The 57,671-nt window shown below is 39.6% G+C and carries 53 protein-coding genes and 1 tRNA gene (1 of these 54 running past the window's edge); 21 read left to right on the top strand and 33 right to left on the bottom strand.

The genetic code is table 11. The features are described 5' to 3' along the window. From B5X76_RS14745 to fbaA, 15 genes are all read right to left on the bottom strand, one after another. Positions 1-570 carry the beginning of a RagB/SusD family nutrient uptake outer membrane protein gene (locus tag B5X76_RS14745; protein ID WP_079644178.1) on the bottom strand. It extends 948 nt beyond the left edge of the window, so 570 of the gene's 1,518 nt are visible here — the first part of the coding sequence; its start codon is at positions 568-570; its stop codon lies beyond the left edge, outside the window. A 40-nt stretch (positions 571-610) separates the two neighbouring features. Next, the gene (locus B5X76_RS14740) at positions 611-3,952 is read right to left on the bottom strand and encodes a SusC/RagA family TonB-linked outer membrane protein (protein ID WP_079644176.1); all 3,342 of its coding nucleotides are present in this window, start codon (positions 3,950-3,952) and stop codon (positions 611-613) included. A 48-nt stretch (positions 3,953-4,000) separates the two neighbouring features. Continuing rightward, positions 4,001-5,011 (bottom strand): FecR family protein, encoded by a 1,011-nt coding sequence (locus B5X76_RS14735; RefSeq protein ID WP_079644174.1) that lies wholly within the window; start codon positions 5,009-5,011, stop codon positions 4,001-4,003. 77 nt (positions 5,012-5,088) lie between these two features. After that, positions 5,089-5,679 (bottom strand): sigma-70 family RNA polymerase sigma factor, encoded by a 591-nt coding sequence (locus tag B5X76_RS14730; protein ID WP_079644173.1) that lies wholly within the window; start codon positions 5,677-5,679, stop codon positions 5,089-5,091. A 60-nt stretch (positions 5,680-5,739) separates the two neighbouring features. Then, a complete protein-coding gene (locus tag B5X76_RS14725) occupies positions 5,740-6,099 on the bottom strand; it encodes a response regulator (RefSeq protein WP_079644171.1) in 360 nt (119 codons plus the stop codon). A 23-nt stretch (positions 6,100-6,122) separates the two neighbouring features. Continuing rightward, the gene (locus B5X76_RS14720; RefSeq protein ID WP_079644169.1) at positions 6,123-6,692 is read right to left on the bottom strand and encodes a chemotaxis protein CheB; all 570 of its coding nucleotides are present in this window, start codon (positions 6,690-6,692) and stop codon (positions 6,123-6,125) included. Positions 6,693-6,697: 5 nt separating this feature from the next. Beyond that, complete coding sequence (locus tag B5X76_RS14715) at positions 6,698-7,519, bottom strand: CheR family methyltransferase (RefSeq protein ID WP_079644167.1); 822 nt, start codon at positions 7,517-7,519, stop codon at positions 6,698-6,700. Beyond that, positions 7,519-7,917 carry a response regulator gene (locus B5X76_RS14710; protein ID WP_245801057.1) on the bottom strand — a complete coding sequence of 133 codons (399 nt, stop codon included), beginning with the start codon at positions 7,915-7,917 and terminating at the stop codon, positions 7,519-7,521. Before B5X76_RS14710 ends, B5X76_RS14715 begins: the two co-directional genes overlap by 1 nt. After that, positions 7,901-11,503: a response regulator gene (locus B5X76_RS14705; RefSeq protein ID WP_079644165.1), complete on the bottom strand. Its 3,603-nt coding sequence runs from the start codon at positions 11,501-11,503 to the stop codon at positions 7,901-7,903. The genes B5X76_RS14710 and B5X76_RS14705 overlap by 17 nt, the downstream gene beginning before the upstream one ends. 6 nt (positions 11,504-11,509) lie before the next feature. Continuing rightward, positions 11,510-12,979, bottom strand: a complete 1,470-nt coding sequence (locus tag B5X76_RS14700) for a hybrid sensor histidine kinase/response regulator (RefSeq protein ID WP_079644163.1) — start codon at positions 12,977-12,979, stop codon at positions 11,510-11,512. 107 nt (positions 12,980-13,086) lie between these two features. Further along, positions 13,087-13,536: a hypothetical protein gene (locus B5X76_RS14695; protein WP_079644161.1), complete on the bottom strand. Its 450-nt coding sequence runs from the start codon at positions 13,534-13,536 to the stop codon at positions 13,087-13,089. 188 nt (positions 13,537-13,724) lie between these two features. Continuing rightward, on the bottom strand, positions 13,725-14,243 hold the full coding sequence (locus B5X76_RS14690; protein WP_139375332.1) for a hypothetical protein: 519 nt from the start codon (positions 14,241-14,243) through the stop codon (positions 13,725-13,727). Between the two features lie 209 nt (positions 14,244-14,452). Beyond that, positions 14,453-15,340, bottom strand: coding sequence for a bifunctional 5,10-methylenetetrahydrofolate dehydrogenase/5,10-methenyltetrahydrofolate cyclohydrolase (locus tag B5X76_RS14685; RefSeq protein WP_079644157.1), 888 nt, complete (start codon positions 15,338-15,340; stop codon positions 14,453-14,455). Positions 15,341-15,436: 96 nt separating this feature from the next. Continuing rightward, entirely contained in the window at positions 15,437-17,227 is a 1,791-nt protein-coding gene (gene lepA, locus B5X76_RS14680; protein ID WP_079644155.1) for a translation elongation factor 4, read from the bottom strand. Between the two features lie 209 nt (positions 17,228-17,436). After that, the gene (fbaA, locus tag B5X76_RS14675; protein ID WP_079644153.1) at positions 17,437-18,516 is read right to left on the bottom strand and encodes a class II fructose-bisphosphate aldolase; all 1,080 of its coding nucleotides are present in this window, start codon (positions 18,514-18,516) and stop codon (positions 17,437-17,439) included. A 207-nt stretch (positions 18,517-18,723) separates the two neighbouring features. Here fbaA and B5X76_RS14670 point away from each other — a divergent pair, with 207 nt between their 5' ends. Genes B5X76_RS14670 through B5X76_RS14655 form a run of 4 tightly spaced genes read left to right on the top strand, consistent with a single transcriptional unit; the run spans position 18,724 to position 22,636 of the window. Next, on the top strand, positions 18,724-19,074 hold the full coding sequence (locus tag B5X76_RS14670; RefSeq protein WP_176141096.1) for a Spx/MgsR family RNA polymerase-binding regulatory protein: 351 nt from the start codon (positions 18,724-18,726) through the stop codon (positions 19,072-19,074). Further along, complete coding sequence (locus tag B5X76_RS14665) at positions 19,074-21,029, top strand: M1 family metallopeptidase (RefSeq protein ID WP_079644152.1); 1,956 nt, start codon at positions 19,074-19,076, stop codon at positions 21,027-21,029. Before B5X76_RS14670 ends, B5X76_RS14665 begins: the two co-directional genes overlap by 1 nt. A gap of 2 nt (positions 21,030-21,031) precedes the next feature. Beyond that, a complete protein-coding gene (locus tag B5X76_RS14660) occupies positions 21,032-21,721 on the top strand; it encodes a peptidase associated/transthyretin-like domain-containing protein (RefSeq protein WP_139375331.1) in 690 nt (229 codons plus the stop codon). A 60-nt stretch (positions 21,722-21,781) separates the two neighbouring features. Next, positions 21,782-22,636: a serine hydrolase gene (locus B5X76_RS14655; protein ID WP_245801055.1), complete on the top strand. Its 855-nt coding sequence runs from the start codon at positions 21,782-21,784 to the stop codon at positions 22,634-22,636. Positions 22,637-22,697: 61 nt separating this feature from the next. Here B5X76_RS14655 and B5X76_RS14650 read toward each other — a convergent pair whose 3' ends face one another. Both B5X76_RS14650 and B5X76_RS14645 read right to left on the bottom strand, forming a co-directional pair. After that, complete coding sequence (locus tag B5X76_RS14650) at positions 22,698-23,324, bottom strand: carbohydrate-binding family 9-like protein (RefSeq protein ID WP_176141095.1); 627 nt, start codon at positions 23,322-23,324, stop codon at positions 22,698-22,700. A 196-nt stretch (positions 23,325-23,520) separates the two neighbouring features. Next, positions 23,521-24,630 (bottom strand): phosphotransferase enzyme family protein, encoded by a 1,110-nt coding sequence (locus B5X76_RS14645; RefSeq protein ID WP_079644145.1) that lies wholly within the window; start codon positions 24,628-24,630, stop codon positions 23,521-23,523. A 186-nt stretch (positions 24,631-24,816) separates the two neighbouring features. On the opposite strand from B5X76_RS14645, the gene B5X76_RS14640 reads away from it, so the two are divergent. Further along, positions 24,817-26,139, top strand: coding sequence for a hemolysin family protein (locus tag B5X76_RS14640; RefSeq protein WP_079644143.1), 1,323 nt, complete (start codon positions 24,817-24,819; stop codon positions 26,137-26,139). On the opposite strand, the gene trxA is transcribed toward B5X76_RS14640, so the two are convergent. Together trxA and B5X76_RS14630 are read right to left on the bottom strand one after the other, a co-directional pair. Next, positions 26,136-26,435 (bottom strand): thioredoxin, encoded by a 300-nt coding sequence (gene trxA / locus B5X76_RS14635; RefSeq protein ID WP_079644141.1) that lies wholly within the window; start codon positions 26,433-26,435, stop codon positions 26,136-26,138. The genes B5X76_RS14640 and trxA overlap by 4 nt on opposite strands. 56 nt (positions 26,436-26,491) lie before the next feature. Then, positions 26,492-27,346, bottom strand: a complete 855-nt coding sequence (locus B5X76_RS14630; protein WP_079644139.1) for a glycoside hydrolase family 25 protein — start codon at positions 27,344-27,346, stop codon at positions 26,492-26,494. Positions 27,347-27,485: 139 nt separating this feature from the next. Here B5X76_RS14630 and B5X76_RS14625 point away from each other — a divergent pair, with 139 nt between their 5' ends. Together B5X76_RS14625 and B5X76_RS14620 are read left to right on the top strand one after the other, a co-directional pair. Continuing rightward, the gene (locus B5X76_RS14625; protein ID WP_079644137.1) at positions 27,486-28,370 is read left to right on the top strand and encodes a bestrophin family protein; all 885 of its coding nucleotides are present in this window, start codon (positions 27,486-27,488) and stop codon (positions 28,368-28,370) included. Positions 28,371-28,493: 123 nt separating this feature from the next. Then, positions 28,494-28,581, top strand: a tRNA-Ser gene (locus B5X76_RS14620). A 119-nt stretch (positions 28,582-28,700) separates the two neighbouring features. Here the strand turns inward: B5X76_RS14620 and B5X76_RS22020 are convergent. The 3 genes from B5X76_RS22020 to B5X76_RS14610 form a co-directional block, all read right to left on the bottom strand. Next, positions 28,701-28,850, bottom strand: a complete 150-nt coding sequence (locus B5X76_RS22020) for a hypothetical protein (RefSeq protein ID WP_176141094.1) — start codon at positions 28,848-28,850, stop codon at positions 28,701-28,703. A 351-nt stretch (positions 28,851-29,201) separates the two neighbouring features. Beyond that, positions 29,202-30,770, bottom strand: a complete 1,569-nt coding sequence (locus tag B5X76_RS14615) for a M20/M25/M40 family metallo-hydrolase (protein ID WP_245801054.1) — start codon at positions 30,768-30,770, stop codon at positions 29,202-29,204. 95 nt (positions 30,771-30,865) lie between these two features. Further along, on the bottom strand, positions 30,866-31,948 hold the full coding sequence (locus tag B5X76_RS14610; protein ID WP_079644135.1) for a hypothetical protein: 1,083 nt from the start codon (positions 31,946-31,948) through the stop codon (positions 30,866-30,868). A 326-nt stretch (positions 31,949-32,274) separates the two neighbouring features. Between B5X76_RS14610 and B5X76_RS14605 the strand changes: the two genes are divergently transcribed. Beyond that, complete coding sequence (locus B5X76_RS14605; RefSeq protein WP_079644133.1) at positions 32,275-32,700, top strand: nuclear transport factor 2 family protein; 426 nt, start codon at positions 32,275-32,277, stop codon at positions 32,698-32,700. Positions 32,701-32,914: 214 nt separating this feature from the next. Then, on the top strand, positions 32,915-33,190 hold the full coding sequence (locus B5X76_RS14600; RefSeq protein WP_079644131.1) for a DUF1456 family protein: 276 nt from the start codon (positions 32,915-32,917) through the stop codon (positions 33,188-33,190). Between the two features lie 114 nt (positions 33,191-33,304). Here B5X76_RS14600 and B5X76_RS14595 read toward each other — a convergent pair whose 3' ends face one another. Further along, positions 33,305-33,760, bottom strand: coding sequence for a GNAT family N-acetyltransferase (locus B5X76_RS14595; RefSeq protein ID WP_079644130.1), 456 nt, complete (start codon positions 33,758-33,760; stop codon positions 33,305-33,307). Positions 33,761-34,078: 318 nt separating this feature from the next. Between B5X76_RS14595 and B5X76_RS14590 the strand changes: the two genes are divergently transcribed. Next, positions 34,079-34,753, top strand: a complete 675-nt coding sequence (locus tag B5X76_RS14590) for a class I SAM-dependent methyltransferase (RefSeq protein ID WP_079644128.1) — start codon at positions 34,079-34,081, stop codon at positions 34,751-34,753. A gap of 8 nt (positions 34,754-34,761) precedes the next feature. Here B5X76_RS14590 and B5X76_RS14585 read toward each other — a convergent pair whose 3' ends face one another. Beyond that, positions 34,762-35,142 (bottom strand): hypothetical protein, encoded by a 381-nt coding sequence (locus tag B5X76_RS14585; protein WP_079644126.1) that lies wholly within the window; start codon positions 35,140-35,142, stop codon positions 34,762-34,764. A gap of 269 nt (positions 35,143-35,411) precedes the next feature. Between B5X76_RS14585 and B5X76_RS14580 the strand changes: the two genes are divergently transcribed. The 5 genes from B5X76_RS14580 to B5X76_RS14560 are packed head-to-tail and all read left to right on the top strand — an operon-like array spanning position 35,412 to position 38,627. After that, positions 35,412-36,011, top strand: a complete 600-nt coding sequence (locus B5X76_RS14580) for a GrpB family protein (protein WP_079644124.1) — start codon at positions 35,412-35,414, stop codon at positions 36,009-36,011. Continuing rightward, on the top strand, positions 36,011-36,928 hold the full coding sequence (locus B5X76_RS14575; RefSeq protein WP_079644122.1) for a GNAT family N-acetyltransferase: 918 nt from the start codon (positions 36,011-36,013) through the stop codon (positions 36,926-36,928). The genes B5X76_RS14580 and B5X76_RS14575 overlap by 1 nt, the downstream gene beginning before the upstream one ends. A gap of 16 nt (positions 36,929-36,944) precedes the next feature. After that, on the top strand, positions 36,945-37,781 hold the full coding sequence (locus tag B5X76_RS14570) for a GNAT family N-acetyltransferase (protein WP_176141093.1): 837 nt from the start codon (positions 36,945-36,947) through the stop codon (positions 37,779-37,781). 4 nt (positions 37,782-37,785) lie between these two features. Continuing rightward, positions 37,786-38,223: an N-acetyltransferase gene (locus tag B5X76_RS14565; protein ID WP_079644118.1), complete on the top strand. Its 438-nt coding sequence runs from the start codon at positions 37,786-37,788 to the stop codon at positions 38,221-38,223. Positions 38,224-38,234: 11 nt separating this feature from the next. After that, on the top strand, positions 38,235-38,627 hold the full coding sequence (locus B5X76_RS14560) for a DUF1801 domain-containing protein (protein WP_079644116.1): 393 nt from the start codon (positions 38,235-38,237) through the stop codon (positions 38,625-38,627). Here B5X76_RS14560 and mgtA read toward each other — a convergent pair. The 4 genes from mgtA to B5X76_RS14540 all read right to left on the bottom strand — a co-directional run bounded on the left by mgtA (position 38,616) and on the right by B5X76_RS14540 (position 44,249). Further along, on the bottom strand, positions 38,616-41,312 hold the full coding sequence (gene mgtA, locus B5X76_RS14555) for a magnesium-translocating P-type ATPase (protein ID WP_079644325.1): 2,697 nt from the start codon (positions 41,310-41,312) through the stop codon (positions 38,616-38,618). The genes B5X76_RS14560 and mgtA overlap by 12 nt on opposite strands. An 83-nt stretch (positions 41,313-41,395) precedes the next feature. Further along, positions 41,396-42,100 (bottom strand): MgtC/SapB family protein, encoded by a 705-nt coding sequence (locus tag B5X76_RS14550; protein ID WP_079644114.1) that lies wholly within the window; start codon positions 42,098-42,100, stop codon positions 41,396-41,398. A gap of 101 nt (positions 42,101-42,201) precedes the next feature. Continuing rightward, the gene (locus tag B5X76_RS14545; protein ID WP_079644112.1) at positions 42,202-43,569 is read right to left on the bottom strand and encodes a sensor histidine kinase; all 1,368 of its coding nucleotides are present in this window, start codon (positions 43,567-43,569) and stop codon (positions 42,202-42,204) included. Further along, positions 43,569-44,249: a response regulator transcription factor gene (locus tag B5X76_RS14540; RefSeq protein ID WP_079644110.1), complete on the bottom strand. Its 681-nt coding sequence runs from the start codon at positions 44,247-44,249 to the stop codon at positions 43,569-43,571. Before B5X76_RS14540 ends, B5X76_RS14545 begins: the two co-directional genes overlap by 1 nt. Before the next feature lie 240 nt (positions 44,250-44,489). Here B5X76_RS14540 and B5X76_RS14535 point away from each other — a divergent pair, with 240 nt between their 5' ends. After that, positions 44,490-45,158 (top strand): DNA alkylation repair protein, encoded by a 669-nt coding sequence (locus B5X76_RS14535; protein WP_139375329.1) that lies wholly within the window; start codon positions 44,490-44,492, stop codon positions 45,156-45,158. Then, the gene (locus B5X76_RS14530; protein ID WP_079644107.1) at positions 45,155-46,045 is read left to right on the top strand and encodes an SPL family radical SAM protein; all 891 of its coding nucleotides are present in this window, start codon (positions 45,155-45,157) and stop codon (positions 46,043-46,045) included. Before B5X76_RS14535 ends, B5X76_RS14530 begins: the two co-directional genes overlap by 4 nt. An 84-nt stretch (positions 46,046-46,129) precedes the next feature. On the opposite strand, the gene B5X76_RS14525 is transcribed toward B5X76_RS14530, so the two are convergent. From B5X76_RS14525 to B5X76_RS14505, 5 genes are read right to left on the bottom strand one after another with little or no spacing between them, the layout of a single operon-like run. Continuing rightward, positions 46,130-47,659, bottom strand: coding sequence for a SulP family inorganic anion transporter (locus B5X76_RS14525; RefSeq protein ID WP_079644105.1), 1,530 nt, complete (start codon positions 47,657-47,659; stop codon positions 46,130-46,132). Positions 47,660-47,669: 10 nt separating this feature from the next. Then, positions 47,670-50,273: a BamA/TamA family outer membrane protein gene (locus B5X76_RS14520; protein ID WP_079644103.1), complete on the bottom strand. Its 2,604-nt coding sequence runs from the start codon at positions 50,271-50,273 to the stop codon at positions 47,670-47,672. Positions 50,274-50,304: 31 nt separating this feature from the next. Beyond that, positions 50,305-52,620: a GAF domain-containing protein gene (locus tag B5X76_RS14515; RefSeq protein ID WP_079644101.1), complete on the bottom strand. Its 2,316-nt coding sequence runs from the start codon at positions 52,618-52,620 to the stop codon at positions 50,305-50,307. 2 nt (positions 52,621-52,622) lie between these two features. Beyond that, the gene (locus B5X76_RS14510; RefSeq protein ID WP_079644099.1) at positions 52,623-53,531 is read right to left on the bottom strand and encodes an SdiA-regulated domain-containing protein; all 909 of its coding nucleotides are present in this window, start codon (positions 53,529-53,531) and stop codon (positions 52,623-52,625) included. A 4-nt stretch (positions 53,532-53,535) separates the two neighbouring features. Further along, the gene (locus B5X76_RS14505) at positions 53,536-54,717 is read right to left on the bottom strand and encodes a Pycsar system effector family protein (RefSeq protein WP_079644098.1); all 1,182 of its coding nucleotides are present in this window, start codon (positions 54,715-54,717) and stop codon (positions 53,536-53,538) included. A 339-nt stretch (positions 54,718-55,056) separates the two neighbouring features. On the opposite strand from B5X76_RS14505, the gene B5X76_RS14500 reads away from it, so the two are divergent. From B5X76_RS14500 to B5X76_RS14485, 4 genes are all read left to right on the top strand, one after another. Further along, the gene (locus B5X76_RS14500; protein WP_245801053.1) at positions 55,057-56,178 is read left to right on the top strand and encodes a sensor histidine kinase; all 1,122 of its coding nucleotides are present in this window, start codon (positions 55,057-55,059) and stop codon (positions 56,176-56,178) included. Beyond that, the gene (locus B5X76_RS14495; protein WP_079644096.1) at positions 56,175-56,924 is read left to right on the top strand and encodes a LytR/AlgR family response regulator transcription factor; all 750 of its coding nucleotides are present in this window, start codon (positions 56,175-56,177) and stop codon (positions 56,922-56,924) included. The genes B5X76_RS14500 and B5X76_RS14495 overlap by 4 nt, the downstream gene beginning before the upstream one ends. Before the next feature lie 116 nt (positions 56,925-57,040). Further along, positions 57,041-57,367: a biotin/lipoyl-binding protein gene (locus tag B5X76_RS14490; RefSeq protein WP_245801052.1), complete on the top strand. Its 327-nt coding sequence runs from the start codon at positions 57,041-57,043 to the stop codon at positions 57,365-57,367. A gap of 16 nt (positions 57,368-57,383) precedes the next feature. Beyond that, positions 57,384-57,671 (top strand): transposase (locus B5X76_RS14485; protein ID WP_139375176.1); only part of this gene is annotated, 288 nt, incomplete at its 3' end.

The raw sequence follows: 57,671 nt of genomic DNA, 5'->3' as shown, positions 1-57,671 counted from the left end.
AAAATCCCACACCTCGGTACGTGTTGACAACGCTTTATTTAATTGACTCTCGCTGGTGATATACTCGTCCCGTAAGACAATTTTCTCCCAATTGAGTAGAAGTTTCATGTGATAGTATGCGCGCAGGAATTTAGCTTCTGCTATAATTTGATTTCTATAGGCCACGTCCATATTGATCAACCCGACTTTCTCTATTACCTGATTGGTGAAAGATATCCCCGTATAGTTAATATCCCAATATCTTGAAAACTGACTATTTCCGTTGGTATAGGTAAAATTGTACAATTCGACCCAGGTCTGGTAGTTCATTGCGTCGCTTCCTATAACACAGATATCTTCCCTGTACGCTTCTACGGGAAATTTAATCTCGGAAAATTCCCAGACATCGGTAGAGGACTCTAGTTGCGAATACGCAGAAGCCAATCCGGCTTCTGCATCAGCTGCATTACGCCAAAAATTAGTTGAGGTCAACTGATCAGGAGCTGACAGGTCCAATTTATCACTACAAGACAATGTTGTCGAAGTCAATGCCAGATAGAGAAACATATATTTTAATGTTGTTCTTTTCATCTTTATTATTTCTTTGTTAAGTATGCTTGTATACTACTTTTTAGAATAAAAACTGTAAACCAAACGTGTAGGATTTGGTAAAAGGAAAGATATATCGGTCCACCCCGGTACTCAACACTCCTGGACTTCCGAATTCAGGATCTATACCAGTATACTTGGTCCAGGTAAACAGATTCTGCCCACTTACATAAAACCTTAAATTTTCGGACTTGATGGCTCCCAACACATTTTTTGGCAGCGTATAACCGATTTGAACTTGACGTAAACGAATAAAATCGCCCGATTCTAGGAAACGTGTCGACTCCCTACTGTTACCATTGGGATCTCCTAATACCGCTCTAGGCACATCGGTGTTCCGATTGTTTTCGGTCCATGCATCAAGAGTACTGCTCAGAAAGTTCGATCCCGAACTCATTGCTTCAAAAAAGTAGCGATTACCATTATAAAGCTTATGTCCCCATCCACTACCTAACAAGGCAGACATATCAAATCCTTTATAAGAAGCACCTAGCGTAAGGCCCACCTCCAATTTTGGCAAACCTGTACCGCTATATTGTTTATCATCGTCATTGATGGTACCATTACCATCTGTATCGACAAACCGTATATCGCCTGGTTTGGCATTGGGTTGAAGTAAATCTCCATCAGCATTGACATAGTCATTTACTTCATCCATACTTTGGAAAATACCATTCGCTTGGTATAAATAAAATCCACCTATAGGTGATCCAATCCGTGTTTGATTAGGAAAGTGTTCGGATCCAAACTTCAAACCTTCACCATAGAGCGTCTGATCATTTCCCCCCAGAGAAACGACTTTATTCTTTAAGGTGGCTAGATTAAGACCTAAATTGTAGACAAAAGGATTATTCTGATTCGTATATTTCAATTCCAGTTCAAAACCACTATTACGGATTTTACCCACATTCAAAATGGGATCGACCAAGCCCGACGACGGCGCTATTTTTTTAGTAATCAATAAATCTTCTGTGGTGTTGGAAAAATAGTTGATAGCCCCTTTTATTGTATTGTTAAACAATCCAAAATCTGCACCTATATTTTGAGATACTGTAGTCTCCCAACCTATAACTCTATTCTCCAAGGTTGTAGCAATACTTCCTGGCCAGGGATTTCCACCTCCACGTACATAACCTCTTATCAAACCATTACTGGACGAAATTAACGCCTGATGATCGTAGTATCTCAAGGCAGATTCATTCCCCAGTTTTCCCCAGCTACCGCGCAGCTTCAATTGATTTACCAATCCCCCTTTAGGAAAGAAGTTCTCTTCATCTATTTTCCATCCCAATGCTAAAGAAGGAAAATTACCATACCTATTATCTGGTCCAAACTTAGACGAACCATCTCTCCGCAATGTAAACTGTAACAAGTAACGGTTGGCATAAGCATAATTAACACGACCAAATACAGAGAAACGATTATATTCGAATTTTGATCCAGTCCCTGTATATGTTCCACCTTGTCCCGCATCTATGGTCATAAAATAAGGATCCAAAAATCCCTCAGCAGTCTCTTTGGTGACTAACCCACCATTTTCGACCGAGTACACGATATTCTTGCCCTCTACCCCAATTGCATTCCAGTTGGATTCCTGCAATGTCAATGAAGTACCCAACAAAGCATTGATGCTATGTTTACCAAAATCAGCTTGATAATTCAACAAGTTGTCAATAACCTGCTCTTGCCAATAACTTCTTTCCTCGCTATAGTATGGGTATTCATAAGGATTTTTCTCGTCCGAGGCAAAAGGTGGATTATGATAATAGCTTTGATTATTTATTCCATTGAAAGAATAACTTGTCTTAAACGTAAGCCCTCTCCAGATATCCACATTCACGAAAGCATTTCCTGCAAAGTCTTGCTTCTTGGCCCAACTGGTCTTAAAATGTTCGTCCGCTACCACATTTACGTTATTGGGTATCCCTCCCCAATTGGTTAAGCCAAATCCATCCTTCTCCTTATCGTCATAGATCGATACCAGCGGCGAAATCATATAAGCCTCTTTAAGATTAAAGTTGGGGCCCGCATATTTGGAATTGGTATACGCCATATTACCTTCTATGGTAAATATATTCTTACGCGTACTTAGCTTCATCCGTACATTTTCCTTCTTAAAATTATTGGCAATGACAACACCTTTATCGTTACCAAGATTGGCGGATAAAGAATAGCGGGTATCTTCGAATCCCCCTCGTACTGCCAAACTATGTGCTGTATTCAATCCGGTACGGAACACCGCGTCTTGCCAATCTGTATTTACTGCTCCAGGATTATTGATGTAATCTGGCAAACTCACCGGTGTAGAGGAATATTTATTATTCTCCTCATACATCTGGCGATGTAACTTGACATATCCGTTGGCATCCAGTACCTCCAAACGATTTGCAGTAGAGGTTACATTGGCAAAACTATTAATATCTACCAACACCTTTCCGGACTTACCGGCCTTGGTCGTCACGATAATAACCCCATTGGCCGCCACCGAGCCGTATATAGCTGCTGCCGCTCCATCCTTAAGGATTTCCATACTTTCGATATCGTTGGGATTCACATTGCTGATAGACCCCGGAAAGCCGTCTATAATATACAAAGGCTCATTGCTCCTAAAAGTATTCACCCCTCGAATTTTGACCTGTATACCGGCTCCAGCTATACCACTATTCTTCTGTACATTGACACCTGCAGCCATACCTTGCAATGCCTCAACAGGATTCGAAGTAGCACGTTTTGCCAGATCTTTCGCATCTATTGTAGTGATCGCTCCGGTTACATCCGACTTTTTCAACGTACCATAACCAATAACTACCACCTCTTCCAACTCCTCGTTTGCCGGCACCAGGGTTATGTTCAGATAACCGCCAGGCTGAACCGCTACCTCCTGATCTAAATACCCGATGTAGCTTACCCGTAATCGCTCGTTGGCATGCGCCTCAACAACAAAAGCTCCATTGCGATCGGATACAGTATGCTTTCCACTTTTTAAAGCAGATACCCCTACACCTGATAATGCGTTACCATGTTCATCACGTATCAGACCTTTTGCTTCTCCCTGCTGAAGTTTTACCGCTCTTTTTAATAAGACACGTTTACCTGAAATTTCGTAGGACATGTTGCTACTCCCTAAAGCACTTTTTAAGAGCCCATCTAGGCTATTTGCATTTTCATCGTAGGAAACAAGGGCGTTAACGTCGATATCCGAGTTGCTGAACATAAAAGAATATCCATACTTCTTTTCAACCACTTCAATAAGTGATTTTAGGTTTACAGGCTTTTTGTCTCTACCACTTACTTCTTGAGCGTTAAGGCCAAAAAGTGTCTGGCTGAGGAGCAAAAAGCTCATCAGAATTGGTTTTTTTAGCATAATTTGTTTATTTAAGTGATTACATAATTTGTGTTTTCCTAGTCCCTTTTAACGTTGCCTGATTTTCACCATTTTTCCATCTATACTGTAATCTATCGGCGTAATTACGTTGATTAGCTGTAACATTTCACGTAGACTCTCGGTTTTTACGATGAATGTATATCGTTTGGCCGATTTGCTGACTTCCCAGTCCATCTCTACACCGTACCATCTTTCTAGCTTTTTAACGACAAGATCCAATGATTCGTTTTCAAAAATCAACTCTTCATTTTTCCAGGAACTATATTGTATAGCATTGTTATTCTGGCGGAAAGCATAGGTGCCTTTTTTGTTGTCATACCGGATTAGATCGTTAGGAATTAAATTACGAATCAATCCACCTTTCTTAGTAACGACGTCAACTTTACCCCTCAAAAGCGAAACCTCTGTATGCGGATCCTCGGGATAGGCAGAAACATCAAAAGCTGTGCCTTTGACGACTACATCCAGATTTAAAGTCTGTACCACAAAGGGGATATTTTCATTTTTCTGAACGTCAAAAAAAGCTTCACCTTCCAATGTGATATTTCTTTCGCTCTGATTAAAAGTATTGCTATAAGAAATTTTGGACCCCGCATTAAGCCAAACCGTAGAGCCGTCTGGGAGTAAGACCTCTGACTTCTGTCCAGGATTGGTCTTTACTATTGTTAATTGGCTTTGTAAATGTTGGCGTATGGATGTTCTCTGGAGTAAGGATGTAGATATTCCGCCTATAAGAACAGCAATTACTGCAACGGCCACTGCGCTATACCATAATCGCTTCGGACTAAAGACAAACACTTTGGGTTTAGGCCCTAATCGTTCTAAGATTTGATTCCAGACCTTACTCCTTCTTTCTGTGTTTAATTGAATAGGTCTTTTCTCGAGATATTTCCACTCCGACCTCAGTTGATCCAAATACACAGCATTTTGAGCATCTTCCGACAACCAACTCTCCACACGCTGCATATCCTCTTGGGTACACTTTTTGGACAAGTACTGAGCCAACAGCTCTAAAGATGGTTTGTAATTGCTATTCATCGCATTTGGGTTTACGACTAATAGACACAACCACTAAAGAAAACCCCCAAAAGGATTTTAGTTTTTTTTAAAAAATATTAGATAGCCAATGCTGCGCCCTGTAAAGTCAATAACAATAGTAGAGAACTAGGATCAGAAACCTGGTATTTATGAATGACATGAGAACGGATCTTCTTATACGCTATGGACATTTGATTTTCAATAGTTTTAACGGATAACTGGAGTTCCTCGGCTACTTGCTTATACGATTTTTGAGCATCCTTACAATATTGGTATATTATTCGACACTTCTCAGGCAACGCATCTACAGCTTCATTATAAAAGGCTGTAAATTCCTCCATATTAACGCATTCCTGCGCATAGGCACGATTCATCTCCTCCGTTGCCCATACCTCTTCCCGTATCAGTCTACTATTCTGAGCGCGCAACACATTGAGCATTCGATTTCTCGAAGATTTATAGAGGTAGGTCTTAATATGAAATATGCTGAGCGAAGTACGGTCTTCCCATAATTTGACGAAGATATCTTGAAGGCAATCCTCAATTAGCCCGGTATCTCTTGTATAATATCCCAAAAAACGGCACAAATCATCGAAGTAGAGTTGAAAAACTTCTTCTACCAACTCTTCATTAAGAAAAAATTCCTTCAGAATGGTTTGCTTGTTCATAATTTGGCTTTGAACGAAGCTATAAAAAAATTATGAAATAACAAATTTCTATTCGAGCAACTAACCCACCAATCGCTCAATCGTCTGTTCCAGATCGACTAAGTCAAAGGGCTTAGGTAGGTAGGCTTCAGCTCCCGCTCTATCTGCCAACGATTCTATATCACTATTGGCAGAACAATACACCACAGGAATGTGTTTGAATTTAGCATTCTTTTTCAAGAGTTGAGTTGCTTCAATGCCTCCTATATCCGGAATCCAATTGTCCATAATTATCACATCTGGCATTGCCACCTCTACTCTTTCAATAATATCATGTGATGTCTCGGAAATCTCAACCGTATAGCCAGAGGCTTCTAAGACAATAGAAAAAATACTCAATATCGTCTTATCATCGTCAAAAATCATGATTTTCTTACTCATAAATAGATGAATCTTTTAAAATTTCAATCACTCAAATTATTAATATAAGCAGCCATATCTGCAGGAATCAACACATCATTGACCTGCAACTGCTGCAAAGCCTGTCTAGGCATAAAATCAACCTCTGCAGTACTGGGGTCCTGTACACATATCACACCACCGTATTGCGTAATATAAGACAACCCTTCAACCCCATCACTATTTGCCCCCGACAATAACATAGCTACAGCATCGGCTCCAAATACCTGTGCTGCCGAATAAAAAGAAACATCGATAGATGGTCTAGAGAAATTAACCTTTTCCGAAACATCCAAGGACATCGATCCATCACTTTCAAACAACAAATGGTAATCTGCAGGAGCTAAATATACTTTACCTTTTTCCAGAATCATTTTATCAGTCACTTCTAGCACAGGCAAGGTGCTATAGGCATTCAATAGCATGCTTAAGGTACTTTCTGGATGAGCTTTTCGATGTAACACAATAACAATGCTCAGCAAAGAATGAGGATCAAGACGAGGTAAAATCTCCAGCAGGACGTGTATACTTCCTGCTGATCCTCCAATTAATACTACCTTTGATCTACCTGACATATATTTCAGTGCTTTCTCCAAATTTTCTCTTCACTAACTTGTCTATACCGCCCCTCTATGCTCGAAAAGCGTAATGTTTCTTTCGTACCCAATGCCAGATAACCCAAATTTTGAAGACTTTCGTCAAAAACTCTGAACACACGTTCCTGTAAGTCCTTATCAAAATAAATCAGTACATTACGACATAATATCAATTGAAATTCATTAAAAGAAGTATCTGAGACTAGGTTGTGGGTAGAGAATATCATTCTTTCACTCAATGAAGAATCAAATTTCGCAAAATCATAACCAGCGACATAATACTGGGAAAAATCATTCTTTCCTCCAGAAAGGATATAATTTTCTGAATATAATTTCATCTGATTCAGTGGAAATATTCCTTTAGCAGCCTTTTCTAGTACAGTAGGATTAATATCCGTAGCATACATCAATGATTTATGATACAAATTTGCTTCTTTAAGTAATATTGCAATAGAGTATGCTTCTTCTCCGGTAGAGCATCCAGCTACCCAGATGCGAATCAATGGATAAGTACCAAGTCTAGGCATCACCTCATTCCGGAGCATTTTATAAAAACTCGGATCCCTAAACATTTCGGTCACATTTACCGTGATTTCTTCAATAAACCGTTGTAGGTACGAACTGTCATTAACAACCCGATACCTTAATTCAGCAAAGCTCGAAAAACGATCAACAAGGCAAATTCTATTCAACCGTCTCTTGAGAGAAGCCCGGCTATACTGTGTAAAATCATAGCCATATATTGTCGCTACATCATTAAGCAACAAATTGATTTCTTCATCTTTCAAGATATCCGGTTCTAACATCACATCCACTTTTTTATAACATCCAGCAAAACATCGACCTGTATCGGCTTCGAAACATAATCATTCGCTCCCGACGCGATGCATTTCTCCCGGTCACCACTCATCGCTTGGGCCGTCACAGCTATCATTGGAATTTTAGGGTATTTAGTAGAATTTCTAACCGTACTTATCGCCTCATATCCATCCATATCAGGCATCATCATATCCATCAAGACCAATCCGAGTTGATTATTCTCCGCTATTATTTGTAGTGCTTCTCTGGCACCTTGACATGATATCACTTTATATCCTTTAGCTTTCAATGTCAGCTCTAAAGCAAAAATATTACGCACATCATCGTCAACTATCAATATCAGGTTTTTGATTTCCATCTCCAATAAATCATACTTTAGATTCATACAACCATACACGCAATAAGGACAGCAACTGATCCTTATCTACGGGTTTCGAAATATAGTCCGAAGCCCCTGCTTGAATACATTTTTCCCGATCTCCGATCATCGCCTTAGCCGTAACCGCTATTATTGGTAACCGGGCAAATGCAGGCATGTCTCTGATTTCCCTTATCGTTTCATAGCCATCCATTTCAGGCATCATCATATCCATTAACACGACAGCAATATTCGGATTTTGCTTTATCACATCCAATGCTTCTTTACCATTCGTGGCAGACAGAACTTCCATCTGATACGGCTCTAATGTTTTGGTCAGTGAAAAAATATTACGAACATCATCGTCGGCAACCAATACGGTCTTGCCGACTAATACCTCACTCAAAGAACCTAATTTATTGGTTCGTTTCTTTTCTATATGTCCATTATTCTCTTCAACCAAATGTAAAAATAACCCTACCTCATCTAGAATACGCTGGAACGAGTGGGCTGTTTTTACAACGATAGAATCTGCAAACTGTTTGATTTTTAACTCTTCAATCTGCGACAGTTGTTTACCGGTAAATACAATAATGGGCAAATTCTCTAAACCCTGGTTAGCCTTAATTGCTTCCAGCGTTTGATAGCCGATCTTATCAGGAATACCCATATCCAATATCACACAATTTACATCTTCTGACAGTAGAGCATCTACAGTCTCCGATACATTCTCCTTAATCTCCGATTGAATATTGAAATTGCTCAAAAAATACGATAAGGCGGTAGCATGTTTTGCATTTTCCTCTACAATAAGCACCTTTTTCGGATTCCGGGTTAGCGCATCCTCGATTCGTTCGAAAATTCTCCCAATCTCCTCAATAGCGATAGGCTTATTGATAAAATCTATAGCTCCTTTCATCAAGCTCTCCCGCTTCATCTTGAGCGAAGACATCATATGGACAGGAATATGCCTTGTTTTAGAGTTATTTTTCAAATCATCCATAACCTGCCAACCGTCTTTCATCGGTAACTGAATATCCAACAAGATCGCCAACGGTTGATACTTTTCGGCTATTTCCAATACAAGATCTCCTCTGACCAATACAATCCCCTTATATTTTTGTTGTCTTGTATATTTCAACAATGCCTTTGCAAAATTTGTATCGTCTTCAACAATCAGAATTAATTTATCCCCATCTTGGATATTACCGCGATCGTCAGCGACATCATCAGGAATCTCTATTGTACGATACGAGAAAGAATCGATAGTGTTAGAATCTTCAATTGTGGATATAGGCAGTTGATTCTGCGCCATTTCCAATTGTGCAGGTTCGATTTCCACGGTCTTGCTTTTATCCTGAGGGATTGATATTGTAAAAGTACTCCCTTCGTTCAGATTACTTGTCAAGGCTATTTCTCCTCCAAGTAGACGCATGATCTCTCTACTTATAGAAAGACCAAGCCCGGTTCCGCCAAATTTTCTTCGGGTCGAACCGTCAGCCTGTTGAAAAGCTTCAAAAATCAATTTTTGATTTTCTGGACTAATGCCAATACCCGTATCCTTTACAGCAAATTGAATAAAATTAGCGTTGGTAGAGCATAAGCTCACATGAAGCGAAACGCCACCTTCAATCGTAAACTTAATCGCATTGGACAATAAGTTTCGAAGCACTTGTTCCAGCCTAAGTTTATCCGTCTCAATAATATCAGGAATCGCATCATCTATATGGATAGAGAAACCGATGCCCTTCTCCTTTACTAGGGGATGAAACAGGCTTTCTAATTCCTTACAAAGTGCCGAAATACTCACCTGTTGGTATTCGAGATTCATTTTCCCTGCTTCGATCTTAGAAAGATCCAAAATCTCATCAATCAGGGTTAACAATCCTGTACCCGAACTCTGAATGACATTAGCCGACTCCACCTGTTCATCTGTCAGATTTTCTTCAACATTTTCTGACAACAAGCGCGAAAGCAATAAGATAGAATTTAACGGCGTACGTAGTTCATGAGACATATTCGCCAAAAACTCCGATTTATATTTTGTAGTCAGAGCCAACTCCTCCGCCTTTTTTTGAATTTCTTCATTCCTTGCAGCGATAAGCTCATTCTTTTCTTCCAACAACTTCGATCGCTCTTCAAGCTCCTGATTACTCTGCAAAAGTTCTTCTTGCTGCACACGCAGTTCTTCTTCAGAAGCCTGCAGTTTTTGTGCTTGAGCTTCCAGTTCAGTGTTTAGATTTTCCAGTTCACTATGTTGTGTTTGCAATTCTTCCGACTGGGCTTGCGTCTCTTCTAATAGATTTTGTACCTTATTTCTTCCTTGCGCAGCCAATAACTCCAATGCAATAATCCTCCCGGCCTCTTCAAAAAAAGAAATAGTTAACGCAGCAAATTTATCCAATGCCCCCAATTCAAACACACCATAACATTTCCCTTCCAGCATAAGCGGTAACCATAGGATATTCTTTAGTTTCAATTGACCATTCGTAAAACTTACGGTAAACTCTGAACTGTCAATATGCTCCAGCAATTTAATTCGCTTATCTAAGAATACCTGACCTACAATCCCTTCGCCAAAGCTTAATTTTTCACGCATCTGTCCCTCTAGGCCATAATAACTTCGCAAGATCAACTGATTCTTATCCAATAGATATAATGCCCCATTAATACAGGCTCCGTAGTTGATCAAATGAGCTAAGGCATCTTCTGCAATCACTCGTTCATTTTTATTCCCTACAAGAACTTCATTCAGTAATGCCAATCCCGTTTGTTTCCACTCATTGTCGTGTATTTTTCCAAATGCATTCTCCAAAGAAAGAGTCATCCCATTAAGCGAGTTCGATAAACTTCCTAGTTCATCTTTTTCGTTATCAGCAACTCGCACAGAATAGTCTCCAGCAGAAACTTTCTTAGCAATCTGCTCGATCATTCTCACCCTAGTTCTCATTTCTTCGTCCTTCTCTTTTAGTATATTCTGCAGTTTTTCACGCCTTCTGAATTCACCGCGGATCTGCATATAAAACACAATAGTGATCAATAAAGAGAAAATAGCTGCTATCACAATAAATAACGAAGTAATATTAGAAGAACTGTCCAGTTCTGCATTTTGCTTCTTAAGGACAACATCCTCAACAGCTAAAAATCGATCTATCAGATTCCGGCAACTGTCCATATAGACCTTACCTTCTTCCAATTGTTCCGATTCTATGCTTACCCCCGTCCTCTTTTGTTTTTCCCATTTGCCTAGAATAGACATCCTTGTATCTACCAACGATGAAAGGCTATCCAAGCGCAACCCTTGATTCGAGTCTTTGGATAGTAATGATCTCGCATCGCGAAAGGATTGAGATAACGAGACTTTGCTCTCCAAGTAGGGTTCTAAAAAAGATTCTTTATTGGTGAGATAAAAACCCCTCTGTCCAGTTTCTGCATTCTGAAGATCAATAAGAATATGATTTACAGATTGAATCAATTGTTGGGTAGTTACTAATTGATTTCGGTTATCAATCTGCTTTTTAATACTGATATAGGAAGCTGTAGAACTTGCAATAAGAACAAGCAGTGATATTCCGAAACCTATCTGTAATTTTCTGATAATTTGTTTGGGCATCCGTCCTTAATTTAATGGTATACTAAAATAAAAAGTCGTTCCTTCTCCACTTTCGCTATTGACACCGTAAGTACCTTTATGCTGTCTCACTATTTCTGCACAGATATATAATCCTATGCCCAGTCCTTGAAACTTAACAGAAGATTCTTCAACGCGATAAAATTTTGAAAAAACATAGTCCTGCTTCTCTTTGGGGATACCTATTCCAAAATCCTGCACCGCAATATATGCATGCGAGTCACGTCGCTCTGTCTTGACCAATACCTTTTCAGCCCCTGGAGAATACTTTATCGCATTCGTCAAAAAATTGATCAGTACTTGCTCAATCCGAATAGCATCGGCATTCACCTCATCTACAAACGGTTCTCCCTTACGCTCGATGCGCACATCTACATGTTGATGGGTATGTGATATGGTATCGATTGCATTAACGATCAAAGATTCTAAATCGAAGGGCTTACAGTTGACCTTTAGTTTTCCGTTTTCTATCTTAGAAATATCCAGTAAATCAGCAATAAGACTTTCCAACTTAATTATCTGATCTTGGGCGCGATGGATGTAAGTAGAAACTTTTTCATCCCCAGAAGAGACAATCATCCTTTCCAAAAGCTGTATATACGCTTTGATGCTGGTCAGTGGTGTTTTCAGTTCATGACTAGCAATACTTAAAAATTCATCCTTCTTATTCTCGATCTGTTTTTGATCTTCGATATCGGTAAATGTACCAACCCAGCTATTTCTTTCCCCCCCTTCTTTAACAGGTATGATTCGAAGCAAGTGGAAACGATATGCCTTTGTATCGACGTTTCGGATACGTACTTCGGCTTCAAAGGGCTCTCCTGATTTTATATTTTCTTTATAGAAGGTATCTATAGAAGTATCACCGTCGTGAATTTCTGGAAAATCTATCGCAGTTTTTGCATACTTAAACCAATTTTCATTGACAAAGGTAATCTCTCCTAAAGAATCTGCTGTAAATGCGATCTGTGGAATAGCTTCCAGTACAGTATGAAAGAAGTCTACTTTAACTTTAAGCTCTTCCTGCACTTTCTTTCTGCTCTCGACCTCCAATTGTAATTTACGTTTTACCTCATTCAAGGCTAAAGTCTGCTCGTACAATCGGTAAAAAGTTTTTACCTTGAGCATCAGGATATCAGGATCGACAGGTTTAGTGATATAATCAATACCCCCAGAAGCATATCCTTTGGTTATGAATTTCTTATCTGTATTGACTGCGGATAAAAAAATAATAGGGATCTCTTTTGTTTTACTATACCCGGCCAATATCTCTGCGACTTCAAATCCATCCATCCCGGGCATCTGAACATCCAGGATGATCAATGCATAATCCATCTTCAAGACCTTTTTCAGTGCTTCCTCGCCAGAAAGCGCAGTATCCACCTCAAAACTCTTCGATTCCAATAAGCTCCTAAGCGAAAAAATATTCTCGGGCTTATCATCCACAATCAAAATCATAGATAAACAATTAGTTGTTCTATTTCAATTAAAGGCCATTGTATGCTGCATGCAAGAGAAGCCTCTACCAAAATAATAAAAAAAAGAAAAAGAATCGAACCTAGCACTTATAAAACTTGGTTGATAATAAAAGATTGATTGTTAAACGCTACTTTATCTCCTACCGTTTTACCTAGAAACAATTTACCGATCGGAGACTTTGGAGAAATAACGTATACATTTGGATATGTTGGGAGACGGCCTATGCTTACTGCTATGAAGTACCAACCGCTGTTATTAACCTCGACTAAGCTACCAATAGACAAAATCGATGAAGTCTGATAGCTATGCTTAATTCGTTCAAGACTCTGTAAATCTTCATTAGCTAAGCTTAGTTGTTGCTGAAATCGACTTAAGTCTTGCTGAATCATTTCTCTACTAGTCTCATACTTGTCTCCTGCACTACTTTTCGTATCTTCCGACAGGGAGTTATTAGCAGAATCTATAGCCACAGTAATCTCCTTGATTCTACCCTGTACATATTCAAAACATGCCTCCAGTATATCTTCTCTATTCATATATAATTATCATTGATGATCCGCCAGCTGGCAGATCCTGATTTATTCCGTAGAGCTCGTAAGCTCGATTGTGTTCATTTGTATTTGGCAGTTATTGCGACATGGCTATCTCATCGTATGTCACTGCTATTATAAACAATGAACGCCCGATTAATACGGGCGTTCACAAAATCATTGTATCTGGAAGTCTAGTTTTTCAAAGCTTCTTTTACGTTTTTAGCTTTTCTCTCCGCTTCATTTGCTGTTTCCTTAACAGCATTTTCCGCTTTTTCACCAGCATTTTTCAATTTTTCTCCAGCTTTATCAGCAGTGTTTTCTATTGCAGCTCCTGTTTTCTTGGCTGCATCTTTTGTAGCATCTACAGCACCACTCACTCCTGATTCTACCTTATCGCCAGCTTCTTTCAGCGCCTCTTTAGTCTTATTCCAAGCAGCCTCAGCGTCCGCAAGTGTCTTACGTGCAGTCTCTTCAGCTTGCTTATCGCCTTTTGCAATGGCAGCATCTAAATCTGCCTTGGCTTTATTATAATCAGCCTCCGCTTTTGTCGCTGCATCTGAGGAGACCTGGTCCATCTTGTCCAAAGAGTGATCCAATTGTTCACCTGCCGTAACCTCACCGTCCGCATTCTTGTCCTTAGAAGGAGAATTGTTGCACGATGCAAATGTTATTGCTCCGGCTACTACTGCTAATAATGCAATTTTTTTCATTAGATATAGTTTTTTAAATGGCGATGGATCTATTAGCGGTACTAACATATTTTTAAAATACAATACGACCAATGATCCATACAAATGAGTTTAGTTAACCCTACTAAATACTCAATTTGTGTGCCAAACCAAAACTCTCCCGATTTCCCCCTTATCAAAAAATAGGACCGTCGCTGATTGTACCGCGAAAGCTCTTGAATCAAAAGGAACTAGCTTTTGGGATAAATTGTACCTTTAGCCGCCTCTAATGTATTCTTTAACAAACCGACGATCGTCATCAACCCTACTCCTCCTGGTACCGGCGTAATCCATGAAGACTTTGGTGCTACATTATCGAAATCGACATCGCCATAAAGCTTAAAGCCAGATTTCGTTTCGGTAGAATTTTCTCTGTTGATCCCTACATCAATTACTATTGCTCCTTCCTTCACCATATCAGCCGTTACAAAATTCTTTTTGCCAATAGCCGCTACAATGATATCTCCGCGCAAAACCTCTGTTTTAAGATCTTTTGTGCGACTGTGCGTTAAGGTAACCGTACAATTTCCAGGATTACTATTTCTAGCCAACAAGATGCTCATTGGTGAACCCACGATGTTACTTCTTCCTACAACAACAGCATGTTTTCCTGCAGTATCAATACCATAATGTGCAAGCATCAACATAATACCATAAGGTGTTGCAGGAATGAAACAAGGTAAATTACGCTGCATACGACCTAAATTAATCGGATGAAAACCATCCACATCTTTTCTATAGTCAATAGCCTCCGTGACCTTATCCGGATCAATGTGAGCAGGTAACGGCAGCTGTACAATCAAACCATCAATAGTAGGATCTGCATTTATTTCTTGAATTTTAGAAATCAATTCCGCTTCAGAAACACCTACATCATAACGGATATTAGTTGACTCAAAACCTACCAATTCACAGTTTCTCATTTTACTGGCTACATAGGTTTCGCTTCCACCATCATTTCCAACTAAGATAGCAACAAGATGAGGCTTTCTGCCTGCAACAGCAGTAAAAGCTGCAGCTTCAACTTTTATATCTTCTTTAATCTTTGCAGATACTTCTTTACCGTCTAGTATTTTCATAGTATTTAGTATTAAGTAGTTAGTATTAAGTATTTAGAAAGAATCTCCTACAATAACACACTTAATCTTCGTTCTTTTGTATTTATCACTAAGTTATTAATCCAATTTCAATACCGCCATAAACGCCGATTGTGGAATTTCAACATTTCCTACCTGACGCATACGTTTTTTACCTTTTTTCTGTTTCTCTAACAACTTACGTTTACGGGAGATATCACCTCCATAACATTTTGCTGTTACGTCTTTACGTAAAGCTGATATCGTCTCCCTAGCGATGATTTTTGCTCCAATAGAAGCTTGGATCCGGATTTCAAACTGTTGTCTAGGCAATAATTCTTTTAATTTCTCACAGATTTTTTTACCAAAATCATAAGCATTACTTCTGTGAATCAACGAGGATAAAGCATCGACAGGTTCGTCATTAAGACGTATATCCAACTTAACCAAGTCTGAAGTACGGTAACCGATCTGGTGGTAATCGAATGAAGCATAGCCTTTTGAAATTGTCTTCAATTTATCGTAAAAATCGAATACGATCTCTCCCATAGGCATTTCGAAAACCAATTCTACACGATCTGATGTCAAATAAGATTGGTTCATTATCGTACCTCTCTTTTGTATACATAGTGACATTACAGGTCCCACAAACTCTGCCTTCGTGATGATGTTAGCTTTGATATAAGGCTCTTCTATAGAGTCCAATTTGCTCGGATCAGGTAAATCTGATGGATTGTGTACTACAACCTCCTCTTTATCTTTACTCAAGAATGCGCGGTATGACACGTTTGGAACAGTAGTGATCACTGTCATATCAAACTCTCTTTCTAAGCGCTCTTGAATAATCTCCATATGGAGCATACCTAAGAAACCACAACGGAAACCAAATCCTAAAGCAGCAGAAGACTCTGGTTCAAACACCAACGACGCATCATTCAACTGCAACCTATGCATAGATTCGCGCAACTCTTCATAATCCTCGGTGTCTACAGGGTAAATACCTGCGAAGACCATTGGCTTCACTTCTTCAAACCCTTGAATTGCACTCTGACATGGACGGTCTTTATGGGTGATTGTATCCCCCACCTTTACTTCGCGGGCTTCTTTAATACCAGAGACGATATAACCTACATCACCAGTCTTAATCACATCTTTAGCAACTTGGTTCAATTTCAGGGTACCTACCTCATCTGCATAGTACTCTTTACCAGTAGCAACAAATTTAACTTTATCTCCTTTTCTAATTTCACCATTCTCAACTTTAAAGTAGGCCATAATACCTCTGAAGGAGTTAAAAACAGAATCAAAAATCAGGGCTTGCAAAGGTCCATCAGGATCTCCCACTGGCGCAGGAACCCGTTCGACGATTGCCCGCAATATATCCGGTATTCCCAGACCTGTTTTTCCTGACGCAGGGATAATATCTTCTCTTTTACCTCCGATAAGATCAATAATCTGATCTTTAACCTCTTCCGGCATGGCACCAGGCAAGTCCATTTTGTTCAATACAGGAATAATCTCCAGATCATGCTCCATAGCGAGATACAGATTGGAAATAGTTTGTGCCTGTATTCCTTGAGATGCATCTACAATTAATAAAGCACCTTCACACGCAGCGATGGATCGAGATACTTCATACGAAAAGTCTACGTGTCCCGGAGTATCGATGAGGTTAAATATGTACTGCTGTCCATCTTGAACATAGTCCATCTGAATAGCATGGCTCTTGATTGTAATCCCTCTCTCCCTTTCCAAATCCATATTATCCAACAGCTGGGCTTGCGCCTCCCGTTGTGAAATTGTATTTGTAAATTCCAATAATCTATCTGCCAAGGTACTCTTGCCGTGGTCGATATGTGCTATTATACAAAAATTGCGTATATGCTTCATATAGGTTTTATGCCTTCTTTTTATAAACGGCAAATATACTGTATTTAAGTGACTTTTTTTTTTGAAAAAGCTTGTTTTTTCTGATGATTCTTTTTAAAGACTCTACAAAAACAACCGTATCCTTACGCTAAGACCGGACCATGTCTTAAAAACAAGAGGCTACCCTTAATAAGGATAGCCTCTCTTAATTATCTATAGCGATATTCTCTCTATAATTTACTATTCACATCAATAGCATTCAACTCTTCAAATGCTTGTTTTAAACGGGTTACAAAAGCATCTTCTCCCTTACGCAACCACACACGTGGATCATAATATTTCTTGTTTGGTGAATCAGCTCCTTCAGGGCTTCCAATTTGTCCCTGTAAGTAGTCATGGTTCTTTGCTTCGTAACCACGAACACCATCCCAAAATGCCCATTGCATATCTGTATCAATATTCATCTTGATCGCACCGTAAGAAATTGCTTCGGCAATCTCCTCTGGAGAAGATCCAGACCCCCCGTGGAATACAAAGTTAACAGGCTTAGCTGCTGACAAGCTGTATTTTTCACGTATATGATCTTGTGAATTCTTCAAAATAACCGGTTGTAGTTTCACATTTCCAGGCTTGTAAACGCCGTGCACATTACCAAAAGCAGCAGCTACGGTAAATTTATCAGAAACTTTTGACAACTCTTCGTAGGCATAAGCAACCTCTTCTGGCTGTGTATATAACTTAGAGCTATCCACATCGGAGTTATCTACCCCATCCTCTTCTCCACCTGTCACCCCCAACTCAATTTCTATAGTCATCCCTAGAGGTTTCATACGCTCTAAATAACGCTTAGACACTTCTATATTCTCTTCGATAGGTTCTTCTGACAAATCCAACATGTGCGAAGAAAACAAAGGCTTACCGTTTGTTGCAAAAAACTTCTCTCCTGCATCCAAAAGACCGTCAATCCAAGGCAGCAATTTCTTTGCAGCATGGTCAGTATGTAAAATAACAGCAACACCATAATGTTCTGCCAACAAGTGAACATGTTGCGCAGCTGAGACAGCTCCCAATATACAAGCTTTCAATCCGTCATTATTTAAAGACTTTCCTGCATAAAACTGAGCACCACCATTTGATAATTGAATGATCACCGGCGAATTCACAGCCTTTGCTGTCTCCATCACTGCATTAATAGAATTTGTACCTATTATGTTTACAGCTGGAAGTGCAAATTTATGTTCCTTAGCGATTTCAAACAATTCTTGAACTTGGTCCCCGGTTAGTACACCTTTATAATCTTTTAGGCTCATGATTTTTTTCTTTTAGTTTTACTTCTTTGATTGGATAAAGTTAAGTGTTTTAAATGAGAATGAAAATAGTAGTGTAAAAAATACACTAAGAAAACCTAATCAATAGCCTTTCATTCACCTGACAGCACTGCTACGGAAGAGATTTCTATTGCATATGAGAGCAAAATTATCTAAGTTTAACAAATATAAACTCAATTAAAATACGGCATGCTGGACATATACGGAATCAAAAATTGCAATACAGTAAAAAAGGCACTGGATTGGATGAATGAAAATCAAATTGCTTATACGTTTCACGATTACAAAAAGGAACCTGCTACCCTTAAAAAACTGGAAGCTTGGGAGAAAAGCGTCGGTTGGGAAAAATTAGTAAATAAAAAGGGTACAACCTGGAAAAAGTTAAGCCCGGAAGAGCAAGCTAAGGTCATCGATAGTGATTCGGCCAACCAGGTACTTCTAAGCAACAACAGCATGATTAAAAGACCCGTTATTGAGTTAAAAAACGACATAATATTAGGTTTCGATGAAACTATATATCAAGAAAAACTGGCAAAATAATGATTCGAAAAACATTCAGATATTTACTTTACATAGGTTTGGCATCACTTACGATCCCTGCCTTTGCTCAGCAAAAGAGTACTTATAATTATTCGGAAGCTTTCGGACCTAATTTCTATACTTCTAACGGTACAGAATACCGATCTGCAAGCGGCAAACCTGGTCCCGCTTACTGGCAGAATGCAGCCAGTTACGCTATAAAAGCAAAGCTGAATGATCAATTAGATCGAATTTCAGGATCGGTACAGATCAAATACACCAACAATAGCCCCGAAGACCTAGACTTTATCTGGCTTCAGTTGGACCAAAACCTCTTCAGCAACGAGTCTAGAGGACAAGCAACCATTCCTTTAACTGATAGTCGTTACGGTAGTTCGAATAATAAATTTGAAGGCGGTTATAAGATTAATAATATGAAGGTCTCGGGTCAGGATCAGACACCTTCTTACACAATATCCGATACACGTATGCGTGTAGACTTGGCAACTCCTCTAAAATCCAAAGGTGGAACTGTCACATTGAGTATGGATTTTGAATTTTCTATCCCTGAATATGGCGCGGACCGCACCGGAATTTTGACTACAGCTAATGGAAAGATTTATGCAATAGCGCAGTGGTACCCCCGTGTATGCGTATTCGATGATATTTTAGGATGGAATACCCATCCTTACACAGGACCTGGGGAATTTTACTTAGAGTTTGGAGATTACGATGTTGAGATTACAGCACCAGCCAACCATATTGTTGTATTAGGCGGCGAGCTCTTAAATCCATCGGAAGTCTGGACAACAGAACAACTGCAACGATACAACTCAGCAAAGACTTCAGATCGCACTTTGATGATACGCAACGAAGCGGAAGTTACTCAAAAATCCTCCCGTCCTAACAAAAAGGAATTAACATGGAAATATAATTTAAAAAACGCACACGATGTCGCCTGGGCATCATCGCCGGCATTTATCATAGATGCAGCCCGCATAAAACTACCTTCAGGAAAATCTGCCCTTGCAATGTCTGCTTACCCCAAAGAAAGTAATGGTGGAAATGCTTGGGAACGTTCGACTGAATATACGAAAGCATCCATTGAACATTACTCTCAAAAATGGTTTGAATACCCATACCCTGTCGCGGTAAATGTTGCATCTAATGTAGGAGGAATGGAATATCCAGCCCTTTCCTTTTGTGGTTACAAAGCCAAAGCAGGAAACTTATGGGGTGTAACAGATCATGAATTTGGACACAACTGGTTTCCAATGATCGTAGGCAGCAATGAAAGACTGCATGGCTGGATGGATGAGGGCTTTAATACATTCATCAACGACATCTCTACAGAAGTATTTAACAAAGGGGAATATGCGATGAAATACGGTAAAAAGAACAGCCTATCCTTAGCATTATTTAATCCTTCATTGGAACCTGTGATCAACAGCCCTCAAACGATGAAAGAGCGTAATATCGGGTACCTTGTATATTACAAACCTGCTTTTGCCCTACATTTGTTGAGGGACGAAATCATTGGAAAAGACAGATTTGACAAAGCTTTTCGTAAATATATCGAACACTGGGCTTATAAACATCCTTCACCAAATGATTTCTTCCGCACCATTGAGAATGAAACAGGTGAGAATCTAAATTGGTTCTGGCGAGGTCTTTTTCAGAATAACTGGCAGATGGATCAAGCTATTACAGACGTACGTTATGTGGAGCTTGACCCAGCAAAAGGAGCTATCGTGACCATAGAAAACCTAGACAAGCTCCCGATGCCTGTAGAACTAGAAGCTACCACTGAAAGTGGCAAAAAAATTACTGTTAAGCTACCTGTTGAAATTTGGGAACGAAATAACAAGTGGACGTTCAAGCTCCAAAGCACAGAAAAACTCACCCAAATAAAATTAGATCCACGTAGTGTTTTTCCAGACACTAACCCAGATAACAACACATGGCCAACAAAATAAAGATGAAGACGATAAAAAAAATATTAACAGCAATATGTTTGACAATTGGACTTCAATTGTCTACAGTACAAGCTCAGGAAATAAAGGGATTCGTCTACGAACTGGTAAGCAGTAATCCTCTTTGGAATACCACCATAAAAAACCTGAGAACGCAGCAAATCGTACAATCAGATAGAGATGGGAGTTTTAAAATCGGGGGAAAACTAAATGATTATCTTATTTTTTCGAACCCTGGATACAAACAAGACACTATATTCTATTACGAAGATAATATCCGACGGGTATACATGACGCGAGATGAGAGTTTAATTTTGATCGATGAAGTTGTGGTAAGTCGAATGACAGACAGCAGATTAGCAGCAGAAATTGCTAAAGCGCAAAACGAAGGTAAGGCCGTAGATGTAAGTCAACAACGAGGAGGTCTACGCGTTTCTCCATCCAGATTATTTGGCAAAAAAGCGAAAGAGGCCCGTAGTAACCTTAACTTGCTGATAGCTGAACGGGAGAAAAGGGAGATAGATCGCAGGTTCACGACACAGCTGATAGCCTCGACTGTACCATTGAGCCCCGATGAGATTGCACTCTTTAGAGAACGCTTCAGGCCTACGGTTGATTTCATCAAAAAGGCCTCTAACGAAGATTTAAAAGTACATATCCTCGACTCCTACAAAAAGTTTAAATCGGATAAGTAACTTCTTGATATGACGTTAAAATTAAGCAGTATAATTTCGATTTTGTGCTTAAGCTGCACTATGGCTTACGCACAAAAAGTCGATCGTGCCCTAGAACATAAAATAAAGAAGGAAATCAATGGTTTCCAAGGGGATGTTGGCATCTACGTGCATCAGCTTAAGACCAATAAAATCGTATCGATAAATGCGGACACGGTCTTTCCGACTGCCAGCATTGTTAAAGTGCCGATTTTAGTGGGTGTATTTCAAAAGATTGCTCAGGGAGAACTGAAACTAAACCAAGCGTTCAAATATTCGGACAAAAGGGCCTATGGAGGATCGGGACTCATGCAATTTTATAAAGACAGCGCACAAACGGATCTTTCTACAATGATTTCGCTCATGCTTACCTACAGTGACAATGTTACCTCTATCTGGCTCCAGGAGCTTTCTGGTGGCGGAGCAATGATCAACCCATTGATGGATCAATTAGGCTTAGAGCAGACAAAAGTCAACTCCAGAACTCCAGGCCGTGAAAAGATATGGGAAGAATACGGTTGGGGACAGACCACCCCTCGGGAAATGGCCAAACTGTTCACTTTAATCCGTAACGGACAAGTAGTAGATGCCCGCCATTCGGACAAGATGTATAGATACCTCAAGAACCAGTTTTACAACGGCAGATCCCTATCACAGCTACCTCCTGAGGTCAACGCTATTGCAAAAACCGGTTCTGTAGATCAAGCGCGGGGCGAGGTTATATTAGTCAATGCACCTAGCGGGGACTATGTATTCTGTATACTAACAAAAAATAATAAAGATGCTCGATGGACGGATGATAACGAAGCTGAGGAGTTAACAAGAAAACTCTCTAGCATAATCTGGAATCACTTTGAACCAAAGCATCCCTTTCAGAGCTTTAAGCCCATAAACTAAATAAGGTGTCCTAAAGGACACCTTATTTAGTTTATATCAAAATCTTATACTTAAGCTCGCTCTAAGCAAAAGAAACCTCTCCAAAGAACTGAGGTAAATGGAAATTAGGGCTAGCATTATCGATATTATTCCAGGCCATAAAGTGCGGATCAGGCAATCCATCACCACATTTATAAAAATTAGCATGGTATGTTTTGCCCGAAAAAGACACCTCTCCAAATATCCTTTTCGGGATTAAAAGGTAACTTTCCCATTTCTTGACACCATCCTTTTTCACTAACTGAACACAAGCATCGACACTATCAACTTGTTCATTGGACAATCTATTACGTTCTGATTTAACTGCCGGCCCATACCCTATCAGACCCGTGGCCAATACATTAAATTCAAAATTATAATAGGTTTGTTTTTGATCCAGTGAAAGAAAAAACTCTACACAGCTATCTTCCCATACATTTTCATTCGGACGCATATATTGGCCTTTTACAAACTCCTCTTCGACGTCGAAATGCAGATAAATGAAATGCTCAGAATGAGCCATTTGAAATCTAGTTTGCGGACGATTCGGAAATTCAGATTCCCAGGGGCATTGATCGATAGCATTCCAAGGAAGCTGTGCGAATACCGCTTCTAATTTATTAAAATCGGCAATAGTATCCGTTATCTTTTCAACAGTGAGCTTTTTCATTTGTCTATAATTATTCGTGCATTTAATTGTTTTCTCGATGGAACTCATAATCCGTTAGCTAACGGAACGTTTTGATTTTCAAATGTCAATATCTTGTCCCAACGAGTCGGTATGGAATAACCAAACTTAACTAAAATCCGTTATATCCTAGAATGCCTACAACAAAACCATAAGACCATCGAATCAATTTTGAATGTTATTGATTGATTAAGCTCTGACTTAAGATTTCCTTCAGCTCCTCCTCGCAAGCTTCCAATTCTTTCACCAATTTCAACTGCGTATTCGTTCTGACCAAATTATGATCTGCATAATGTGTCTTATAATAAAGATCACCATCGATGTAATCGGTTAAAAACCGAACAGCCTGCATATAAGGCAACAACAAAACACCATACCACAGTGACTCGATTTCCTTTTCTGTCAAAAAGTCCTTGGCCTCGCTGAAATATCCATCCGTATAAGCCTGAAATAAAGGCACATTTAAAACCACCTTACTCAGATCTTTTTCATCTTCTGCGGCAGAATTTATAATGGTACGAATAGCGTCTCCAAAATCATAAGCGATATACCCTGGCATTACTGTATCCAAATCAATAACACATTGTACGTTATCATCCTGATCCAACAATACATTATTAAATTTGGTATCATTATGCGTGATACGCACTGGCAATTCATTATTTTTGCCCATCATGATAATTCGACGCATGCGTTCTTCACGCTCAAAGATATAATCCAGAATCTCTTTAACTTCATCTAGACGACCTGCTTTGTTTTCCGTTATCGCTTTTCTTAAGTTAGACAGACGAAAGTCAATATTATGAAAATTGGGCAATATTTCAACCAATTTAGTTGCATCCAATGTAGAGAGTTGCTTTTGAAATCTTCCAAACGCCAATCCCCCAGAAAAAGCCTGACGGGCAGTCTCCACAATGTCATAACTTTTGGTCCCTTCCAATAGAATGAAAACCCTCCAGTATTCACCATTAGCATCTTGAAGATACTTTGCTCCTGCTTTCGTAGGGATAATGGTCAGTGTACATTTATCAACATCAACTACCTCTCCTTTCAGAACAGATTTAAGATGCGTAGTGACTAGGTCAATATTGTGCATCAACCCCTCCACATTGGGAAAGATATTATGGTTAATCCGTTGCAGTAAATAGGAAGTTTTTTCATCTTCCATCTTAAGTCTAAAAGTATCATTGATATGCCCAGACCCAAAACGCTCTATACTAACAACCTTACTATTTAATTCAAAATTACTTGCTACACTCTCCACTTCCTCGGAATCGTACACTGACATAGATAAGATTTATAATTATTTTATTCAAAAACAGTTTAAATTAATGCAATATCCATAATTCAAAACATTAAAGAAAGCTTTTTTTTCAATCAAACGTTTGCACAATTTAAGATAATATATACTAGAATATTCTACGTTTTATTTTACCGATTTACTATATTCGTAAAATATACCCTGTATATCCACATGATAACTGAAATAATCATTATTCTTCTACTCATTTTATTAAATGGTATTTTCTCTGCGTCCGAAATTGCTATTGTCTCCAGCCGAAAAGCTCGATTACAAGCTGCAGCTGGCAATAATCTCGGAGCAAAACGGGCTTTAAAACTAAAAGAGCACCCCAATCAATTCCTTTCTACCGTACAGATTGGCATCACTTTAATCGGTATATTGACAGGTTTTTTCTCTGGTGGATCTATCTCCACCTATATTGCAGATGTGTTACAAACCATTCCTGCACTAGCTCCATATAGCCAATCCCTTTCGGTACTTCTTGTTGTAATCTGTATTACATACCTATCATTGGTCATAGGCGAACTCGTTCCTAAACGTATCGGGATGGCAATTCCCGAAAAATATGCGGCTCTGGTAGCAATCCCCATGGATACGCTGAGCAAAATCGTTAAGCCCTTTGTGTGGGTATTATCTGCCTCCACCGATTTCATCGTAAAACTACTTAATATCAAAGTTTCGAAAAATACCGTTACCGAAGAGGAAATCAAGGCACTCGTAGATGAAGGTGTGGATAGCGGCATCATTGAAGATTTTGAACACGACATGGTAGACCGTATTCTTAACATCGGAGATAAGAAGGCGATCAATATGATGGTACACCGCAGCGATATCGCTTATTTAGATCTCGAGGACTCTATTGAGGATATCAAAGCATACATCATTAAGAATGAGCACACCGAATATCCGGTATGTGACGGCAATTTTGACCAAATAAAAGGCATAGTACATGCCAAGAGCCTATTGAAAGCCATTTTAAATGAAGGCAAAATAGACTTGGAGAAGTTGGTCCATCCAATTCCATTTGTCAATGAAAATAGCAGTATCTATTCCGTTCTTGAAGTTCTAAAGTATGGAAGCGTACTACAAGCTGTAGTCATTGATGAATACGGCAGTCCACAAGGAATAATAACGTTAAAAGATATTATGACCGGTTTGGTCGGAGGGTTTGATGAATATTCATCCAACAGCAAATCCAAGCTATTCAGACAACGTGAAGACGGCACCTATATCCTTGAAGGCCGTTATCAACTCGACGATTTTTTTGAAAAATTCGAAATTGGGATTTCCGAAGAAGATGAAGAAGAGCTTGGTAATATCACCACCCTTGCAGGACTTGTTTTTTTGTTACTAGACCATATGCCTACCGAAGGAGAAACTGTATTTTATAAAGACTATCGCCTAGAAGTATTAGATATGGATGGTAACCGCATAGACAAAATTGCTTTATCCAAGATACACGACAACAACAACGAAATATCGAATATAGACTAACTCCGATATTGATCGACGACAGCCAACAGTTGTGCCTTGGTGAGTAATCCACTTTGTCGCCATACTTGCGTGCCATCTTTGTATAGAATCATAGTGGGCACTCCCTGTACGGCAAAGTTTTTGGCTAAAGCTTGATTTCGGTCTACATCAACCTTCAATATGGACAACTGCTCGCCAAAGTGATCTTTCACCTCTTTTAATATAGGAGCCAGTGTCTGGCAAGGTCCACACCAAGCTGCAGAAAAGTCAATAAGCACCAATTTATTTTTTTGAATTAATTCGTTAAAATTTGCCATATTATTACAACAACCAATAAAGTTATCTTTTGTTTTAAAATCATGCTGTCTTCCGACTACTTGAAAGGAATACAGAGCTTTTCCAAATCTTCAATATCTCCCTGAAACATATTCAAATCGACGTACCCCTTAATTCCGGAGACTGCTCCCCGTTCTGAAAACTGCCAAAAATCCCAATGTCTTTTGGGTTTTTCGACCCAAAAATTATAGTTTGCTATCCACAACGTATAATCTGCAAATTCCTTTTCCAAAAAATCAGAAAAATAACTATCCCCCGAATACACGATAGGTTTTACTTTATAATGTTCTTCCACCTTATCCAACCACCGCTTCAATCCCACCTTCAAACTATCCATGGACTGACTCTTGGGCCGCTCTTCGATATCAAGGACAGGTGGTAAGTCTCCCGATTCCAGCTTCACTGTATTGATAAAATTCTGAGCTTGCTTTACTGAATTTTCATTAGGTCTGAAATAGTGATATGCTCCACGCAGCTTGTTGTGCTGTTGTGCCCCAATCCAGTTTTTCTGAAATCTTTTATCCTTATTCCGCTGTCCCATAGTGGCACGGACAAAAATAAAATCCACGGGAAACTCTCCATTAATATGCACGACCGAAGGCCAATCGATCTTACCTTGGTATTCGCTCACGTCTACACCAAAAATTTTGTCACGATGTTCAGACATCAGAAATATATTTCGAGCGTCGTGCTTATTTTTATCCGAATCCGTAAAGCGGGCTTCTTTCCCGACCAGCGCTTTGAAATAATAAAAAATACCTGTGCGATAATGCCAGATTGCAAACAGAAAAATCAAGCCAATGGGTATAAGAATACTCCAAATCAAATAAGGCTTTCTATCATTGGCCCCTGACACCAATTTATCCTTGCTCCTTTTCTGATATTTTGCCATATTGCACCGAAAATAATGTATTTATCAGTTCCAAACAATACTTTTATATATGAAATATCCATTTCGCACAATTTACACAACCAAAAATAGCTGTACTTTGGATATTCCATATAGCCTTTAAAGAACAATTAATTTATATATGAAAGTTTACAATCCTAAAGATTGGTTTAATCTCATCGGCTACTTTTACAAATCGGATTATATCAAAAAAATAGCCCCTTTATTGGTTCTTACTGCATTATTTTCCTGGGGAGTGGCCTATCTCGAGTTAGAATACCTCAAACTATCGGACAAGAGTTGGGTCAAGAATATTACAATAGTTCATAGTTTATTGGGATTCGTACTATCCTTGATCTTAGTATTTAGAACCAATACGGCTTACGACCGCTGGTGGGAGGCCCGCAAACAATGGGGGGCATTGACCAATGTCAGTCGTTCACTGGCGATCAAACTCAATGCTATGTTACCTCCGGATGACAAAGTAAATCGTAGCTTCTACCGAAAAGCAATACCGCTCTATGCCGAGACGCTGTACAACTTCCTGCGTTCAGATTATACCAAGTTTATGCTCGATGAAGCCTTACACCCAGAACTAAATGCACTGGATGACAAGAAGCACGGTCCCAATCAAGTCGCATCGCTTATATTCCGGAAGACAAACAATCTTTACGAACAGCAAATCATTACGGGAGAACAGTTCCGAATGCTCAATGATGAGATCACCGCAATGACGGGGGTATGTGGAGCCTGCGAAAGAATAAAGAACACGCCAATACCAATTGCATACAGTTCTTTCATCAAAATATTTATCATCATTTACACGGCTACTTTGCCTTTTGGTTACGTATTTTCAATTGGTTATTTTGTAACACTTGCAGTTCCTTTTATCTTTTATGTCCTTATCAGCATCGAGATGATTGGTGAATCTATTGAAGAACCGTTTGGTCGGGATTCGGACGATCTACCTATTGATAAAATCACTGCCAACATAAAAAAACATAGCGGAGAACTACTTTTACCTTGATTTTTACCGATTTTTAATTGCTACAACAGGCAAAAACAAATTAATCACTCTCATTTTCAGCCGGTAAGAAGTAATAGCTAATTTTAGTTTTGCAGAATTAGTTAGTTTTTCTACTTTTGTGGCGGAGAGCTGGCAGAGTGGTCGAATGCGGCGGTCTTGAAAACCGTTAACTGTCACAGGTTCGGGGGTTCGAATCCCTCGCTCTCCGCCAAACAAACGACAAAGCCTGACATTAGTCAGGTTTTGTCGTTTTATAGCTTTTTGACAAACACAGTTTAAGGCAAAAAGAGGAAAACTACAAAAGAAATGAGCGAAGCGAATGCTTTGGGTTTATTTGAAGCCTCCCCAATTGGGGCTGACCGAAGGTAATCCCTCGCTCTCCGCAGAAAAACCTTCATCGAAAGATGGAGGTTTTTTGCGTTTAGAGAGATAAGAACCCAAGGGTTCGATTCTTGAAGGTTCTGGATAGTGTTTGGGCATTAGAGAGAAGAGAAACAGAAAGCATGGTCGTATCGCATTAAAGGTTTCATTTTATTCCCTGAGTCCGAGTCTCTCCTATGTTTCATACTATATTCACGGTCTATATACTCCCAATACACGATCAAAAGCAGGTATTAGCAAGGTGTATCTAATATATTTGCAACTTGAATCCATGTCTAACTTGGACTTGACCTGGACTCACTCTGGACTCATTGCGGAGACAATGTACTTTACGTCTATGTTTACAGTGTCTCTTTAGCAAGTTATTGGTACAGTATTCTCACCATCAATAACAGGGGCTTCAATTACATTGAAGCCCCTGTTATTGATGAAATACGACACTTGCTAAATTTAATTACCGCTGGTTCTTTTGGCTTTGATATTAGTCGGCCACTCCATCTGTTTGCCCTGCTTATCTATCGGCAAAACTATTTTCTCGCGCGATACCAACTCAGGCTCTTCGCAGGCCAAATACGTTAGGATAGCGACGATAATTGCATTTTGCTTTACTTCATCGAAGACTATTTTATCATATGTATCACGGTTGGTATGCCAAGTCAACTTCCCATAATCCCATGAGGTAGACGACAGACCAAAAGCTGGTATACCTCTTTGAACAAAGGAAGAATGGTCACTTCCACCGGTGCCCGGCATACCAGGAAATGTTGTCTGGATTTCACGTCGAAAGTCTTCTGGCAAATATTGAAGCCAACGGCCGATGTATTCATACGATCTTTCAAATCCACTACCGGCAATACGTACAATACGTCCGGTACCGTTATCCTGATTCCATACGACCTGAATATTTTTAGCTATCTCCGGATGATCTTCTACAAAAGCGGAAGAACCATTTAATCCCTGCTCTTCGCTACCCCAGTTTCCAACAAGGATTGTCCTTTTATTCTCGGGATATACTTTTCGCAAGATACGTACGGCTTCCATCATCGTGATGACACCAGTAGCATTGTCTGTAGCCCCAGTTCCTCCATCCCAAGAATCCAGATGGGCAGACAAAACTACATATTCATTCGGCTTTTCCTTGCCCTTGATTTCCGCTATACTGTTATAAGTTTTCGTTGTTCCAAGCTCCTTTGAGTTCCCCTCTAAAAGTACTCGGGGCTTGATCCCTCGTTCGGCCATACGATATAGCAAACCGTAATCCTCTAACGCAATATTAAAGACTGGAATCTGCTTTGACTTTGCATCAAATATCCGGGTTAATCCCGGCAACTCGGTCCAATAAGAGTCAATCACACCCACTGCACCGGCCGTCTCTAGAATCATAGGTATAGTGCGTCTTGTGTTCTCGGTATAGGTCATACTGAGATCCCATTTCTTTTGCTGTTCACTTTTCAGTAGCTGATAACTTTCATATCCTTTTGCAGAGGCGGATTCTTTCCAATTGGCATCCGATCGGCCCGATAGAGGGTTCATTCCGATAAGCACAATCTTGCCTTTAACGGTCTTTAACCAAGCTTGAAAGTCTGCAGCAGAATTAAATACGGGCATCGCGATCACTTCAGCCTCCACCCCCTTGCCTTTTGTCATCGGACTAAACGCCAATTGCGTACCTTCTAAAGATTTTATTCTCGGAAACATCATTGTCGCCTGCGAGGTACCTCTATCCCACGATCGCCATTCGCCATAAACTTCATTGCGCGCCTCTACACCTAGTGCCGTATACTGCTTTACAACCCAGTCGTGCGCTTGTTGCATCTGTGGACTCCCTACCATACGCGGTCCAATCATATCCACCAATTCAAAAGCATAGTTTTCTAATTGCGAATTTGTATTTGCTTCCTGAACGATAGCAGAAACTATTGCGTCCTTATTCTGCGCAAAAACAGAAGTACTACATGCCAGCGTACACGCTAGCCCCAATGATTTTAAAGTAGAATGTTTAGATAATATTATTCGCATCAGTGTATAAATTGTTTGATTAGTTTTCTTGTAATTTACCAAAGATAATTCACTAATTTTGAAAACAGCGAACCAAAATTGCTGAAAGAAAGACACTATAAAATATTAATAAATTCAAGATCTCTTTCGGTATCGGCATAGGTTTTGAACTGCTGTAAAAAGAAAGATTTCACATCCTCCACGCCACAGTATTTTTTCAAAAAACTAGCAACATCGTCTTTTCTACTATCTTCTCTTCGCATAAATTCCTTAAGAGCCTGCTCTCCTTTCTTTTCGATAAAATAGTTAGTCGCTATTGCATTAAAGACAAAATGAGGATTTGTTTCATCATCGTAATAATAAAAGGCATTCAAATCATCTAAAATTTTAGGATTTTCAAGGATGTATGGAGCTAGTTTACGTAAATGATACATGATAGGTTTGCCTGCAGCTCCGCCTACCAAATTGGTAAAGCCATCCATCACTATAGCTGGGTACTTTGGATACAATACGGTTAATAGGCGTAAAAGCTCATGTTTGTGTAACATAGCATCCGAACTAAACAAGATACGGTTTTTAGGATCGGTCAAGCCACATACTGTGCTTTTGGTGGACATCATATTGGCAACATAATCGTAACCTCGCATGTAAAATAAGGCCTCACATCCAGGGGCATAGATGTATCGTAACTTAAAGGGAAGTTCTTTTCCAAAGTAAGTTTCTATTTTTCTTACATAGTTATTTATTTGATCGATGTCCTTTGCTGAAAAGGGGTAATCTTTTGGATAATAAAAATCAAAGTATTGATCTTCTTTAAACTGATAGTTTTCATTGTCGAGTCTAAATCCAAGGATGTCCTGCATTTTCAAGCCAGATGAAGTCTCTTTGATAATATAGTTCTGTATCGCATACACCATGGTAGAAGCACTATCTATATTTGTTTCCAACATCACTTTGACGTTATATTGATTATCGGACACCTTTGACAATCCCAAAATTGTCTGTATTCGATAAGAAAACATACTGTAAAGCCATGGCTCATAGCTATCGTTTCTAGGCAGGTTAAAATTATTTTGCGGGGACCAAAAATCAGCATCGTCTTTCCCCGCAGACTTCGTTTCGATATATTTTCCAAAAAAATCTATCAGACCCCTATTTAAGGCACTTATGGTATCTACATTATTAAACCTAAATTTCATTTGCGAAAAACAACTCGTTGAAAACAGCAAAAAAATGACCAAACTGAAGATGTGTCTTTTTATCATAAGAAGTGAATAACAATCTAAATTAAACAAAAGATAACTTATTCCGCCTATGTACTCACTTTTTAACACGTATCTCCCTGACCAAACTCGGTAAAACTATAGTCTCATTTTTCACCGAAATATTCGGTGATTTTACCGAGAAATAGAAAATATTGGTCGAAAGATCATTTTGTCCTGACAGATTCTACGCTACTTTTGAATCAACAAAATACGACAAGAGTTAAAATATAAAATAACAACAACTAAAAAAAATTACAACTATGAAACGGACTATCGCAACCATCGCAACATTATTCACACTAGCATTTTCTTTCAGTTCTTTTGCAAAAGAAACAACCAATCCGCTAAAAGATCTGAATACAAAGAAAATCGCACTTACCTATGTAGAGGCTATCTCGTTAGGTAATATTGATTTCAATAAGCACCTTTTTACAGCGGACTTTGAGTATACAAATGCAGCAGTCAACCAGTCTTCAAACAGATCTGAATACCTAGCATTCTTGAAAGCAAACAAGGACATTAAGTACAACTGTAAAACCACCTACGAAATATTAGACGAAGCTGGTGCTACATCCGTAGCAAAAGCCACGATGAAATTTGAGAATTTCACCCGTGTAGATTACATTACTATGGTACAGACTAAAGAGGGATGGAAAGTAAGTAAAGTAGTAACCACATACCCATAGTAGTCAACTATTTTTATCTGGAAGAGTTAATTTTCTATATACCTAAGGCTCCGAAAAATCGGAGCCTTTTTTGATTCGTAAAAGTTTCAATGGTATCCTCCCCTACTTTATCAATCAAAATCGCTTTCCATAAATTAAATACCTTTTCATCATTCATGGATAGAATGATTAGCTAGCTAATTATTTTTCCACATAGTTTTCATACTTTTACAGCATGAGTAATAATGATATTATGAAAAAGCTCCGTGTAGCTTTAAAATTTACAGACGACGATATTATTGAGGTATTATCCTTGGTGGACTTTAGAGTAACAAAAACCGAGTTGGGTGCAATATTCCGCAAAGATGATCACCCAAATTTCAAGCCTTGTGGCGATCAACTACTCCGAAATTTTCTAAACGGACTAATTATTTATAAGCGTGGTCCAAGGGTTAATCCTAATTCAAAGTCATCAACTGACAAAGAAGAACAAAAGCACAATGAAAAATAACATAACAACTATAGCCTTTGATGCAGATGATACCTTATGGATAAATGAACCCTATTTTCAGGAAGCTGAGAAACATTTCTGTACACTTCTTGAGCATTATTTACAAATCTGAAACTATTCTTCATACCGCTTTAGCATATCAATATGTAAGATACCGTCTTCATCGTAAGGTTCTCCCTGAGGTTCAAAGCCCAAAGACTGATACATAGCTAGCAGATGGTACTGCGCCCCTATTCTTATATCGGATTTACCAAAAATAGCATAACACGACTGTATAGCTTCTTTCACAATCGTTTTTCCCAATCCCAATCCTCTGAAATCCGGATTGACAAGCACTCTTCCTAGAGAGACTTCTTCGTAAGAAAGACCTGCTGGTACCACCCGACTGTATGCAGTCAATTTGCTACCAATATACAGCATCACATGATGGCATGCCTTATCTTTACCATCTATATCTTGATAGATACAACTTTGTTCTACCACAAATACCTCACTTCTTAAACGCAGTATCTCATAGAGTTCTACATTGGTCAACTCCTCAAAAGTCTTAATTCCTATCCGCTGTTCCATTATGTTCCTTTTTTCATAACATTGTTCTTTATTATTGACATTCAAAAGCTCACCCTACACGATCGGGTTCAGTTCATCTCTGTTGGTGATGCAGTAGCATCATGAAAGTTTTATTTATGCCGTGGTTGGCAAATTTAGGGATTGTTGTGTTATAATACATAAACTAATGACTAATCTACCTAATTCTAAAAAATACAAGTAGGATTTACATTCCTTGTTAAAATAGGCTATTAAAAACTAGCTACTACTTATATTTTTAGATATGATCACTATATTTAGGTCGAATTTCTCAAACACGACTTTTAGAAAAGAAAACCTATGATGGACGACAAAGACCCAATGAAGAAACTGGCTGAACAACTCCGCTGTCCTTCTGGGCATCAAGCAGAAACCATTGCAGACAATATGTTTAAATCCAATCATAATATGATACAAGAGACTATCCAAACGTTAGCATTGGAGAATCAGAGCGTCATACTAGAAATAGGTTTTGGTAATGGCAAGCATATCGCTCAACTGCTTGATATATCTCCCAATATAAAATACTATGGGATCGAGATCTCCGAAGCGATGCATAACCTGGCTATCTATCATAACCAGTCTGCTGTCGAATCGGATAGGGCTTACTTTGAAAAGGTAGACGGCAGTGGCTTACTTCCGTTTTCTGACAACCAGTTCACGCATATATTTTCTGTAAACACCTTATATTTCTGGCCTGACATCGACCTGTCACTGCGAGAAATATACCGCACGTTACAAGATGAAGGGCAATTGGTACTGACCTTCGTGGAAAAAGAATTTGGAGTAAAGCTTCCTTTTACGCAACATGGTTTCTCCTTGTATACAGACGATGAAATCGCTAATTACCTTCATCAGATTGGATTTGAAGATATACAGTCAATGACCTATACCGACGATACAACGAGTAAAGATGGTACACCTGTAAAGCGTACTTTTCTAACAGTATATGCCGTAAAAAGTGAGCGCGATTAATCGCTTGTCTACATGATGCTAAAATGTCTAAACATCATCAGCCCCCCGATTCCTATGGAAACAAAAGGATAGCCTTTCTGTAAGGGCATGGCATAGTCATAACCTACTCTACAATGGAAAAAACCTTGGTATTCCACATAGAGATGTGGGCTAACTCTAAACTGATTGTCTATTCCTTTATTAAAATCAAACAGATACCCGGTCTGCACATTGGCCGAGACCAAGAAATCTTTGTATCTATTATCGACTATATACCTTACAAAGCCCACTTGTGGAGCTAATCCAGAAGGCTGTCTGGGGTTTTTGCTGGTGTAATCTACGCCTACAGTAAAATCGTAGTTCTTATCATTGTCAAACACAAGTGGCAAATTTAGAGCAGCCTGAAACATAGGCCGTCGATCCTATTTCATTCCTAAACTAAAGATTTGGGCAGAAGCTTCCGATATACCAAAAAATCCGGTTAATAATAGACACAAACAAAATCCCTTCATAGACAAAGTATAGCAATATATATGCCCTAATTTACGGGTATGGTTATTTTTTATTCGGCAAACTATTACAAATCGAACATTAGTCTGTGAAAATTGAACATTTATTGGTTGGACGAAAAGCATAACTTTGTATATTCAGTCCTAACGGTTACCAAAACAACAGTACGATGAAGTTACCTTTTGAATCTTATAGCCCAAGTTGGAAAACAATATTTGAAGCACTCGAGGAAGAGCTCAGCAAAAAATTAGCTAATATCTCTCCCCGTATCGAACATATTGGTAGTACATCGGTAGAAGGTCTTTCCGCTAAACCTATCATTGATATTATGGTGGGGGTAGGAAACAATAGTGACTTGGATTTAGTCCCTCTCTTATTAAACAGTGGGGCTTATGTTTACTACGAGAAATATAATGATGATACGCCTTACCGTCGCTTTTTTGTGCGATTGAGCGCAAATGCCCGAGAACTAGGATTACCTGATATCATTGGCCCTGCAGATGAAATACCAGAACAAATGCATGATCATACTTTGCGTATAGCACATATTCATGTTATCCCTATTGATTCTGAACATTGGCTAAGACATATCGCCTTTCGGGACTATCTTCGTACCCACCGAGCTGTCTTAGATGCGTACCAACAACTCAAAGAAAGGTTGATACAGCAAGATTGGGAAGATAGCAACGATTACAATGCAGGAAAGGACGCCTTTTTAAAGAAAGAAGAAGAGAATGCCCTACAGTGGTATAAAGAATTAGAACAGTAATGACACAAGAAAACATACAAATCAGCGGAGACAATTATTCGCTCTATATACAATATCAAAAAGAAGAAACGCTACGCTTGGAATTTAACCGGATGACAAACGAGTTCTGGGGATTTGATTTTGAAAACTACTATCAATCGGGCTATTGGGATGAAAAGTGTATTCTGTATTCGCTTTTTGATGGCGATAAGATTATATCCCACGCCACCGTTAGTCTTTTTGACGTTATGCTAATGGGGGAGCAAAAAAAACTAGCACAAATAGGTACCGTCATGACAGACACGCTTTATCAGAAAAGAGGACTTGGCCGCTTCTTGATGAAACGGATACAGGCAGACTTTGCGGATAAGATTGATGGCATGTTCTTATTTGCCAATGAAACAGTGTTGGACTATTACCCAAAATTTGGCCTGGTCCCTGCTTCTGAGTTTATTGCAGTACAGCAAGGCGCTGACATCAAATCAAATTCTCAATTATCGAATCGAAAACTGAACCTTGATGATACTGACGATCTGAATCTATTTGAGCGTTTGGTTGAAAGTAGTATCTCTAACAGTGCTCTTACCTGTAAGAGTAAAGGCCTTAGCTTTTTTTACACTTACGCTTATCCCGATATGGGCTATAAGGACTCACTCTATTTCATCCCAGAACTAGATTGCGCTGTAGTAGTGGAACTAGAGGCGAGCAACTTACGTATCGTTGAGCTTTTTAGTGCCAATAAGGTTAACCTACAGGAGGTCATTGCTTCATTAGGGAACTTTACCTTTGATAAGATCGCTTTGGGTTTTACACCTCTTCAGGACGGATTTGACTTTGAGGTATGGCAGGACGATGACTTGCACCTTTTTGTCTCGCCAAATCTGAGACAGGCTTTCGATGAAAACAAACTTGTTATCCCCTTCTTATCACACACGTAACATCGACCAGAAATATATGCAAATACGAAGACTAACGAATCAGGATATCCCAGACTTACTTCTTGCCATCAATGTTGCGTTTGCGGACTATATTGTTCCGTTCCAGTTGAATAGTGAACAGCTGGATTTTAAAATGACATCCGAAGACATTCAAATGGACTATTCGGTCGGTGTCTTTGAAGATGGAAAATTAGTTGCATTTATAATGCATGGGGTACGTCCTATAGATAATGGCTATAAGGTATATAATGCGGGGACGGGTGTACTACCTGATTACCGAGGAAGGGGGCTTGTGGGACACATGTACGCTTATATCGTTCCTTTTCTTCAAGCTCAAGGAGTGAAAGAAATGGTTCTGGAGGTTATTGAAAGTAATCAGTCTGCTATCCGTGCCTATGAAAAAGAAGGCTTTACGATAAAGCGTAAGCTATTGTGCTTTTCGGGTACACTGAAAGAATCTAAAGGGAATAACGCAGCGTTACTGAAGCCTTTGTCTTCTCTCCCTTGGGGTACGCTATCGGATTTTTGGGATATTACACCAAGCTGGCAAAGTGATACCCGAAGTATGCAACTTGTACCTCCGTCTATCCTCGGGGCTTTTATAGCGGATGAACTGGTGGGGTATGTTCTTTTTAATACGACAAAAAGAAGAATATACCAACTCGCTGTAAATCCTAACCAACGCCGTAAAGGAGTGGCCCAACAGCTTATTGCAGCTATAGAGCAGCAGATTCCAGAAGAATCCATACAAATAAACAATCTGGACGAAGCTGCCGCTGATTTAAAACAACTCTTGAAAAAACAAGGGCTTCAAAATGATATTAATCAATTGGAGATGACCAAAAGTATTTAAACCAATGATACGATTAGCAGAAGAACGAGACTATGACCGTATGGTCGATATTTGGCTGGCTGCTTCTATCAAAGCGCATCACTTTATCCCTGAAGGATATTGGAAAGATGGAGCTTCTGATATGAAGCAAATCTATCTACCTCAAAGTCAATCTTGGGTCCTCGAGGATGAAAACGGCTGTATACAGGGCTTTGCATCGTTAATAGATAATCACATCGCTGCTTTATTCGTGGCGACCGATCAACAGGGAAACGGCTTGGGTTCTCATCTATTACGATTTGTAAAAACAAAATCAAGGCTGTTGACATTAAATGTCTATACGGAGAATACTGCTGCAGTTGATTTCTATCGGCAGCATGGTTTTCAGGTGAATGAAGAGCTGATAGACGAAGCGACTTCGGCCAAAGACCTTAAGATGAGCTGGAACAGTAGTTTATTATAACAATCGAAACAATGAGCGAGTCCCTACAACATTTCTATCTGGATAAAGAGGAGCCAAATAAAGGTTGCCTACTTGCTTTAAGGACGATTATATTAGGGCAAGACTCGGCTGTTACGGAGACAACTAAATATGGAATGCCTTGTTTTTGTTATAAAAACAAGGCATTCTGTTACCTTTGGATGGATAAAAAAGAAATGGAACCCTATATTTTATTTGTTGAAGGCAAGTATCTGGATTATCCACAATTAGAGACGGGCACACGCTCCCGTATGAAAATATGGCGTATAGCCCCTTCTCAGGATATTGATATAGAAGCTATCTCCAAAATCCTTCAAGCTGCTCTGGATTTGTACCGCAACGGTATTATCAAAACAAGGGACAAAAATTCAAGATTACAACCATGAGTTAAATTTTTTGATAAACCAATTCTTTACAGTCTGTGTCAACAAGCAATATGCTACCAATATCGCAATCAGCCATGGGAAATAGCTCAGTGGTAGGGGCTGCATTTTCAATGCCTCAGCAAAAGGTGAGAACGGTAGTAAGATACCTATAAGCATAATCAACGAGGTCAATGCAACAACCGGTGCCGCTGCCCAACTTTGTATAAATGGAATCTTACGTGTGCGTATCATGTGGATAATCAGAGTCTGTGAAAGTAGCCCTTCTACAAACCAACCTGTTTGGAACAGCGTCTGATGTTCTGGACTATTGGCCTTGAAGACAAAGTACAATACTGCGAATGTTGCAAAGTCAAAGATGGAGCTTATCGGGCCGATGTACAGCATAAAACGTGATACCCCAGCAGCATCCCACTTACGCGGTTTCTGGATAAAATCCTCATCCATTTTGTCCCAAGGGATAGAAATCTGTGAAATATCGTATAGTAAGTTTTGGATTAGGAGGTGCATCGGTAGCATGGGCAGGAATGGCAAAAATGCACTCGCTCCCAACATACTAAACATATTACCAAAGTTGCTACTGGTAGTCATATTGATATACTTGATGATATTACCAAATGTCCGGCGGCCATAGATTACCCCTTTACGCAAGACCATCAGATCTTTTTCCAAAAGGATAATATCTGCACTTTCTTTGGCTACATCGACGGCCGTATCGACACTGATACCTACATCTGCTTCTTTTAATGCAGCCGCATCATTGATACCGTCTCCCATGAACCCTACCGTATGTCCCTTCTTGCGTAGTGCCCGAACTACCTTAACTTTTTGAAGCGGATTCAGCTTGGCAAAAACAGAAACTGATTCTACACAATTAGAAAGATTCTCATCAGACATTTCCTCCAGTTCACTACCACGTACGATACGCTGTACAGGAATCCCAATATCTTTACATATTTTCTGCGTCACTATTTCATTATCTCCTGTCACAACTTTTACCGTCACCCCCAATTTATGCAATGCCTCGATAGCTGGCTGGGCTGACGGTTTCGCGGGGTCCAAGAAGCCTATAAAACCTGTTAATGTCATTCCTTTTTCATCTTCAACACCATAGGTCAATGGATGTGAAGCATCAAACTCTTTAATGGCAACCAGTAGGACCCGTAAACCTTCATCATTCATTCTCTTAGAAGTCTGCATTACAATCTGACGCATTGCACCGTCCATAGGAATAGCTTTATCATTCTCTACGTGCAGACTCCTATCTTCTCCAGGTTCGAAAGCATAGTCACATAGCGTCAACATTTCCTCTACTGCTCCTTTACATATCAACAGATGTTTTCCTTCGGTCTTTTTTAAAATAACCGACATACGACGACGTTCAAAATCAAAGGGTATTTCGTCGACTTTTAAGTATTGCTCTTCAACTTTTAGGTAGTCATGGAGTTCCACATGTTCCAATACGGCCTTGTCCATCAGATTTTTAAGACCAGTTTGGTGATAGCTGTTCAGGTAGGCCCATTTTAACACTTCATCATCCTCCATACCGTACACATTCAGGTGTTTTTCTAGCACTATCTTATCCAGCGTCAACGTCCCGGTCTTGTCGGTGCATAATACGTCCATCGCTCCAATATTCTGTATAGCGTTTAAACGCTTTACAATAACCTTACGCTTACTCATATTGACAGCACCTTTTGCTAAATTAGCGGTAACAATCATAGGGAGCATTTCGGGGGTTAATCCCACTGCAATTGCAATTGCAAAAAGGAGTGCTTCTAACCAATCGCCCTTGACCAAACCATTGATAAGGAATATAACCGGAACCATGACGAGCATAAAGCGTATCAGCAGTAGGCTGACGTTATTAATACCTTTATCAAAACTTGTTTCTGGTCGTTCGCTTGTAATCGACTTACTGATACTGCCGAAATAAGTATAATTGCCTGTAGCCACTACCACCGCCATTGCGGCACCACTCACGACATTTGTTCCCATAAAACAAAGGTTGCGTAGTTCTATAACCTGCATATTCTCAGCATCACGTATTGGGAGATGGTGTTTTTCAACAGGAAGGGCTTCTCCCGTCAGCATACTTTCACTGATAAAAAGGTCCTTACTAGTTAAGATACGGCAATCGGCCGGAATCATATCGCCTGCCGACAGGTAAACGATATCTCCAGGAACTAACTCTACAATGGGGATTTCACGCTTTGTTTTCGATTTACGTACTACAGTAGCTGTGGTCTTCACCATTCCCTTTAGCTTCTCTGCCGCACTATTACTTCTAAACTCCTGAATAAAACGTAAAAGCACACTAAGAAATACCATAGCTAAAACTACAGTAACGGTCATGTAATCTTTCTCAGTCTGAGGAGCCAGCCATACATCAATCAAGAAAGATACAAGAGCTATCGCTAATAATATATAAATAAAGGGATTGGCAAATGCCTGAAGCAACTGTACATACCACTTGGGAGCCTTTTGATGGTGGACTTCGTTTGGACCAAATTTTGCGCGTCGATCTTCAGCTATCCGATCGGTAATACCATCTTCATTTGTTTCTAGCATGGCATATACCCATCTACTATCTTGTGCTGCTGCGTTACGTAGTTTGGTAACGGTTCCAAGATTCATTCCTATGGAACCTAAAGTGGTTTGGAGTGCATCCTTAATTCGTCTGTTCATTTTTAATGCCATAACTTCTCTCCTTATTCTAATATCGAGGTTATAAAACCAGTTAATAATCTATTTAACAGCAAACTATCGTGTTATAATTCTGACTGAGCACCAATAATCTCCCAACCCACTTTTACAACTTTTTCCTGAATAGTCAAACGACTTGCTACCCGTTCTATCAAGCTATCCTGTGGAGTCACTGCCCCGATGATAGCTGTGATTATAACATGAAACTTGTCATCGATATCGTCGCTGGACAACGATTTCAATAAAATCTTATCTTCATTGCCAAGCATCTGTACCAATGAAATCCGCAGGGCATTCTCAACATCCGTGCTACACTTAAGTCTTAGCATGTAGTCGAGCTGCTCATCTTCTGGTTTGTAAAAGCTCAAACGCCCTAAAAAAAGCCCTAGAGGTCTTAGTAGTAAATGGGTAAATATAATCGCTAGTGCGACAAGCGTCGCTTGCGGGTACAGTCCTACTCCACAGAGCGCACCTACGGCAGCTGAACACCATATTGTAGCGGCGGTATTCAATCCTTGCACCGTCCCTCCATCTTTCATGATTACTCCAGCGCCCAAAAAACCGATACCACTTACGATATAGGAAGCGACTCTTCCTGTCGCGTCGCCTGCAATGTCTGCTGCAAGCAACAAAAATGAAGCCGCCCCTAACGACACCAATGTATTAGTTCGTAGCCCAGCACTTCTTTGGCGCCATTGCCGTTCGACTCCAATTAATGCGCCTAATAGAAAAGCGACCGCTAGTCTTGTTGCAAAGTCAAGGATTCCCATTGTCTCCGTTCTTATTGTTTACGACAACAAAGATCCTATAACAAGAATAAAATGACGGTTAGAGTCTTGGTAGAAAAAGATTAGAATTTTATTAGAAAACTCTATAGATGGGGTAGTTTGAGATTAAATATTGTTCCTTCTCTTGGGGTGGAAACGACATCTATTCTTCCGTTATGCAGCCTCACTATTTTATGGGTCAGGGAGAGCCCTATCCCATTACCATCCGTAAATGTCTTGTTCTCTCCACGGAAGAAAGGAGTAAAAATACGTTCTACGTCTTCGGCAGAGATACCGATTCCATTATCTTCAAAGGTTAAAATAACGCTATGGGCATCGAAACCGATAGATACGGTACATTTATGGTCTTCGGAAAACTTACATCCATTATCTATCAGATTAGCAAATGCTACTTTAAGCAAATAGGCATTACCAAGCACAGAAATAGATGTATCATCTTCGATTTCGGCATCAAATTCTAAACCTATACGGTACGACGGTTCGGCAGTCTGTACCTGATGCAGGGCATCCAACAGTACCTCATCGATTCGAGTGGGTTTAAAGGTTATCTCCGTAGGATCGTAACTGGCTTTTGCCAAGTCAAGCAAACTGTTGGACAACTTGGTCAATCGTTTGGCATCATTCAATGCTTTTTGTATGATAAGCTTATATTCTTCGATGAGATGCTCTCTCGAAGTAGAGAGCTCGAGTTCGGCAATAATAGCGGCCAATGGCGTGCGCAATTCGTGTGCGATGTTGGATACAAAATGTTTTTGTGCATCAAATGAGCTTTCTAAACGATCCAACATATTATTGAAAGTATCAGCCAAACGCGCTAATTCGTCGCCGTTTGCTGAACTCTTAATCCTTAAATCTAGATTTGTAGCAGAGATACTTCGTGCTTGCTTGGTTATCACATTTATCGGCTCAAAGAATCGTCTAGAGAAGTACTTGCCTGCTATATAGATGACCAATAAGGAGACTATAAGCCCCATAAACATGGCTTTTAATAAGTAATCCAATTTCCGGTAGCCGTATTCGTCATAAGCAGCGGCGGTGACTATATAATCCTTGCCTTGATACGGATATAACACTCCTATTACCTGCCATTTGTCTTGATAAAAACTCAATTTCCTCTCTTTTATCAATTTCTGAAACATATTGGGTGTTTCCTTTACAAAATCAATATCCACCGCATCGTGATACAAGAGATTGTGACCTGTATCATAAATAGCTACTTCAACTTCATTTAATATCTTTCGATTATTATGGTATATATCTTGTAGGGTCTGTTTATCGACACGGGCATTAAGAAAAACATTAGCTTTGGTAACAGCCTCTTTTTCCAATAGTAGATAAAATTCCTGTTCACGATTATTTACGGATGTACGATAAACCACAAATGCAAACAGAATAAGTATAGCTCCTGTGAGCAAGGTAAAAACTAAAGTAAGTCGTGTCCGAATCTGCATCAATCATGTTTTAAGACAAACCCCATTCCTGATTTGGTGTGTATAAGTTTGACGTCAAACTTCTCATCGATCTTCTTGCGCAAATAATTGATATACACATTTATAAAATTGGTACCCGTATCAAAGTGTGTATCCCAAACCTTTTCAGCAATTTCTACCCGAGATAGTACCCTTTCAGGATTTTGTATCATATACTCCAACAGTTTGAATTCTTTGGGTGTCAAACTTATCTCAACATCTCCCCGTTTTACCACTTTTGTATGCATATTCATTTCCAGATCAGCATACTTGACAACAAATCCGGTGTTGGCCGAAGTGCGGCCATTTCTTTTCAACAGTGCGCGAACGCGAACTAAGAGCTCTCGCATTTCAAAAGGCTTCACCAGGTAATCGTCGGCTCCGGCATCAAATCCTTCGACCTTATCGTCTGTTGTGCCCAATGCGGTAAGCATAATAATAGGCACATCAGGTCTTATTTGTCGGATTTCTTTACATAAATCCAAACCATCCATTTTCGGCAATATAATATCTGTAATAATAAGCTTGTAATCGTTCTGTAGCACCAGCTTCTTTGCTGAGACTCCATCATAGGCAATCATGGAGGTGAATCCGTGTTCTGTCAAACCTCGCTGGATAAGTTCAGCTACGCGACTATCATCTTCGACAATTAGGATGTTCATATGCAAAATAATCTATCAACTTAAACCCATCTACCAAATTGATGGATACTTCATAGGCTATTAAATAGCAGCTCAAAACTAAGTAAATATATTCAATTAGTTTATTATGTATAGTTTCGGTTTTCTTTCTATCTAAAATTTTCGACGAGTGGCATTGGAAATACTTATCTTTATTCCTAGCAAATCAGGAACGTTTTCATGGACAAAATAACCTCTAAAACCGTTGTAAATGACATCGTAATGAAATCACTTGAAATCCTGAAAATCAAGGGGCAAGATGAATTTCTTACGGCATTACATAACGAGCTGTTGAAAAAGAAAATAAGATTTCCGCTATTGGAATTTGCCGCTGCACGAATCATGGATGCGGTACCGCTGGCGCAACAAATAGAACTCATAGACCCTATCATCGAACTTCGTACAATTGGTAGCCAGGTACTCGCAGGTATTGCTTTACAGCGACGCCTAGGGGTTGATTTTGAAGGCTCGATAGCGAAAGCCTGTAGTTATATCCAATATGGTAACGAGTGGTACGTGTGCGACATTATCGGCGAACGTGTACTGGGCTATGCTTTATTGACTAAGCCAGAAGATACGACCCCTATTCTAAAGCGACTTGCCAAGCATGAAGATAAATGGATTGTCCGAACAGTAGGTGTAGCGACGCACTATGCGGTAAAAAAAGGGTTGGATAAGCATTTTGTTGAATCTGTTTTTCAGATTTTGTTAACCTGTACTAATACCACCGATTTTCATACGAAAAAGGGCATTGGTTGGGGTGCTAAAACCGTAGCACGATTTCACCCGGATATCATTTCTAGGTATACGTCCCAAATCGTGGATCCAACGACGAAGCAATGGTTTCGTACGAAAATCAATATAGGCCTCCTCCGCAATAAAAAGTCATGACACAGCGTATTTTAGCAAAAAGTATTCTCAACAAAACCAAACAAAGAGATCCTTGGTTTTTGGACGATTATACCCTTAATCCCTATAGTAGCTGTTCATTCAATTGTCTCTATTGTTATACTAGAGGGAGTAAGTACGGCGTAAATATGGCGGAGAAGCTGAGTATCAAGTCCAATGCTGTCGAGCTATTGGACCGTGAATTGGCATTGAGGGCGCGTAAAAAGCAATATGGGATAATTGTACTTTCTTCGGCTACGGACCCTTATCTCCATGTTGAAGCTTCTGAACAATTGACCAGACGACTCTTAGAAGTAATTCATAGTCATCGCTTTCCTGTACACATACTCACCAAGTCTGACTTGGTACTCCGGGATTTAGACTTGCTAAAAGCTATAGACAGCGATGCTATCCTGCCTGAAGATTTACAGGGTAAGTTATCGCATAAAGCATTTTTAAGTTTTTCCTTTTCGACCCTTGATGACGCTGTAGCACGTATCTTTGAACCAGGAGCTACAGCTCCTTCTCTACGGCTATCGAGTATAGCAACAGCACGCAAACAAGGGTTACATTGTGGCGTAAGCCTTATGCCCCTGCTTCCTTTTATTTCCGATACAACCGAACAGCTTGACTTAATGTTTGAAACTTTCAAAGCACTAGATATCTCCTATATTTTTCCTGCAACGCTGACATTACATGGTCATAACTTGTCGGACAGTAAACCTCTTTTGTTGAGAGCCATTGCTAAACACTATCCAGAGCTCCTATCCAAATACGAACGATACTTTGCTAATGATACGCATATGCCCTTATATTACCGCAAAGCCTTTTCAAATAAAATGAAAGCGCTCTGCCGGGATTATCAATTGCCAAATACACTTTTGGGTTAAGATAATCGCTCTTATTATTAGCCCTGATATTCATATTGGGTTGTAAGAAATCAGAAGAGAAATTTCTCAGCTTTAATCACTTTTTCAGACCATGACTTTATAAGTTGGATCTTCGATAATATTTACATCAATGACTCCTTCTGCATTTTTCAACAAACGCCTACAGTCTTCACTGAGATGTCGTAGACGGAGGATTTTGCCCTGTTGTTGGTATTTTTCAGTGAGTTTATGGAGCGCATTAATTCCAGACATGTCGACCACTTTACTTTCCTTAAAATCTATCACAACTTCGGTCGGATCATTGAGCACATCAAACTTTTCGGCAAAGGCCGTTGTAGAGCCGAAGAATAAAGGTCCCCTGATTTCATAATACTTTACCCCTGCTTCGTCTGTATATTTTCGCGCTCGAATTCGCTTTGCATTATCCCAGGCAAACACCAGTGCAGATACAACCACACCCGCCAATACCGCTAAGGCTAAATTATGAAGTACAACGGTTATCGCAGCGACTAGGATGCCAACAAAAATATCTGATTTTGGAAATTTATTAACAATTCGAAAGCTTACCCATTGAAAAGTTTGGATAGCTACCATCATCATCACGCCTACCAATGCCGCCATAGGTATCTGTTCGATGAACGGGGCGCCAACTAATATCACAAGTAAGATGGTAATAGCTCCTATAAACGCAGACAATCGGGTCCGTGCCCCTGCTCCAATGTTGACCAAGGTCTGTGCTACCATGGCACATCCCCCCATACCTCCAAAGAAACCATTTGTAATATTGGCTACACCTTGTGCTACCGCTTCCTTATTTGACTTCCCTTTGGTATTGGTAATTTCGTCTACCATATTGAGGGTCAAAAGCGATTCTATTAATCCTACCCCGGCCATCACCAAGGCATATGGAAAGATAATCTGAAGGGTCTCTATGGTAAATGGAACAACGGGAATATGAAATGAAGGTAACGAACCACTGACAGATGCGATGTCACTTACCTTTTTTGTATCTATATTGAACAGGAATACCAGCGCAAACACCAGTAGTATAGCTACTAAAGAGGCCGGAATGACCTTGGTCACCTTAGGCCACAGCAAGACGATAACTATTGTCAGGAGGGTCAAAGCAGCCATCCAATATAAAGGAATTCCCTGCATCCAAGTGGTGGCTCCATTCTCGATGATTTTAAACTGGGCTACCTGAGCCATGAATATAATCACCGCTAGACCATTAAGAAAACCATACATCACAGGTTGAGGTATCAACCTCACAAATTTACCAAGCTTAAATAACCCTACTAATAGCTGGAAGATTCCACCCAAAATAACCGCTGCAAATAAATACTCGACACCGTGTGACGATGCTAGAGCTATTAATACCACTACCGTAGCCCCCGCCCCGCCGGAGACCATACCTGGCCTACCACCTATAATAGACGTCACTAGTCCCATCAAAAACGCGGCATAAAGTCCTGTGAGTGGTGAGAGGCCGGCTAATATTGCAAATGATAACGATTCGGGAATCATAGTCATTGCTACGGTGAGACCTGCTAAAATTTCATTTCTATAGTTGATTGGCTGTCTGACACCAAAAACACCTAATATTCCCTGCATATAACTTAAACTAAAAACGTAAACCTATACGGATATAGGGTAATACGGCTTCTTTAGAGATTCCCCAAGCAGCCTGTATCAACATCAGATCGGCGGGGATAAAATATAGCCCCCCTCCATAGCCTTGGTGCCATGTCTGTGATTGCACTTGCGACATCCATACTCTCCCTACATCATAAAACCCGACTAGACCTACAGTGCCAGGAACGAGATACGAATCATAACTAAATAGCTTGGCACGCATTTCTAGGTTATTATAGACCATCGTCTTACCTGTAAAGCGTCTCGAATTGAAACCTCGAAGACTACCTTCTCCGCCAAGCTGCACATGCTGAAAAAAATAAGGATCTCCCCATACCGCATCCAACCCTGTACGGTTTGCCAGGGTTACCGCATCTTTTCTAAAAGTATGATAAATACTAAATGCAGTATTCAGATAGGTGTGTTGTTTGCTCGCTCCTCCTATTTCAGATTCCCAACTTACTTTAGCAAAAGCATGAAATCCACTTTTTGTATTCTCTACATTATCCCTACCGTCGTAGTCTATCCCTACCTTAGCACCGGTAAAAAACATACTGCCATACAGTTTTTCTGTTGGCATTTGCTGTTGAAAGTCTGCTAAAAAACGACCTTGGTTATTACCCTCTGATGCATTGAAAAAAGTGGATGTGGAACCGTACCCCAAACGTATCTTATCGGATATTGGATGCAGCAGTGCAATATCTGCATCGACTACATCGTACCTGTTACGGTAGTAGTGTATTCCTTTTCCTTCGCCTTTTTCATATACGGTATTATTACCATATCCAAAAAAGTTGGCTAAGTTCCAAGGCCCTTGGGAAGCTATATCGACGTATAAATCCTGTTTTTTCCAAACAGATTTTGCAATACCTTGGTAACTGAACAGAAAAGACTCTCTGCCTGTCAGGTAGCTGGCTTTAAAAATGTGTTTAATCGCAAATGGGGATTTCCGGAAGCCTTGATTTTCGATGATATAGCCAGCTCCTAATATCAACCCGCGATCGATACCATAGTTGAGATCCACGAGCACGCCTTTGCGGTCATACACAAACGCATTGTAATCGTAAGCATGGATCGCAGTATCTTTGCTAAGTCTATGTCTTAATCCTAAATCCCGAGGGATAGTATTTGAGACCGTATCTTTATCCTCGTAGAGGTATAGCTTTTTTTTATTTGGGAAAGTGCTGGATACAGTATAGTCATCACTTCCATCTCCACCTATTAAACGTACTTTAATAGGCGAAGTTGCTTTTCCCTCGATATGATAACTATCCGTTCCTCCAATTCCGTAAATACGTAGTTCTCTAGTCTCGTGGGGAAAAAAATCACGATCTACAAGCGTTCTGCCCTTTGTGCCGTCCTTTTTTTTATTATTTACTTTTAACGAGACTACACCATCTTTTTTGTAGTCTAGCTTTACAAACTCATTTTTCGCTGACAATGGAATATCTACTACGCGAGCTAAGGCTTTGTAATAATCTATTCCTGTACGAGACATCTCATCTCTTCGGGAACGGATATTATGAACTAATTCATTGGCACTTAACTTTACGATCGTATCGGGCATTGCCAACATTGCATTCTCAATCAAAGAATCTGTAAGCGTCTGTTGTACAAATCTTATTTCGCTTTCCCATTCGGACCGATCTAATCGGTTCAGAAAGAAACGATCAAAGTGTCGTGCATTGAAATTCCAATGGGATATATTGCGAATATGCGGACCGAATGGCTGTAGATGTGCTTTCAACCATTGATGGGAAAGCAATACGGGAAAAACTCCAGAGGTCTTGTAGTATACTTTGTCCCTATCTCTCGGCACTGGGGTATATGTCTTTTTACCTTCTTCCTTTTCGGGATCCCACCGCCAATTATCCTCATGTCGATCCCAATCTCCAAGAATCATATCCAATAAGCGAGCTCGTAAAGTAAGTTTCTGTTCAACCTGTGTATCGTTGTCTTCCAATAACTTGCGGATAACTTTCTCTGTATTATCCGTTTTCTCACTTTCGAACGGCATCCGTGGTTCAAAAATATAGGTTCTATTCTTAAACAGCTCTCTATATTCTCCTAATCTTTCGTCATCGCCTACATATACTAATTCTGGTTTTGCATGTGGAATACCTAATGCTTCATTAAAAGGTGGGACCGTCAATGCACCAAAAGGATGTGTAATGGAAATCTGGTCTTGAACGATATCTTTTACTATGGTTTTTCTAAGATTTTCGGGGAGACTCCGTTCGGGATATTTTTGAATGGAACGCAATACCCATTCTCGTCCTTTGGGATCTACCATCCGTAAAGATTGGGTCTGCATCCCTCCACCTAATTTTACAATCTGCAATCCACCTCGTTCAGTACTCAAATCCATCACACGCATCTTTACAGGTGTGTTGTATAGTTTTCTGTAACTATCACCAAACCAAAAGCGACGAACAGGGCCAACTTTATCATATTCAGGCGCTATCAATGCGCTTGTACTATCCGCCTTCTGTGCATATAGGCTTAATGAAAGCTGCGATATTATACAAAACAACCACATTCCCCACTGAACGAATTTGCGGCTTAATATTGTCATTCCTCTACTACCTTGCATATCTTTTGTATTTTATCATACCCTCTATTCATCATGATATTACGTTGACACGCAAAGCGCGTAAACCACTGACGCCTTGAAGCTCTTCTAACACCAATTCTTCGACATGAGCCTCAATTAGTCCTTGGTTAGCGACAGAAAGGAGGTCCTCTATCAAAATAGAAACTTCAGCTTCCCCCTGTACGACGACCGCTATTTTGCCAGGCTGAACGAGTCTTTCTTTTGTACCCCGAACCAATACTTTGTCGATTCGCTTTTTTATCATCTGATAGCGGATATTGTATCCTCCTTCGACATCGAATCGCCTTTCGTCATCTCTAAACGAAATATCGATTGCTTTGGGGTGGACAAAAATAAGTTGGGTAGTATCCATATTAACCTGCAGTGTATCTTGCATCTGAGCAATCTGCCGACAAATATGCGCCATGGATATAATCTGTTGCTGCCGAAATAACCTTAAGATCGCAGGATTAAATTCTATGGACGGAGAAATAGACTGTCCTACATAAAAGTCATATTCGATCCCGTCTGTTCTAAACTTTTCAAAATAAGAAGGAAACTTTGATTGGATAAAATCATTTAACTGCCCTATATTTTTGCCGATGACTGTATTTACAGCCTGTAGCGATGTTTCGAAAGCATCTTGGTAATAATTGGTGCCTAGGTATTCAGCATATACTTTGATCTGTCTATCGAGTTCGGCATCCAACCACGTTAATGTTAAGATAAAGGTCGGAACCTCTTCTTGAAAAAAAGCTGTGATATCGTGCATGTGTTCGACTCTATTATCTGTAGCCAGCCAAGTTTCTACCTTAGCCACCTTTCTATTAAAACTGTTCAAGGCTGCTGCGTCAGGATAACTCCCCGCAGGCAAGTAACTCATGAGTTTTACTAACCTATCCAGATGACGCTTATTATCTTTTCTAAAGGCTAAATTGCGAAGAATGGTCGAATCCTTAATATCAACTCCACCGTATAAAGGATACACATCAGCAAACGTGATTCGTTCTAAGTTTAGGTGTTCATTTTGACTTTCATCGTCTTTAAGAAACTTGGCTGCAGCTTGGTTGAATCGCCACTGCACCGCTGGTTGCAGGGCAGTGTAATGCTCTAATATAACGGTCTCTAGCTTGTTTTTGAACCGTAGGCGAAGGTCGTAGCCTAATAGTGTCAACACTGGAAACAAAGGTGACAATCGCGTTAAAATAGATGGTGTCAACTGGGAATCACCACGCGTATACAACTCTAGAAAACCGACAAGTTCTCCTTGATGCTTGAGCGGAAAGCAGACATAACTATGTATTCCCAAAGATTCTATCTTCGCTACAAAATACTCGTGCTGTGTATCAAAATCGGGATTTATATTATAGGCTAAGACAAATGGCGCCTCTAAATATTTAAAGATGTGCTCTTCAATATTATCTAAATTGCCATCGATATAGTCATTAAAAAGCAGGTAATTCTTAGCTACACCTTCTTTGAGAATAGGCACACCGTTAAGATACAAAATGGGAAAAAGGGAACAATTTACATCTTGCTTATCAAGTACACTTTTAATTTTGTCCAAAAGACTATTTATAAAATCAGTGCGTGTGTATTGGGTAAAATCCGCAATCATCTCCTGAATCCGATCTATCACAAAATCAACCGTTGCATCTGTAAACTGCAGCATGGAAAACCCATCAAAAATAAAGTTGTCCAAATGTATACTTTCCAACAGAGGTTGAATATTTGCCTCTTCCAACATCTCCCGATTATTTATACAAGAAAAGTCTATTTTTGGCAGTCCTGCTTTTGGCCGTACTGAAACATAGCTAAAATCGATAGCTAGTTGTACGTATTTCTTTATTCCTGATTCATCAACATACTCGTAGATATGGGGAGTGCCTGTCATAGGGATTCCATAGAGTCGATCAAGTACTAATTCGTACATGATATTATCGGTAAAAATAGCGTCTTTGCAAAATAATTTGGAGTTGTTATCGATGACAGGCTGTAGCGATTTTTCCAACAAACTATACATCGGCGCTGTCCCTGCAAATAAAACGGATGGGATAGGCGTAGATAGCCCCCATGCAATGGTCTTGCGTTCAGCCAAATTATTTACCCAGCCAAATATCAGTTGAAATGCTTCTAAAAATTCGGGAGCAGTGTCTAAGGACAGTTTTCCTTTGCGTCGTTCCATCTCTTCAATACGGTCTACCACCATCTGGGTTATCCCATCAGTGACCGTATCTGTCTCATCGAAGGTTCTCAAGCAATTGTAAAAATTAGATAATGACAATCCGCCTTCCTGTTCTGTTACAGCAGTTAATTTATTTATATAGACATTTTTTGTCTTTATCATTCTTATTTTTTCGGTTTTATCCTATAAATATTGGCTTCTGCCTTATTTCCCGCTTCACTAGATATATATAAGTTCAACTCTTCGTCGAATGTCAGTCCTTCAGGTTGTTCGAATGCACTTCGTTCGAAACGGATTACCTGCTGAACGCCAAAATCGCTATTGGTGACAATAAGCGCTTTATCTACAGAGGAGATAATATACCACTCTTCCTTTGTGGGGTGTTTGGCCATTGCCGAAGCTTTGAAAGATTTGCCCATTGTGTTGTCCAACTTCCTTATTTCTTGATTTTGTATCGCAAATGTTTTTTCTAGTAATAACTCTCCGTCAGAAGATAGGCTGAGCACATACCCTGTTGTCGTTTTTGCCTTCTTATCCTCTTTACAGCTTTTACAAAGCAGGTATAACTTATTCGTTTGAAAATCATAGGCCATCGATTCATACTCACCATTTGGCAATAAAGCGACATGCTGCTTCACGTTCGAGTTGTCGGTCGCCCCTATCGGAAAGCTATAAATATCACCATTGCTTTTCAATACAAAGAACCGCTTCCCATCACTGGCAATTCCTTCATAATCGCCACGGCCAGCAAATTTGAACTGATTTGTAACTTCCCCTTTAAGGAGATCAAATGTAAACAGAATGCCCTCTTCATCCTGCACCGCAAAAATCGTATTGGGAAAAGCCGTTAAATAGGTGATCCCAGAGACTTCATCCAATGCTGCCGGCATCGTAAAGGCTTCAGCCGAAGTCAACGTATAAGAAAACTGGCTGGTATCTGACTCAATGATAGTTTCTTCCTGCTTAGATAGGTTGAAATTGCAGGCCCAAAGGCTATTAATAACAATTCCGAAAACTAGGCATAAAAGGGGCTTTAATCCCTTCATGGGGCTCTTTAAGTTATTTGTCATCATATCTCTAGTAGGTTATTATTGCTATAAAAAAAGCAATGACTGATAAAACTAAACCAAACATAAATATGCCGTAAGCATAACGAAGTAACCTGTATTTTCGTCCCAGCACTACCCCTTGAGAATATACATCTTTGGTCATCATCCCATATAAAAAACCACTATCTTCCATTACCTGTTCCATTCCAGATTTATAGGCATCAAAAGGCATTTTAAAAAAATTACCAAAAAACAACAAGTTAACCGTCTTATTCTGAACTTCTTCTTCTTTGAAGAAACCACTGGGAATCTTTGGTATCGTTGCCAATATAGCCAGTACCATAGTAATGACCACAGCTGTCATTAGGATGAACGTCGGTATAATGAGATGCTCGTTGCTATCCAATTTTCGTAATAGACCTGCTGCAACAACAGATAGAATAATTGAGTTGACCGTCAACAATATATTCGCTTTATTGTCGGCCATATCACTCAATCGTTGATTATTCGAAGACGTAATCCGAAACATAGTTTCAATTCCTCGCTCAGGTCTTGGTGTTTTTCCTCCCACTTTAATTGGCTTTTGCCTAGAGACAGCTTCTCCTTTGGTCTTACTATTTTTCTCCAATAAAGCATTCAAATTCTCCTTCTTTATATTTTCTCGCCTTTCCTGTGCATACTTAGTATGATAATGGTGATTTTCCATTAGTCTTATCGTGTGCGCTCTCCAGAGATTTTTATCTATTTCTTCTCCTTTGACCATTTCGGCTTCTTTACGCATTAGCTTATTGCGTTCAGCGAAATTAACTCCTCCCAAATGGAACAGGTCGGCATCACATACAATCTGCTGTAACAGGCCTTCGGGATGTTGTGGCATCTTAGTCACCAAGATACAGGCGATCACCTGCTGACGAATATCTTCTTCAGCGTTCACTTCTTTCAGAAACTCGTCTGCAAAATCAGCACTACGCTCTTCATGTTGATCGGCTCCTCCCGTAACATAACCTATATCGTGAAAATAGGCCGAACAGATAACAATAAAGCGATCTTTTGGTGATAACATGTAGTAATCTGCCATCTCTCGTACAGCCGCTACTACATCTAACACATGGGTCTCGTCGTGAAAACAGTACGCCACATCTTCTGTAGAATGTCGTACATTTTTTTTGATAAAGTAAGGTATCTGTGCTATAATATGATCATATTCCATAAGTATTCTTCTTAAAGCCACCTCTAGAATAATTGAATAGACCTATCAAATACTTCCACGAGGTATAAAACAAGTATAAAATAAGCACAAAAAGTCCAAAGAACAAAAAATAGTATCTAGTTTAAATAAATGTTTCAAACGCGGTTACACACGTTTCAGTATGAAATATTTTCGTCTGACTCGGAAACAGCAGGGAAGCTGAACGACAGCACCGTATATTTGAAACAACAGTACAATAACTTGGCTTTGGAAGTGAATTAACTTTTATCGGCTTTAAGTGGGTTTATACAGGTTTTTTATGGATTTTTGTAGACAAGAAACGAATTGATAGCAAAGATATTGAAGAGCAAATTTAAAGTAATCAATCATACAGCTTCTCACAAGGATGCTTTCTTTACCGATATGGGCAAACGGATTCTCATTGCTACATCGGCATTCTTTCTATACAATATCGTGTCTTACATCATAGATCCTTTGTCTGACTATTGGCAAAACTATTTTCAACACGGATGGAAATATCTGTTAGCAGATTGTATTATTTCATTTTTGTTTTGTTTTTCCGTATCCGAGGCCAGTATCGTAATCGGAAGAAGATTAAACAACTTTGTATCCTGGAAAGACAATCCCGTAAAAAGACTAGTTATCGAATCCAGTGTAATTTTAGTGACCGTGCTGATACTTCTTTACATTCAAACCTTATTCTTTATCACTTTTTTAGAAGATGAACAGACTGCGGATATGCCTCTTACCGTGGAAGATACAATAGAAGGAATTCGCTGGTTGGTGGTCAGTCTAATCATTTCTTTTGTGATTATGGCGATCAACACGGGGGATTATCTTATTGCAAGTTGGAAAAATGCAGCTTTAACCGCAGTAGAACTGAATCAGCTCGCTGTAGAAGCCGAATTGCAATCCTTGAAACTACAGTTGGACCCTCATTTTGTGTTCAACAATCTCAGTGTATTGTCGGAACTTATATTAACGGATCAACAACTGGGACACGAATACGCCGAAAATTTCACCAAGCTGTATCGTTATTTACTCGTTCACTCCAAAAAGAATCTAGTTCAACTTGAGGAGGAAATCAAGTTTCTCAACGCTTATATATTTTTACTGGAACAACGTATTGGAGAAGGTGTCAGCTTCGAAACAGATATCGATAAAACCTATAATCAACTCTATATCCCTCCTATGACGCTGCAGATGTTGGTAGAAAATGCGTTGAAACATAATAAGACTCTTCGCAAAGCCCCGCTCATCATCCGGATATACTCCAACGACCAAGAATGTATCGTTGTTGAGAATAGTCGACGACCTATCGAGACTGTCGCACTTTCATCGGGAATAGGCATATCTAATATCGTTCGACGTTACAAACTATTGAACGCTACGCCACCCCATATCGAATCTAATGACCAAATATTCAGCGTCACTGTACCGTTATTAAAACAAACTGTATGAACATCTTAATCATTGAAGACGAAAAGCCTAATGCAGAAAGGTTAAAGCGGTTGATTCATGAAATCAGACCGCAAGCTGTTGTTCTTGAAGTACTGGAAAGCATCGTTGATAGTGTGGCATGGCTATCCAACAACCCATTCCCAAACGTCATAATGATGGACATAAAGCTTTCAGACGGCTTAAGTTTTGAAATCTTCAATCAGATCAAGATAGACGTCCCTATTATCTTTGTGACGGCATATGATGAATATGCCATCAAAGCCTTTAAGCAATACAGTGTAGACTATTTGCTAAAGCCGGTAGACCGGGACGAACTCGTAGCAGCTTTTGAAAAGCTAGATTATATCACCGCTGGTTCGGACCGACAATCTTTTGAAAAATTACTCTCGGTTTTTCATCCAAAAGAATACCGTACCCGATTCTTGGTTCCTTATAGAGACGAATTCAAAACAGTTATGGCCGACGACATACAGTATTTTTCTTCCGAATCACGAATTACCAAAGCTACACTCACTGACAACAGCGAGGTTATTCTCCCCCAGACCTTGGACGAATTAGAAAAACAATTGGATCCTAAATTGTTCTTTCGTGCAAACCGTCAATACATCGTACATATTAATTCGATAGGACGCATCTTCAACTACTTCAATTCAAAGTTGAAAATTGTTTTGAAACGGGATAGCAATGTTGAAATCATTGTCAGCAGAGAGAAAGCACCGCAACTCAAAACTTGGTTAGGTTACTAATCACCTCCATTTCAGTCTGCATTTTCTACGCTTCAGTAAGATAATAACATTATCACATCAAACGTCTACGTTTATTTGCATCCTTAAAATACAAAGAAGTAGAATCTATGATGACAATGAATCACGTAAAAACCGCTTTAATTTTTACATCGGCAATCGCTCTGTTCATGACCTCTTGTGGACAATCAGCATCAGAGCAAAATGATGAAGCATTGCCTGCTGTAGAAACGGATTTCATCCGCCTTGAAGTAGAGAATGTAAATACCCATAAAGAGTATCCAGGAGCCATTGAGGGAATCGTAAATATCGAAATCAAACCACAGGTTACAGGTTATCTGTCCGAAGTCCTCGTCCAAGAGGGAGATTTTGTTCAGAAGGGACAGACGCTCTTCCGTATCAGTCTGGAGTTGCTACCTTTAATGCGAGACAGATTTAATAAGTAATTATAAATTTGTAGAGATGCATAGAAAATTTGATGATTCATTTAAGATAATGGCGGTCGATTTGAGCGTTGTTAAAGGTTCAGTAGCAGAAGTTGCAGGCGAATTGGATATTGATCCCAGTTTACTTAGTAAATGGCGCAGGAACCCACGTTACAATGGTAATAAGGTTCTCCCGGACAATCCTAAGATAAGCCCCGAGGAACAGGAACTGAGGGTTTTGCGTAAGCGACTTAAAGATGCGGAGTTAGAGCGTGATATTCTAAAAAAGGCCATAGCCATCTTCTCCAAGGGAGACGGTCCATAT

Origin of the sequence: Sphingobacterium nematocida (assembly GCF_900168125.1) — a bacterium.
Taxonomy (GTDB): domain Bacteria; phylum Bacteroidota; class Bacteroidia; order Sphingobacteriales; family Sphingobacteriaceae; genus Sphingobacterium; species Sphingobacterium nematocida.
This window is presented reverse-complemented; position numbering and strand designations above follow the sequence as displayed.

Bases quoted from the DNA above. Each gene is read 5' to 3' on its own strand.
- B5X76_RS14740 (WP_079644176.1), bottom strand. From the start codon at position 3,952: ATGCTAAAAAAACCAATTCTGATGAGCTTTTTGCTCCTCAGCCAGACA.
- B5X76_RS14735 (WP_079644174.1), bottom strand. From the start codon at position 5,011: ATGAATAGCAATTACAAACCATCTTTAGAGCTGTTGGCTCAGTACTTG.
- B5X76_RS14730 (WP_079644173.1), bottom strand. From the start codon at position 5,679: ATGAACAAGCAAACCATTCTGAAGGAATTTTTTCTTAATGAAGAGTTG.
- B5X76_RS14725 (WP_079644171.1), bottom strand. From the start codon at position 6,099: ATGAGTAAGAAAATCATGATTTTTGACGATGATAAGACGATATTGAGT.
- B5X76_RS14720 (WP_079644169.1), bottom strand. From the start codon at position 6,692: ATGTCAGGTAGATCAAAGGTAGTATTAATTGGAGGATCAGCAGGAAGT.
- B5X76_RS14715 (WP_079644167.1), bottom strand. From the start codon at position 7,519: ATGTTAGAACCGGATATCTTGAAAGATGAAGAAATCAATTTGTTGCTT.
- B5X76_RS14710 (WP_245801057.1), bottom strand. From the start codon at position 7,917: ATGAATCTAAAGTATGATTTATTGGAGATGGAAATCAAAAACCTGATA.
- B5X76_RS14705 (WP_079644165.1), bottom strand. From the start codon at position 11,503: ATGCCCAAACAAATTATCAGAAAATTACAGATAGGTTTCGGAATATCA.
- B5X76_RS14700 (WP_079644163.1), bottom strand. From the start codon at position 12,979: ATGATTTTGATTGTGGATGATAAGCCCGAGAATATTTTTTCGCTTAGG.
- B5X76_RS14695 (WP_079644161.1), bottom strand. From the start codon at position 13,536: ATGAATAGAGAAGATATACTGGAGGCATGTTTTGAATATGTACAGGGT.
- B5X76_RS14690 (WP_139375332.1), bottom strand. From the start codon at position 14,243: ATGAAAAAAATTGCATTATTAGCAGTAGTAGCCGGAGCAATAACATTT.
- B5X76_RS14685 (WP_079644157.1), bottom strand. From the start codon at position 15,340: ATGAAAATACTAGACGGTAAAGAAGTATCTGCAAAGATTAAAGAAGAT.
- lepA (WP_079644155.1), bottom strand. From the start codon at position 17,227: ATGAAGCATATACGCAATTTTTGTATAATAGCACATATCGACCACGGC.
- fbaA (WP_079644153.1), bottom strand. From the start codon at position 18,516: ATGAGCCTAAAAGATTATAAAGGTGTACTAACCGGGGACCAAGTTCAA.
- B5X76_RS14670 (WP_176141096.1), top strand. From the start codon at position 18,724: ATGCTGGACATATACGGAATCAAAAATTGCAATACAGTAAAAAAGGCA.
- B5X76_RS14665 (WP_079644152.1), top strand. From the start codon at position 19,074: ATGATTCGAAAAACATTCAGATATTTACTTTACATAGGTTTGGCATCA.
- B5X76_RS14660 (WP_139375331.1), top strand. From the start codon at position 21,032: ATGAAGACGATAAAAAAAATATTAACAGCAATATGTTTGACAATTGGA.
- B5X76_RS14655 (WP_245801055.1), top strand. From the start codon at position 21,782: ATGGCTTACGCACAAAAAGTCGATCGTGCCCTAGAACATAAAATAAAG.
- B5X76_RS14650 (WP_176141095.1), bottom strand. From the start codon at position 23,324: ATGAAAAAGCTCACTGTTGAAAAGATAACGGATACTATTGCCGATTTT.
- B5X76_RS14645 (WP_079644145.1), bottom strand. From the start codon at position 24,630: ATGTCAGTGTACGATTCCGAGGAAGTGGAGAGTGTAGCAAGTAATTTT.
- B5X76_RS14640 (WP_079644143.1), top strand. From the start codon at position 24,817: ATGATAACTGAAATAATCATTATTCTTCTACTCATTTTATTAAATGGT.
- trxA (WP_079644141.1), bottom strand. From the start codon at position 26,435: ATGGCAAATTTTAACGAATTAATTCAAAAAAATAAATTGGTGCTTATT.
- B5X76_RS14630 (WP_079644139.1), bottom strand. From the start codon at position 27,346: ATGGCAAAATATCAGAAAAGGAGCAAGGATAAATTGGTGTCAGGGGCC.
- B5X76_RS14625 (WP_079644137.1), top strand. From the start codon at position 27,486: ATGAAAGTTTACAATCCTAAAGATTGGTTTAATCTCATCGGCTACTTT.
- B5X76_RS22020 (WP_176141094.1), bottom strand. From the start codon at position 28,850: ATGCCCAAACACTATCCAGAACCTTCAAGAATCGAACCCTTGGGTTCT.
- B5X76_RS14615 (WP_245801054.1), bottom strand. From the start codon at position 30,770: ATGCGAATAATATTATCTAAACATTCTACTTTAAAATCATTGGGGCTA.
- B5X76_RS14610 (WP_079644135.1), bottom strand. From the start codon at position 31,948: ATGAAATTTAGGTTTAATAATGTAGATACCATAAGTGCCTTAAATAGG.
- B5X76_RS14605 (WP_079644133.1), top strand. From the start codon at position 32,275: ATGAAACGGACTATCGCAACCATCGCAACATTATTCACACTAGCATTT.
- B5X76_RS14600 (WP_079644131.1), top strand. From the start codon at position 32,915: ATGAGTAATAATGATATTATGAAAAAGCTCCGTGTAGCTTTAAAATTT.
- B5X76_RS14595 (WP_079644130.1), bottom strand. From the start codon at position 33,760: ATGGAACAGCGGATAGGAATTAAGACTTTTGAGGAGTTGACCAATGTA.
- B5X76_RS14590 (WP_079644128.1), top strand. From the start codon at position 34,079: ATGATGGACGACAAAGACCCAATGAAGAAACTGGCTGAACAACTCCGC.
- B5X76_RS14585 (WP_079644126.1), bottom strand. From the start codon at position 35,142: ATGTTTCAGGCTGCTCTAAATTTGCCACTTGTGTTTGACAATGATAAG.
- B5X76_RS14580 (WP_079644124.1), top strand. From the start codon at position 35,412: ATGAAGTTACCTTTTGAATCTTATAGCCCAAGTTGGAAAACAATATTT.
- B5X76_RS14575 (WP_079644122.1), top strand. From the start codon at position 36,011: ATGACACAAGAAAACATACAAATCAGCGGAGACAATTATTCGCTCTAT.
- B5X76_RS14570 (WP_176141093.1), top strand. From the start codon at position 36,945: ATGCAAATACGAAGACTAACGAATCAGGATATCCCAGACTTACTTCTT.
- B5X76_RS14565 (WP_079644118.1), top strand. From the start codon at position 37,786: ATGATACGATTAGCAGAAGAACGAGACTATGACCGTATGGTCGATATT.
- B5X76_RS14560 (WP_079644116.1), top strand. From the start codon at position 38,235: ATGAGCGAGTCCCTACAACATTTCTATCTGGATAAAGAGGAGCCAAAT.
- mgtA (WP_079644325.1), bottom strand. From the start codon at position 41,312: ATGAACAGACGAATTAAGGATGCACTCCAAACCACTTTAGGTTCCATA.
- B5X76_RS14550 (WP_079644114.1), bottom strand. From the start codon at position 42,100: ATGGGAATCCTTGACTTTGCAACAAGACTAGCGGTCGCTTTTCTATTA.
- B5X76_RS14545 (WP_079644112.1), bottom strand. From the start codon at position 43,569: ATGCAGATTCGGACACGACTTACTTTAGTTTTTACCTTGCTCACAGGA.
- B5X76_RS14540 (WP_079644110.1), bottom strand. From the start codon at position 44,249: ATGAACATCCTAATTGTCGAAGATGATAGTCGCGTAGCTGAACTTATC.
- B5X76_RS14535 (WP_139375329.1), top strand. From the start codon at position 44,490: ATGAAATCACTTGAAATCCTGAAAATCAAGGGGCAAGATGAATTTCTT.
- B5X76_RS14530 (WP_079644107.1), top strand. From the start codon at position 45,155: ATGACACAGCGTATTTTAGCAAAAAGTATTCTCAACAAAACCAAACAA.
- B5X76_RS14525 (WP_079644105.1), bottom strand. From the start codon at position 47,659: ATGCAGGGAATATTAGGTGTTTTTGGTGTCAGACAGCCAATCAACTAT.
- B5X76_RS14520 (WP_079644103.1), bottom strand. From the start codon at position 50,273: ATGCAAGGTAGTAGAGGAATGACAATATTAAGCCGCAAATTCGTTCAG.
- B5X76_RS14515 (WP_079644101.1), bottom strand. From the start codon at position 52,620: ATGATAAAGACAAAAAATGTCTATATAAATAAATTAACTGCTGTAACA.
- B5X76_RS14510 (WP_079644099.1), bottom strand. From the start codon at position 53,531: ATGATGACAAATAACTTAAAGAGCCCCATGAAGGGATTAAAGCCCCTT.
- B5X76_RS14505 (WP_079644098.1), bottom strand. From the start codon at position 54,717: ATGGAATATGATCATATTATAGCACAGATACCTTACTTTATCAAAAAA.
- B5X76_RS14495 (WP_079644096.1), top strand. From the start codon at position 56,175: ATGAACATCTTAATCATTGAAGACGAAAAGCCTAATGCAGAAAGGTTA.
- B5X76_RS14490 (WP_245801052.1), top strand. From the start codon at position 57,041: ATGAATCACGTAAAAACCGCTTTAATTTTTACATCGGCAATCGCTCTG.